At 39.2% G+C, this 57,671-nt stretch carries 55 protein-coding genes and 3 tRNA genes (2 of these 58 cut by a window edge); 38 read left to right on the top strand and 20 right to left on the bottom strand.

The features are described 5' to 3' along the window. Nucleotides 1–580, top strand: partial view of a hypothetical protein gene (locus CLV96_RS16620; RefSeq protein WP_004786066.1) — the end only. The gene continues 1,172 nt to the left of window position 1, outside the view; only the last 580 of its 1,752 coding nucleotides appear in the window; its start codon lies beyond the left edge, outside the window; the stop codon is at nt 578–580. On the opposite strand, the gene trxB is transcribed toward CLV96_RS16620, so the two are convergent. Beyond that, complete coding sequence (gene trxB / locus CLV96_RS16615; protein WP_004786749.1) at nt 577–1,518, bottom strand: thioredoxin-disulfide reductase; 942 nt, start codon at nt 1,516–1,518, stop codon at nt 577–579. The genes CLV96_RS16620 and trxB overlap by 4 nt on opposite strands. Nucleotides 1,519–1,578: 60 nt before the next feature. Then, the gene (locus CLV96_RS16610; protein ID WP_035982824.1) at nt 1,579–2,100 is read right to left on the bottom strand and encodes a tetratricopeptide repeat protein; all 522 of its coding nucleotides are present in this window, start codon (nt 2,098–2,100) and stop codon (nt 1,579–1,581) included. 97 nt (nt 2,101–2,197) lie between these two features. On the opposite strand from CLV96_RS16610, the gene xerD reads away from it, so the two are divergent. The 4 genes from xerD to hslU are packed head-to-tail and all read left to right on the top strand — an operon-like array spanning nt 2,198 to nt 5,537. Further along, the gene (gene xerD, locus CLV96_RS16605; RefSeq protein ID WP_004787041.1) at nt 2,198–3,106 is read left to right on the top strand and encodes a site-specific tyrosine recombinase XerD; all 909 of its coding nucleotides are present in this window, start codon (nt 2,198–2,200) and stop codon (nt 3,104–3,106) included. Beyond that, entirely contained in the window at nt 3,106–3,537 is a 432-nt protein-coding gene (locus tag CLV96_RS16600) for an ATP-binding protein (protein WP_004787643.1), read from the top strand. Before xerD ends, CLV96_RS16600 begins: the two co-directional genes overlap by 1 nt. Nucleotides 3,538–3,583: 46 nt before the next feature. Beyond that, complete coding sequence (gene hslV / locus CLV96_RS16595; protein WP_004784850.1) at nt 3,584–4,117, top strand: ATP-dependent protease subunit HslV; 534 nt, start codon at nt 3,584–3,586, stop codon at nt 4,115–4,117. Nucleotide 4,118: 1 nt separating this feature from the next. Next, a complete protein-coding gene (gene hslU, locus CLV96_RS16590) occupies nt 4,119–5,537 on the top strand; it encodes an ATP-dependent protease ATPase subunit HslU (RefSeq protein WP_004784624.1) in 1,419 nt (472 codons plus the stop codon). Between the two features lie 58 nt (nt 5,538–5,595). On the opposite strand, the gene CLV96_RS16585 is transcribed toward hslU, so the two are convergent. Together CLV96_RS16585 and CLV96_RS16580 are read right to left on the bottom strand one after the other, a co-directional pair. After that, nucleotides 5,596–7,452: a chorismate-binding protein gene (locus CLV96_RS16585; RefSeq protein WP_004785414.1), complete on the bottom strand. Its 1,857-nt coding sequence runs from the start codon at nt 7,450–7,452 to the stop codon at nt 5,596–5,598. After that, entirely contained in the window at nt 7,449–8,285 is an 837-nt protein-coding gene (locus CLV96_RS16580; RefSeq protein WP_004786376.1) for a hypothetical protein, read from the bottom strand. Before CLV96_RS16580 ends, CLV96_RS16585 begins: the two co-directional genes overlap by 4 nt. An 87-nt stretch (nt 8,286–8,372) precedes the next feature. Here CLV96_RS16580 and CLV96_RS16575 point away from each other — a divergent pair, with 87 nt between their 5' ends. From CLV96_RS16575 to CLV96_RS16545, 7 genes are all read left to right on the top strand, one after another. Beyond that, a complete protein-coding gene (locus CLV96_RS16575; protein ID WP_004787002.1) occupies nt 8,373–8,615 on the top strand; it encodes a lipoyl domain-containing protein in 243 nt (80 codons plus the stop codon). Continuing rightward, nucleotides 8,612–9,475 (top strand): metallophosphoesterase family protein, encoded by an 864-nt coding sequence (locus CLV96_RS16570; protein WP_004784259.1) that lies wholly within the window; start codon nt 8,612–8,614, stop codon nt 9,473–9,475. Before CLV96_RS16575 ends, CLV96_RS16570 begins: the two co-directional genes overlap by 4 nt. A 10-nt stretch (nt 9,476–9,485) precedes the next feature. Next, entirely contained in the window at nt 9,486–10,538 is a 1,053-nt protein-coding gene (locus tag CLV96_RS16565) for an Mrp/NBP35 family ATP-binding protein (RefSeq protein ID WP_004785435.1), read from the top strand. Nucleotides 10,539–10,585: 47 nt separating this feature from the next. Next, nucleotides 10,586–11,278 carry a hypothetical protein gene (locus CLV96_RS16560; RefSeq protein WP_004786894.1) on the top strand — a complete coding sequence of 231 codons (693 nt, stop codon included), beginning with the start codon at nt 10,586–10,588 and terminating at the stop codon, nt 11,276–11,278. Nucleotides 11,279–11,329: 51 nt separating this feature from the next. Continuing rightward, nucleotides 11,330–11,716: a peptide chain release factor family protein gene (locus tag CLV96_RS16555; protein WP_040917042.1), complete on the top strand. Its 387-nt coding sequence runs from the start codon at nt 11,330–11,332 to the stop codon at nt 11,714–11,716. Then, nucleotides 11,698–13,623, top strand: a complete 1,926-nt coding sequence (locus CLV96_RS16550) for a PP2C family protein-serine/threonine phosphatase (RefSeq protein WP_004784321.1) — start codon at nt 11,698–11,700, stop codon at nt 13,621–13,623. The genes CLV96_RS16555 and CLV96_RS16550 overlap by 19 nt, the downstream gene beginning before the upstream one ends. A gap of 237 nt (nt 13,624–13,860) precedes the next feature. Then, on the top strand, nt 13,861–14,862 hold the full coding sequence (locus tag CLV96_RS16545; RefSeq protein ID WP_004785338.1) for a GDSL-type esterase/lipase family protein: 1,002 nt from the start codon (nt 13,861–13,863) through the stop codon (nt 14,860–14,862). Between the two features lie 105 nt (nt 14,863–14,967). Here CLV96_RS16545 and groL read toward each other — a convergent pair whose 3' ends face one another. The 3 genes from groL to CLV96_RS16530 all read right to left on the bottom strand — a co-directional run bounded on the left by groL (nt 14,968) and on the right by CLV96_RS16530 (nt 18,648). Next, nucleotides 14,968–16,614 (bottom strand): chaperonin GroEL, encoded by a 1,647-nt coding sequence (gene groL, locus CLV96_RS16540; protein ID WP_004787679.1) that lies wholly within the window; start codon nt 16,612–16,614, stop codon nt 14,968–14,970. Between the two features lie 22 nt (nt 16,615–16,636). Beyond that, nucleotides 16,637–16,927 carry a co-chaperone GroES gene (gene groES / locus CLV96_RS16535; protein ID WP_004784852.1) on the bottom strand — a complete coding sequence of 97 codons (291 nt, stop codon included), beginning with the start codon at nt 16,925–16,927 and terminating at the stop codon, nt 16,637–16,639. A 137-nt stretch (nt 16,928–17,064) separates the two neighbouring features. Then, on the bottom strand, nt 17,065–18,648 hold the full coding sequence (locus CLV96_RS16530; RefSeq protein WP_040917041.1) for a helicase HerA-like domain-containing protein: 1,584 nt from the start codon (nt 18,646–18,648) through the stop codon (nt 17,065–17,067). A gap of 163 nt (nt 18,649–18,811) precedes the next feature. Here CLV96_RS16530 and CLV96_RS16525 point away from each other — a divergent pair, with 163 nt between their 5' ends. After that, entirely contained in the window at nt 18,812–21,229 is a 2,418-nt protein-coding gene (locus CLV96_RS16525) for a hybrid sensor histidine kinase/response regulator (protein ID WP_004786021.1), read from the top strand. Here CLV96_RS16525 and CLV96_RS16520 read toward each other — a convergent pair. Further along, on the bottom strand, nt 21,226–21,846 hold the full coding sequence (locus tag CLV96_RS16520) for a response regulator transcription factor (RefSeq protein WP_004785732.1): 621 nt from the start codon (nt 21,844–21,846) through the stop codon (nt 21,226–21,228). The genes CLV96_RS16525 and CLV96_RS16520 overlap by 4 nt on opposite strands. A gap of 187 nt (nt 21,847–22,033) precedes the next feature. Here CLV96_RS16520 and CLV96_RS16515 point away from each other — a divergent pair, with 187 nt between their 5' ends. The 5 genes from CLV96_RS16515 (at nt 22,034) to greA (ending at nt 27,599) form a co-directional block, all read left to right on the top strand. Further along, a complete protein-coding gene (locus CLV96_RS16515; RefSeq protein ID WP_004786276.1) occupies nt 22,034–22,504 on the top strand; it encodes a cyclic nucleotide-binding domain-containing protein in 471 nt (156 codons plus the stop codon). 153 nt (nt 22,505–22,657) lie between these two features. Next, nucleotides 22,658–22,894 carry a DNA-binding protein gene (locus CLV96_RS16510; protein WP_002975368.1) on the top strand — a complete coding sequence of 79 codons (237 nt, stop codon included), beginning with the start codon at nt 22,658–22,660 and terminating at the stop codon, nt 22,892–22,894. An 11-nt stretch (nt 22,895–22,905) separates the two neighbouring features. Next, nucleotides 22,906–23,622 (top strand): flagellar filament outer layer protein FlaA2, encoded by a 717-nt coding sequence (gene flaA2, locus CLV96_RS16505; RefSeq protein ID WP_004786860.1) that lies wholly within the window; start codon nt 22,906–22,908, stop codon nt 23,620–23,622. Between the two features lie 16 nt (nt 23,623–23,638). Further along, nucleotides 23,639–24,625, top strand: coding sequence for a flagellar filament outer layer protein FlaA1 (flaA1, locus tag CLV96_RS16500; RefSeq protein WP_004787637.1), 987 nt, complete (start codon nt 23,639–23,641; stop codon nt 24,623–24,625). 208 nt (nt 24,626–24,833) lie between these two features. Next, a complete protein-coding gene (gene greA / locus CLV96_RS16495; protein ID WP_004786579.1) occupies nt 24,834–27,599 on the top strand; it encodes a transcription elongation factor GreA in 2,766 nt (921 codons plus the stop codon). Here greA and CLV96_RS16490 read toward each other — a convergent pair. Then, nucleotides 27,572–29,383 carry a hypothetical protein gene (locus CLV96_RS16490; protein ID WP_004785684.1) on the bottom strand — a complete coding sequence of 604 codons (1,812 nt, stop codon included), beginning with the start codon at nt 29,381–29,383 and terminating at the stop codon, nt 27,572–27,574. The two genes, greA and CLV96_RS16490, sit on opposite strands and share 28 nt — an antisense overlap. A 123-nt stretch (nt 29,384–29,506) precedes the next feature. Here CLV96_RS16490 and CLV96_RS16485 point away from each other — a divergent pair, with 123 nt between their 5' ends. The 7 genes from CLV96_RS16485 to CLV96_RS16455 all read left to right on the top strand — a co-directional run bounded on the left by CLV96_RS16485 (nt 29,507) and on the right by CLV96_RS16455 (nt 36,565). Further along, entirely contained in the window at nt 29,507–30,061 is a 555-nt protein-coding gene (locus CLV96_RS16485) for an LPS assembly lipoprotein LptE (RefSeq protein ID WP_004784243.1), read from the top strand. A 65-nt stretch (nt 30,062–30,126) separates the two neighbouring features. Next, nucleotides 30,127–30,564: a Fur family transcriptional regulator gene (locus CLV96_RS16480; protein ID WP_051012788.1), complete on the top strand. Its 438-nt coding sequence runs from the start codon at nt 30,127–30,129 to the stop codon at nt 30,562–30,564. After that, nucleotides 30,564–31,679 carry a tRNA guanosine(34) transglycosylase Tgt gene (tgt, locus tag CLV96_RS16475; RefSeq protein ID WP_134152050.1) on the top strand — a complete coding sequence of 372 codons (1,116 nt, stop codon included), beginning with the start codon at nt 30,564–30,566 and terminating at the stop codon, nt 31,677–31,679. The genes CLV96_RS16480 and tgt overlap by 1 nt, the downstream gene beginning before the upstream one ends. 93 nt (nt 31,680–31,772) lie before the next feature. Continuing rightward, nucleotides 31,773–32,108: an STAS domain-containing protein gene (locus CLV96_RS16470; RefSeq protein ID WP_002975418.1), complete on the top strand. Its 336-nt coding sequence runs from the start codon at nt 31,773–31,775 to the stop codon at nt 32,106–32,108. A 64-nt stretch (nt 32,109–32,172) separates the two neighbouring features. Further along, nucleotides 32,173–33,576: a lipoprotein LipL71 gene (locus CLV96_RS16465; RefSeq protein ID WP_004786531.1), complete on the top strand. Its 1,404-nt coding sequence runs from the start codon at nt 32,173–32,175 to the stop codon at nt 33,574–33,576. A 71-nt stretch (nt 33,577–33,647) separates the two neighbouring features. Then, on the top strand, nt 33,648–34,511 hold the full coding sequence (nadC, locus tag CLV96_RS16460; protein ID WP_004787287.1) for a carboxylating nicotinate-nucleotide diphosphorylase: 864 nt from the start codon (nt 33,648–33,650) through the stop codon (nt 34,509–34,511). Then, nucleotides 34,511–36,565, top strand: a complete 2,055-nt coding sequence (locus CLV96_RS16455) for a RelA/SpoT family protein (RefSeq protein ID WP_004785207.1) — start codon at nt 34,511–34,513, stop codon at nt 36,563–36,565. The genes nadC and CLV96_RS16455 overlap by 1 nt, the downstream gene beginning before the upstream one ends. Here CLV96_RS16455 and CLV96_RS16450 read toward each other — a convergent pair. After that, nucleotides 36,555–37,883, bottom strand: coding sequence for an alpha-amylase family protein (locus CLV96_RS16450; protein ID WP_004787512.1), 1,329 nt, complete (start codon nt 37,881–37,883; stop codon nt 36,555–36,557). The genes CLV96_RS16455 and CLV96_RS16450 overlap by 11 nt on opposite strands. A 54-nt stretch (nt 37,884–37,937) precedes the next feature. Between CLV96_RS16450 and CLV96_RS16445 the strand changes: the two genes are divergently transcribed. From CLV96_RS16445 to CLV96_RS16430, 4 genes are read left to right on the top strand one after another with little or no spacing between them, the layout of a single operon-like run. Next, on the top strand, nt 37,938–39,785 hold the full coding sequence (locus tag CLV96_RS16445; protein WP_420813724.1) for an extracellular solute-binding protein: 1,848 nt from the start codon (nt 37,938–37,940) through the stop codon (nt 39,783–39,785). 30 nt (nt 39,786–39,815) lie between these two features. Then, complete coding sequence (locus CLV96_RS16440; RefSeq protein WP_051012787.1) at nt 39,816–40,877, top strand: hypothetical protein; 1,062 nt, start codon at nt 39,816–39,818, stop codon at nt 40,875–40,877. 3 nt (nt 40,878–40,880) lie between these two features. Further along, nucleotides 40,881–42,437: a hypothetical protein gene (locus tag CLV96_RS16435; protein ID WP_004784310.1), complete on the top strand. Its 1,557-nt coding sequence runs from the start codon at nt 40,881–40,883 to the stop codon at nt 42,435–42,437. 1 nt (nt 42,438) lies between these two features. After that, complete coding sequence (locus CLV96_RS16430) at nt 42,439–43,185, top strand: purine nucleoside phosphorylase YfiH/LACC1 family protein (RefSeq protein ID WP_004784701.1); 747 nt, start codon at nt 42,439–42,441, stop codon at nt 43,183–43,185. Here CLV96_RS16430 and CLV96_RS16425 read toward each other — a convergent pair. Genes CLV96_RS16425 through CLV96_RS16410 form a run of 4 tightly spaced genes read right to left on the bottom strand, consistent with a single transcriptional unit; the run spans nt 43,166 to nt 47,638 of the window. Next, nucleotides 43,166–43,576 carry a response regulator gene (locus CLV96_RS16425; RefSeq protein ID WP_004785265.1) on the bottom strand — a complete coding sequence of 137 codons (411 nt, stop codon included), beginning with the start codon at nt 43,574–43,576 and terminating at the stop codon, nt 43,166–43,168. The genes CLV96_RS16430 and CLV96_RS16425 overlap by 20 nt on opposite strands. 17 nt (nt 43,577–43,593) lie before the next feature. Further along, entirely contained in the window at nt 43,594–44,673 is a 1,080-nt protein-coding gene (gene leuB, locus CLV96_RS16420) for a 3-isopropylmalate dehydrogenase (protein WP_004785440.1), read from the bottom strand. Next, nucleotides 44,670–45,887, bottom strand: coding sequence for an aspartate aminotransferase family protein (locus CLV96_RS16415; RefSeq protein WP_004785429.1), 1,218 nt, complete (start codon nt 45,885–45,887; stop codon nt 44,670–44,672). The genes leuB and CLV96_RS16415 overlap by 4 nt, the downstream gene beginning before the upstream one ends. Next, nucleotides 45,884–47,638, bottom strand: coding sequence for a phospho-sugar mutase (locus CLV96_RS16410; RefSeq protein WP_004784253.1), 1,755 nt, complete (start codon nt 47,636–47,638; stop codon nt 45,884–45,886). Before CLV96_RS16410 ends, CLV96_RS16415 begins: the two co-directional genes overlap by 4 nt. Nucleotides 47,639–47,684: 46 nt before the next feature. Between CLV96_RS16410 and CLV96_RS16405 the strand changes: the two genes are divergently transcribed. Further along, entirely contained in the window at nt 47,685–48,773 is a 1,089-nt protein-coding gene (locus CLV96_RS16405; protein ID WP_004787730.1) for a pyridoxal phosphate-dependent aminotransferase, read from the top strand. Continuing rightward, on the top strand, nt 48,755–49,513 hold the full coding sequence (locus CLV96_RS16400; RefSeq protein ID WP_004785066.1) for a ribonuclease H-like domain-containing protein: 759 nt from the start codon (nt 48,755–48,757) through the stop codon (nt 49,511–49,513). Before CLV96_RS16405 ends, CLV96_RS16400 begins: the two co-directional genes overlap by 19 nt. Here CLV96_RS16400 and CLV96_RS16395 read toward each other — a convergent pair. The 4 genes from CLV96_RS16395 to hemW form a co-directional block, all read right to left on the bottom strand. Beyond that, complete coding sequence (locus tag CLV96_RS16395; protein WP_004786810.1) at nt 49,510–49,941, bottom strand: CBS domain-containing protein; 432 nt, start codon at nt 49,939–49,941, stop codon at nt 49,510–49,512. The genes CLV96_RS16400 and CLV96_RS16395 overlap by 4 nt on opposite strands. Nucleotides 49,942–50,015: 74 nt before the next feature. Beyond that, a tRNA-Ala gene (locus tag CLV96_RS16390) sits at nt 50,016–50,088 on the bottom strand. 9 nt (nt 50,089–50,097) lie between these two features. Further along, nucleotides 50,098–50,171 (bottom strand) — tRNA-Ile (locus CLV96_RS16385). A gap of 80 nt (nt 50,172–50,251) precedes the next feature. Further along, nucleotides 50,252–51,424: a radical SAM family heme chaperone HemW gene (gene hemW / locus CLV96_RS16380; protein WP_040917039.1), complete on the bottom strand. Its 1,173-nt coding sequence runs from the start codon at nt 51,422–51,424 to the stop codon at nt 50,252–50,254. Nucleotides 51,425–51,428: 4 nt separating this feature from the next. Here hemW and CLV96_RS16375 point away from each other — a divergent pair, with 4 nt between their 5' ends. The 5 genes from CLV96_RS16375 (at nt 51,429) to CLV96_RS16355 (ending at nt 54,512) form a co-directional block, all read left to right on the top strand. Beyond that, nucleotides 51,429–51,911: a hypothetical protein gene (locus tag CLV96_RS16375; RefSeq protein ID WP_243836522.1), complete on the top strand. Its 483-nt coding sequence runs from the start codon at nt 51,429–51,431 to the stop codon at nt 51,909–51,911. 61 nt (nt 51,912–51,972) lie between these two features. Next, nucleotides 51,973–52,046, top strand: a tRNA-Ile gene (locus CLV96_RS16370). Between the two features lie 26 nt (nt 52,047–52,072). Next, complete coding sequence (locus tag CLV96_RS16365) at nt 52,073–52,648, top strand: bifunctional nuclease family protein (protein ID WP_004786440.1); 576 nt, start codon at nt 52,073–52,075, stop codon at nt 52,646–52,648. Between the two features lie 130 nt (nt 52,649–52,778). Next, a complete protein-coding gene (locus tag CLV96_RS16360; protein WP_004785784.1) occupies nt 52,779–53,144 on the top strand; it encodes a phasin-related domain-containing protein in 366 nt (121 codons plus the stop codon). Nucleotides 53,145–53,231: 87 nt separating this feature from the next. Beyond that, nucleotides 53,232–54,512 (top strand): MFS transporter, encoded by a 1,281-nt coding sequence (locus CLV96_RS16355; RefSeq protein WP_004784940.1) that lies wholly within the window; start codon nt 53,232–53,234, stop codon nt 54,510–54,512. Here CLV96_RS16355 and CLV96_RS16350 read toward each other — a convergent pair. Next, nucleotides 54,509–55,132: a hypothetical protein gene (locus CLV96_RS16350; RefSeq protein WP_004785194.1), complete on the bottom strand. Its 624-nt coding sequence runs from the start codon at nt 55,130–55,132 to the stop codon at nt 54,509–54,511. The two genes, CLV96_RS16355 and CLV96_RS16350, sit on opposite strands and share 4 nt — an antisense overlap. Before the next feature lie 122 nt (nt 55,133–55,254). Then, nucleotides 55,255–56,412 carry an Lsa36 family surface (lipo)protein gene (locus CLV96_RS16345; RefSeq protein ID WP_004785919.1) on the bottom strand — a complete coding sequence of 386 codons (1,158 nt, stop codon included), beginning with the start codon at nt 56,410–56,412 and terminating at the stop codon, nt 55,255–55,257. 108 nt (nt 56,413–56,520) lie between these two features. Between CLV96_RS16345 and CLV96_RS16340 the strand changes: the two genes are divergently transcribed. Both CLV96_RS16340 and CLV96_RS16335 read left to right on the top strand, forming a co-directional pair. Continuing rightward, a complete protein-coding gene (locus tag CLV96_RS16340; RefSeq protein ID WP_004786616.1) occupies nt 56,521–56,892 on the top strand; it encodes a PilZ domain-containing protein in 372 nt (123 codons plus the stop codon). 171 nt (nt 56,893–57,063) lie between these two features. Beyond that, a protein-coding gene (locus tag CLV96_RS16335) for a hypothetical protein (protein WP_004784556.1) crosses the window boundary here: on the top strand, nt 57,064–57,671 show its start. Its footprint extends 910 nt past the window's final position; the window shows 608 of its 1,518 coding nt (coding positions 1–608); it begins with the start codon at nt 57,064–57,066; the stop codon falls past the right edge of the window.

The raw sequence follows: 57,671 nt of genomic DNA, 5'->3' as shown, positions 1-57,671 counted from the left end.
CCTCATTTCCTATCAAAAAGAAACATGTTTGGGAACTTCTCCGGCACTTGCTTTACAAAACGCAACCGGTGTATCGCCAGACCAAATTTTAAAAGATAGTTTGCTTCGTTTTGAAAAAGAGAAAGACCCAATTTTAAAAATGGGAAAAAAACTGCAACTTTCCGGTTATACCACCATGAATGCACAGTTTCCTACCGAGTTTAATCATTTTTTAGACAAAGGTTTTGAACTCCCGGAATCCGCATTGGAAATCAAATCTTATACAGAACTTCCTGACTTACATAAAATCTTTCCCGCAAACGTAGAATCTTTCTCGGGAAAATTGGAAGGTGATTTTTTAGGACCAAATTCTAGTTATTTTTATCTCTGGAAAAAAGGAAACTATCGTTGGTATGGAGATTCTTGGGAGGCAAATGTATTTCCCGGAAACCAAATTCTGTATCGAGGTTCTAACTTTACTTTGATTGGATGGGAAAACGGGAAAAAACAATACATATCACCGAAAGGAGATTCGGTGATATTTTTTAATTTGGAATCCAAAACCTATTTGGATGCAAATGGAAATCAAATCACTCCTTAGTGACCTTCTAACCAACGTTCTGCTTCGAGTGCCGCCATACAACCGCTTCCTGCTGCGGTAATGGCTTGGCGGAACACTTTGTCCTGTACATCACCGGCGGCAAAAACACCTTCCACATTGGTTTGTGTAGTTCCTGGTTTTGTGAGGATATAACCTGTTTCATCCAAATTCAATTGGCCTTTAAAAACTTCTGTATTGGGCACATGTCCAATCGCATAAAAAAGACCACCCACTTCTAAATCCTTTCTGGATTTGTCTTTTGTGCTTTCGAGAACGATAGAAGTAAGTCCACCAGTTCCGCCTTTGGCTTCAACTACGGTTTGGTTCCAAAGGATTTCAATTTTTGGGTGTTCCAAGGCACGTTTTTGCATGATTTGAGAAGCACGGAGTTGGTCCCGACGCACAACTAAATATACTTTGGATGCAAACTTAGTGAGGTGGTTTGCTTCTTCCACTGCGGAGTCACCGCCGCCCACCACTGCAAGAGCTTTGTTTCTGTAGATCGGCAAGGCACCATCACAAACGGCACAGGCAGAAATCCCACGTTGCCAAAAAGTTTCTTCTCCAGGAACATGCATTCTCTTGGCTGTTGCTCCTGTGGCGATGATCACAGACTCTGCTTTGATTTCTTCATCGTCTGACCAGATGGTAAAAGGGCGTTTAGAAAAATCCACTTTGGTGATGGTTTGGGTGTGGATGGTGGTTCCGTATTTTACGGACTGTTCGCGGAACAGTTGGGTGAGTTTGGTTCCATCAATTCCTTCTGGGAAACCAGGAAAGTTTTCTACCTCTGTCGTGGTAGTGAGCTGTCCACCGGCTGCGACTCCTCCGGCCATAAATCCTTCATACATCACCGGGTTTAGATTGGCTCTAGCCGCGTAAATGGCTGCTGTATGTCCTGCGGGACCGGATCCGATGATGACAACTTTATGGTTCATAATTTCTCCTATTCTGTATCTTGTTCTTTATTATTTAGACAGGATTTCCAGGATTCCTGTTTATTTTGTTTCACAAGCCCGGACCCACGGCGCATAGTAGGGGTCCCCTGCAAGAGGGCTTTTTTCTAAAGTCAGAAGATAGTCCTTTTGTTTGAATCCTCTGGTGAGGCAAAGGTAAGTGGTTTCGAAAAATTCCAAAGTTTCTTTTTTTCCTTGGAAACGAATTTCTTCCAAAATTTCCAATGCTTCTTTTTCATATCCTGTGGTAAGATAAAGCCGGAAGAGTTCACGTTGTACTTCCGTGTCGTCCTTTTTTTGTTTGTGATATTTTTCCAAATAAAAAATGGCTGTGGCAATGGACTGATTGCTTTCTGCAAGAAGGAGTCCCATTCGTTTCAGAACGGGGTCATATTCTGGATTTTCACGGAGAGACAGTTCGTAGTAGTAGAGGGCTTTGGTTTTCTCTCCTACCATTTCCCATTTTTTTCCCTCTTCGAAAAGGGACCGTTCCTTTCGGCCGCAATTAACGACTAACAATAGTCCAAACGTGAGTAAAAAAATAAGGGAGTTTCTATGAACCACATCTCCTTTTTTCCTGACATAGCCATTTGTGGCAAAAAAAATAATAAGTCTCTTTAAGCTTTTTGTCCGACTCTTTAAGTAACATAAGAGAGTAAAGATGGGTTCCAAATTGCCAGTTTCTCAAAATCAGCTTTTACAAACATTCCAAGAGTACCTGTCCGTAGAAAAAGGACTGAGCGATAATTCGATTTATTCCTACGGATACGATCTCAATAAGTTTGCGATCTTCTTGGAAAAAGAACATATCAACTTCTTAGAAGTAAAAGCAAACGACATTATGCGTTTTCTAGAAGAAGAAAGAGAACGAAAAATCTCCGCAAAAACACTGGCTCGCGAAGTGGTGGCAATCAGACAGTTTTACAAGTATCTCCGCGATGAAAAAAGATTGGATTCCAATCCAACTGAAAAAATTGAAACTCCTGAAGTTGCAAGAACAATCCCAGATTATTTAACTCAAACCGAAATTGATGAACTTTTTCGAAATATCAAAGAGGACAATTTGTACGAACTTCGTGACAAATGTATCTTTGAACTTTTATATTCTTCCGGGTTGCGGATTTCGGAAGCATGTAACTTAAAAATGACCGATATCGATATGGAAAACATGACGATCACTGTAGAAGGAAAAGGGGGACGCCAACGTCTCGTTCCTTTCGGTGAAAAGTCTTTGGAAATTTTGAAAAAGTATCTGACGGAAAGTCGTACAGAAATTTTGAAAAAAAGAACTTGTGAATTTGTGTTTGTTTCTAAAAAAGGTTCGTATATCAACCGTAAGTCGGTTTGGAGACTTTTGAATCATTATATCAAACGCACAAAAATAAAGAAAAAAGTAACACCACACACTCTTCGCCACTCTTTTGCTACCCACCTTCTTGAGAACCATGCAGATCTCAAATCGGTTCAGGAACTTTTGGGTCATATCGATATTTCTACGACTCAAATTTACACTCATATGGCAAATAAAACTCTGAAGGAAGTTCATAAGAAATTCCATCCGAGAGGATAATGTCGAACCAAAAGAAACCTACGGACTACGGAAAAGTAGTCCGTATCCAAATCCCCTCCAACCCCCGTTTTGTTTCTCATACACGTAATTATTTTTTTAACCTTTGTTTAGAACATGGATTTTCTCTTTTTGATTCCATGGATTTAAAACTGGTGATTGGGGAAGCCATTGTCAATATCATCCGCCATGCCTATTCTGGAAACACTGGAAAACCCATTTTTATAGAATTTCAATTTGATAAAGACCGCGTAGAAATTCGGTTGAGAGATTATGGAAAAAAAGTAGAGCCAGGCGAACTTCGTAGTTTTGATCTGAGTGATTACCGTGAACATGGGATTGGACTTTTTATGATCAAAGAACTCACCGACTATTATTTTCTCGACCAATCTTTTGAAGTAGGGAACCAAATGGTTCTAATCAAAAGAAAGTAACCTCCATTTTTCTCGACAACTATCCTTGATTTGTAAGTTTATCCGTATGGAAACAATTCATGCGACGACCATCCTTTCTGTTCGAAAAAACGGTAAAATTGCCGTAGGGGGAGACGGTCAGGTATCCATGGGAAATACCGTGATGAAACATACTGCCAAAAAAGTCCGAAGACTTTACAACGGTAAGGTGATTGCGGGATTTGCAGGAAGTGCTGCCGATGCTTTTACTCTTTTTGAACTTTTTGAAAAAAAATTAATCGAACATGGTGGATCTGTCTCTCGTGCCGCTGTGGAGCTTGCTCGTGAGTGGAGGATGGACCGGATGCTTCGAAGGTTGGAAGCACTACTCATTGTTTGTGATGCCAATGAATCTTTTTTAATTTCAGGAACAGGAGATGTCATTTCACCCGATGATGGAGTGCTTGCCATTGGCTCTGGCGGAAATTTTGCTCTCTCGGCAGCTCGTGCTCTTGTTCAAAACACGGATATGGATCCAAAAGACATCATTACAAAAGCAATGCAGATCACTGCTGATATTTGTATATACACAAACCATAATTTGGTGATTGAGGAATTATAAAATGACATACCCAACCATTCTTGCAGAAGTTGCGGGTTCTCCAAACCCTGCTGAGGAATTAACTCCTCGTCAAATTGTAGAAAAGTTAGATGAACATATCATTGGGCAAACCAAAGCAAAACGAGCTGTTGCGGTTGCCCTTAGAAATCGTTCTAGACGCCGTAAACTTGACGAATCTCTTAAAGAAGAAATTTATCCAAAAAACATCATCATGATCGGACCTACAGGTGTGGGGAAAACGGAAATAGCTCGTCGTCTGTCTAAGTTATGTGGTGCACCCTTTCTGAAAGTAGAAGCCACAAAGTATACGGAAGTGGGTTATGTTGGTCGTGACGTAGAATCAATGATCCGTGATCTCGCAATGGGTGCGTTAAATTTGGTGAAAGCCGAATTTCGTGACCGTGTGAAAGACAAAGCCGTTGAAAAAGCAGAAGAAATAATTCTCGATGCCATTTTACCTCCCATCTTCCATAAAAAAGAAGAAGATCTAAATCCAGAAGAAAAAGAAAGGCAGACTAGTTATAAAGAATCCAGAGAAAAGTTTAGGGAGAAACTTCGCAAAGGAATCTTAAACGAACAAGAAATCGAAATCGATATTCCAAAACCCAGTCAAACAACCGGTATGCCCATGTTGCAAGTGTTTGGTGCCGGTAATATGGAAGACATGGACAACCAGTTGCAAAGTTTACTCGGTGATTTGATGCCGAAAAAAACCGGCAAACGAAAAGTAAAAATAATTGATGCTGGGAAACTCCTTACCGAATCGGAAGCAGAAAAACTAATCGATGCAGACAAAATCCAATCAGAAGCCGTACGTCGTGTGGAAGAGATGGGGATTATCTTTTTAGATGAGATCGATAAAATTGCCGGTCGCGAAGGAAGGCAAGGTGCCGACGTGTCCCGGGAAGGAGTACAAAGAGACTTACTTCCGATAGTCGAAGGATCCACTGTGAATACAAAGATTGGACCGATCAAAACAGATCACATTCTTTTTATTGCGGCTGGTGCCTTTCATATGACGAAACCCTCAGACCTTATTCCTGAACTTCAGGGAAGATTTCCGATTCGTGTGGAACTGGAAACTCTCACCGAATCTGATTTTATTAAAATCCTTACCACACCTAAGTCATCTCTCACCAAACAATATGAAGCTCTTCTTGCCACAGAAGGCGTGAAGATTGAATACACAACCGATGGGATTGCAGAAATTGCCAAATTGGCCTTTCAAATGAATGAAAAAAATGAGAACATTGGTGCAAGAAGACTCAATACCATTATGGAAAAACTTCTGGAAGATACTAGTTTTGATGCACCGGATTTACCAGAAAATCAAAAACAAGTAGTCATTAATGAAAGTTATGTGTCTTCAAAATTAAAAGGAATCATTGAAGATAAGGACTTAAGCCGGTTTATTCTGTAAGTCAAATGAAGGGCAAGTTCACAATTTGCCTCTTTAAATTGTCTTTAACTTTTACTTGTTAAAGAACCAGATCTACTCTTTCAAAACCGCGTAGGGAATTTCCAACGAGGATTTCATCCGCTTTTTCTAAGTCTGATTTGTAAAGAACGGTTTCTTTTACCCATCCCTTTCTGATGATTGCTTCTCGAAACACACCAGGAAGACCTCCTGTTTCGAGTGAGGGGGTAAACCAATCCTTGCCCTTTCTCAAGAAAAGATTGCGAAGATTGGTTTCTAGAATTCGGTTTTCCTGATCAAACAGAATACAATCATCAATGGATTTGGTTTTGCAGTCTTCTAACATCTCATGATAAAACGAACGGTTCGTTGTTTTGTGGTACAAAAATAGATTTTTTGAATCGATTGGGCGACTAGCAAGACCTAGTCGAATGGTGGGTCTTTTTTTTTGTTTAAAAAATGAGAATGTTTCTCCATGAAATTCACCACGTTCTCCGAGTAATAAACGAATGCGCAAGGTATCATTGGAACCATCGGTGAGAGTTTTTAAAGTGGCTTTTGCTTTTTGTTTTGAAAAGGGATAACCAAATCGATTTGCAGTTCGTTTCATTCTTTCTAGGTGCAAATTTAATAAAAAATAATGTCCCTTTCTAAATCGTAAAGTTTCCAATATTTCAAAACTGGAAGTGTTTGGGTTTGTGATAAATTTTAATTTTGCTAGGCATTCGTTGTATTCAGCCTCGGCATCGGAAAGAACTGTAATTCCGCTTCCCACTCCATAGTTTCCTTTCCATAGATTCTCGTCTTTTTTGAGATGTAAGGTTCTAATGGAAACATTGGATCGAATCCAAGGAAATCCATCTAACATTTCTGAAACGAATAATGATCCCGTGTACAATCCTCTATTTGTATTTTCCAATTCTCTTACAAGTTCAAAGGATCTTTTTTTGGGAGCTCCAATCACAGATCCAGAAGGAAAAAGAGCCTTTAGGACGGGAAACCAGGCAAAGGGATTTTTTAATTTGGCTTCTACTTTGGAAACCATTTGCCAAACTGTTTCCAGACCTTTCACTAAAAAAAGATCTGTTACTTGGACTGTTCCTTGTTTTGCGATTCTTCCTAAATCATTTCGATACAAATCGGTAATCATTACATTTTCCGCTCTTTCTTTAGCAGAGGATTGTAGGATGGTTTTGTTTTCTTCGTCTTGTTTTGATGTGAAACCTCGAAGGTTGGTTCCTTTCATTGGTTCTGTTTGGATTTGGTTACCTTTGATTTCAAAAAACAATTCCGGCGATAAGGATAAAGTCCTTGTATGAAAAAAAGGATAATAAACAGAGTAACTGGTTTTTTGTTTTGCCTTTAAAGATTGGTAGTATAAAAACAAATCTCCTTCGATTGAAAGGGAAACTGAAAAACATAAATTTAATTCGTAACTTTCACCAAGTAAAAGCGCTTCTCTTGTTTTTTCGAAGCGTAACTTATAAGTTTCTTTATCCCATAAGACATTACTATTTTTTAATTCCGTTTTCCCAAAGTGGGGAGGTGAGGGATTTGGATACTTGATTCTTTTTTTTTGTTTGTAAATGGAATACTGGAGGAGAGGTGTCCCTTCTGGAAGAGGAGAATGGTTTAGATCCAAACCTTCGATAAAAAAGTATCCAAGTTCGAAAAAAAAGGCACCACATGGATAAAAACCTTTTTCTCTAAGATCGTCTAACTTGGATAAGTTGTTTTCTATTGTTTCTGCGACTGGTTCTGTCTTTGCGTAGAGGATTTCTACTTCCTCTTGTAAATCAAAATACCAATCGCAAAGGGTATAACCCGGTTCGGAACTGGAATCTTCAAAAAGAAAACCTCCAATTTTTCGGTATTCTTTTTCAAAAGATTCCCAAGTGATTTCTGAAACCTGTATCAAAACTCCATCTTTTGGAGAGCCTCTAACGGATAGTTGAGGTAAACCGTAGTTGTTTTTTTACTGGTTTGGATATCAAAACAATCCAATGGATCAAGACCTAAGTTATAAAAACCTTCATCTATCATTGCTATCCCAAACCCGGCACTTTCTTTTTCATCCAAAAAGTCTGGCCTGAAAAATTCTGCAGAGTTGCCTTGTTTTGCAAGTTCCGCATGTCTTTCTCTACTTTTACGAATTCGATTTAGATCCATACCCATAATGGGGGAATCATTTCTGATTCGAATGTAAACAGAAGTAGGCCTGATTTCAATTTTCATTGAAATTTTAAGATCATATTTTTTTACTTTTTCTCTAACTATGTTTAAGAATTCTTTTTCGTCGATGGAGAGGTTGTGTTTTTTTGATCTTTTTTTGTCCGATAAAGTTAGAATCTTTTGAACCACTTTTTTGATTTTATCGGGAACAATATAACGTTGCATTGCATCCCGAAGTGGTTCTGTTTCTAAAATGATGTCGAGTAATTCTTCCGCTTCTTCTTCTGGAGTTTGTCCCTGTGCTGTAAGTTTATTCAAAAGTTCATCTTGAAATATCACAAAACGTGTGTTTGCTTTTACAGCATTCAATAGGGCTTCCATTAGACCGCTAAACAAATGAAATGAAGTGAGTGGATTTGCACCAACTCGGTTTAAGATTCCTTGAACTACTTCATTGACGATATCTCTTGTTGACTTGGTGAGTCCTTTTAGTTCAAAATGGAAATAGTCCTTTTGAATCAATTGGTCCAAGTTTTCGATGATTTCAGTGCCTTTATATTTGATTTTCTCGTTTCCCATTGAGGTTCGCTAAACTTTTATGTTAAAAAAACGGGAAAACATGGTTTTGTAAACCAGTTTTCAATTCCGTGACAAAGGTTTGTGTCCATGAAAGAATTCCTTTTAAAAACTCCAGATTTGGGTGATACAGAAAAGATCGAATTGGTTCGTTGGCTCCGGAGTGTTGGTGATTCCGTGTCAAAAGGGGACGAAATGATCGAACTCGTCACCGACAAAGCGGCCTTTCCTGTAGAATCACCCTATTCTGGGACCTTAAAAAAAATCATAAAGGAAGAAGGATCGGTAGTGAAAAAAGGAGATATCCTCGGAATCATGGATATTAACGAATGAAAATCCTACATATTTCCGACTTACATTTCCCGAAGAAACTTCCTTTGTTTTCTCTTCGTGGAAAGGCAATCGTCGGTTATCTCAGCTATCGGTTGAGACGAAAATCAAAACATCCACTTGTCTTGGTTTCGGCAATGATTGAGGCCATTAGTAAATTAGAATATGATGCACTCGTCATTTCTGGCGATTTGACAAATGTTTCTCATCCAGGTGAGTTCGAAAACGCTAAAGAAATTTTACGTCCTCTTCTTACGGACAAAACGTTTTTAATTCCAGGAAACCATGATCGTTACCAAAAACGAGCCATTGGTCCAAATCCATTATTTGAAAAAACATTTAGCGAGTGGATGGGAACCCCTCTCGATCCAAAATTGTACATTCGATCCAAAAAAATTGGGGGAAAACTTTTTATTGGTTGGGACTCCAATTATGCCATCCCTAGAATCACGGCCAATGGTTATGTTGCCCCAGAAGTGATTGAAAAAACATCGTTTTTGGTTAGAGAACCTTATGTTCTTGTTTGTCACCATCCACTTTGGAATCCTAAAACGGAAATCGAATCCAAAGCACACCAAATGACAAACCGAACAGAAGTGGTTGCTAAACTAAAAGTGAGTCCACCTGAGTTATATTTGCATGGACATACACATACCAATTGGGTCAAACTTCCTGGACCTGGTGCCTCTTTTCCCATCGTCAATTCAGCATCCAGCACGAGACTTTCCGATAGGAATCACGAATGTGGATTTCATTTGATTGATATGGGAAAGTCTATTTCATACCGTCGTTTCATTTATTCAGAAGACAAATTCATTGAGACCAATCCAATTTTTTATGAAGAATCGGAAGGAGTCATTTAAAGGACAAACCATGGCAAATTCAAAAGTTGATTTAACATCCATCCAGAGACAACTCATGCAGGTAAAACACCCTGAGTTAAAAAAAGACATCGTAAGTTTGGGGATGGTTGCATCAGTAACACCGACAGATGATGGAATTGAAATTTTAATCAAAACGCCAAATGCGGATAGACGATTACAAATCGGACTCGAGGCACAAACAAGACAGCTCATCTCCAAAATCGAAGGAGCGGGTAAGGTCAAAATCAAATTTGAAGTAGACCAAAACCTAAAGATGGAAGATGGAAATCGGATCATCGGTGTTAAAAAAGTCATCGCTGTCGGATCAGGAAAAGGTGGTGTCGGAAAATCAACTGTCACTGCAAACCTTGCTTCCACATTAGCGCGAAACGGAAAGAAGGTGGGAATTCTTGATGCTGATATTTATGGACCTTCTCTTGGAAAAATGTTTGGAATCAATGGTCGTGTTGCTTTAAAATCTGAAGAAGATAAAATTTATCCGATTGAAAAACATGGAATCAAACTCATATCTTTTTCTTTCCTTGTGACAGAAGACCAACCAGTGGTTTGGCGCGGACCAATGCTTGGAAAAGCCATTGAACAGTTCTTATACGATGTTGTTTGGGGAGAGTTAGATTATCTTTTCATCGACTTACCTCCAGGAACAGGAGATGTTCAACTTTCACTTGCCCAACTCATTGATTTGGACGGGGCAGTGATTGTGACAACTCCGCAAGAAGTGGCAGTTCTTGATGCAGGGCGTGCTGCAGCCATGTTTAAACAAGTAAAAGTACCAATTCTCGGAATTGTGGAAAATATGTCTGGGTTTGCTTGCCCAAAATGTGGCCATGTAACGGATGTTTTTTCGAAAGGTGGAGGGGAAAAACTCTCCAAACAAGTGGGTGTACCGGAACTCGGCTCAGTTCCTTTGACGTTGGACGTCATGAGTTCTGGTGAGTCAGGAAAACCTGCTCTCCTAGAGGCAGGGGATTCTCCTTTAAAAGAGGCTTATTTCCGCATTGCAAAAAACTTGGAAAATCAAATCGCCCAGTGGGAAGATTAAAAATCACTTGTTTCTTCAGAGCTTTTTCTTAGTCTAAAAGATACACTATGAATTTTGAACGCGGTTCCAAACCAAACCCTACCGGTAACTTGATCGCATACTGCCATGTATTCGGTGAAAATCCGATTGCACCTGGTGGTAAAATCATAGCATCGAATGTGGTTGTCAGTTTTCTAAAGATTGGTGATAACTACCCGGTGGTCACCTTTCCTCCCGTGGGTTTACCCTCCAAAGAGGAACTAATGAAAATCCTTGCAGACAATATCCATCTTTATGATGTCGTACAACTCCCAGACTTTCAGATGCCTGAAAACAAAGAGTTGGCCAATCAATACATCCAAGAGCGGATGGAGCAGTTCAACTCGATGGTCATGCGTTATGTGGAATTTTGTAAGGCCAAAGAAAAGAAAACGCAAACCGCAAGTCTCACTGAACATTTAGACCAAGTCAGTGAACCATTAGAAACTCTAGCAAGTCTCTCTTTGGAATTTCGAAACACTTCTGGAATTGCTAGGGAAGCTACTAGGCTTAAGATGGAACGTATCGTTGATTACTTCCATAACAACCATCCCACCCTTGACATAGATAACTTTAAAAAAGCATTATCTGTTCCTGGAAAGATGGGAGATGAACTAGTGGGATTATACATACAAAAGTTTAACGCCATTCAAATTGAAAATTATGAAACTGCTTCTGATTTGCGAAAACGCATTTTAGAAATAGAATCTACTACTCCTTAACTCCTTAGGAAAAAAATTTCTTGACCAATTCTATCTAAAGTCTATCGTCAAATGCCCTTAACCTTTCCCGTTTCTGTTGAAAAAAATTTATCACTACAGAGACGGATGGAAGTACTAGGAATTTCTGAAAAAGATCTAAGCGAACGATTCATTCAGTCTGGTGGTAAGGGTGGGCAAAACGTAAATAAAGTTTCCACGGCAGTGCATTTGGTTCATAAACCTACAGGTAAACAAATCAAATGTTCCGTCTATAGAACCCAAGGTCTCAATCGTTATAAAGCGAGAGATTTGTTATGTTTAGAATTAGAGAGAGAATTGGAACCTTCAAAGTCCGAATCCTCTATTCAAAAACTTCGTAAGAAAAAACAAAACAAATACCGCAAGGCCCTAAAAAAGAAATTGGAGAAAGAAAAATCAGAATGGAACGATCCTATGTAAAACGAATCTTCATTTTTCTATTTCCTGTTTTTTGCACTGTATCTTGTTTTGATTCATTTCTTCCTTATCAATCTCTAAAATGGTCCCATGAATGGGAATTTCGATTTCTCACAAAAGAGGAGTTAGTTGTCTTTCGCCCAGCCATTGAAGACCTTTCAATCAAATACCAGCCATATTCTATTCCTTACATTAGTCTGGAAAAACCAATGCCAAAATATCTTTCAGCTCGGATACGTTACCGCGATCGTTTTGGGTATGAAGAACCGGCGCTGTTATTGCGTGGTCTTGTTACTTTTTTTGATGCGTATTGTGGAGAGACCAAGTTAGAAACCGAGTTTTTTCGTGTTCCATCTTCAGATTCGTCGACTACCCAGGATATGATTGTTTACAATCGAAGTTTTATCCCTATTTTATCTTTGCCAAACGAATGTTTGGGAAATTACATTTACATTGTATTTTTTTCAGATGGAATTTTGCCGATTGGTTTTTCCGAACCTCCTTTGTTTGGTGATCCCACTGACCACTACAAAGCAATTGCTAATAGGACGCAGTCATTTGCCTCTCTTGGTTTTTTCTTTTTGATTTTGGGTCTTTTTTCTTTTTACCTTTTTGAAAGGAGAAGGAAAAAACAATTATTGGCTTTCACTTGGTTTTCGTCCATATCGGGAATTCATTTTTTATCTCAGTCTGGATTTTTTGGCCTTTTTTATTACGATTCGATTCATCCTAGTTTTATCATTTTTATCCTTACCTTGTTTTTAATTCCCATCAGTTGTTTGTATTTTTTTGAGAAGTTGGTTGGGTCTGGTCGTTGGAACGTCATTAGAATGATGTGGCAGTTTCATGTTTTGTTTTCAATTGTGATCCTAACTTTAGCATTTACGGATACTATTTCGATGTCCGTAGGAATTTTAACATTTGTATGGTTGTGTTTGCCAACCCTTGTCATCCAAATCATTGTGGCTTGGGGGCAAGTTGTTGCAAGAAAACCAAAAGCCATTTTACTTGTGATTGGTGCATCGGCTCTGTTTGTCCTAAATGCACACGATATTTTATCTTCCCTTGGAATTTTGGATACTGTCCCGAGAGCTTCCCATTGGGGATTTTTTATTTTTGTGATTTCTCTTACTCTTTATGGTGAAAATTTATTTCGCAATTCGGAAGTAAAGTACGGAACTCTACAAAGAGAAATTGTCACCGCAGCAAGAATTCAAAGTGCCATCCTTCCTCCTTCAGCTCCCCATTGGGATCAAATGGAAATTTCTGTCCACTACCAACCATCCCATGAGGTAGGTGGAGACTTTTACGACTTTCAGGCATTAGGTGGTAGAAAATTTGGAATCCTAATTGCTGATGTAGTGGGGCATGGTCTCGGTGCTTCTATCATTGCTTCTCTTTCCAAGTTTGCTTTTTTTCAACATTACAAACATTGGTCGAACCCTTCCTTTTTGCTTTCGGCAATGAACGAGGATTTGGTGAAAAAATCTTTTGGCCGATTCACAACCGCCACTTATTTTCATATTGATTTGGAATCGAGGAAGTTTATGGTTTCGAGTGCCGGCCATCCATCTTTTTTTCACTGGAAGGCTGAATCAAAAGAACTTGTCGAAATCAAACCAAAGGGAAAACCTCTTGGTATTTTACCCGGTCTGACTTATGTGGAAGAGGAATATTCATTTAAAATTGGAGATCAGTTTTTATTTTATACAGATGGTCTAACGGAAGAAGAAAATGCAGATAGGTTGGAATACGGCGAAAAACGTCTTGCCAATTCTTTTTTAGAAACAATCGCCAAACAATCAATAGATCCCATGGGGAGTTTACTCGAAAATTTTCATTATTTCACGGGTTTGTCAGGTGCTCCACATGATGACATTACCATCATTCATCTGCATGTAAAAACATAATGATTTAAAATCTTATGCTAAATTTTAAAAAATTCCAAATTTAGAAAGTCTTAACCCTCAATATTATCCAATTATAGTTTGTTAAATGGTGAGAAGGAAATACGATTTGAATCATTATTTTCTGTTTTTATTGAAAAATAATACTTGCTGACTTGGAAATTATCATCTAACAATACCAAAAACTAATTCGGTGTATGCGATTATTTTGATGGTTTGCTATCACCTGATGGAGAAACAATGAAAAACCGCTTTTTTCGTTCCTTCCCAATAATTTTGTTATTCGGGTTTATTCTATTTGGTTTGTCTAGGCAAACCCACATTTCAGCAGAACCAACACCCTCTAAACTATCTTCTGCCAATTATCCCATCATTCGTCAGTTTGGTGATTCGATTACATTTGGGTACGGATTTGTTCAGTGTTATGGAATACCTGGTTTTTGTATGACAACAATTAATAATGGTGGTCACATTCAGACGTGTTCGCCCTGCGCAGTGCAAGAATGGGGAGGGGGATACCGAGCATGGATGACCGCTTTGGCCCTACAGCCTGCCAATCAGTTTGTTTTTGGAACGATTGGCTATCAGTGTGGAGGATCAAACGCAATTCAATGGAGCACGAATTCCATGTCGCATGATGGTTATCCAGGATTTCGAACCGATCAACTTGCACCTATTGCAGCTTTACCGAGTATAGCTGACATCACTTTAGTACATGCGGGAACAAACGATTTGATCCAAGGGCAGCCCGTAAGCTCGGCAACAGTTAACTTAACAAACATTGTAATGAACTTAATCAATCAAAATCCCGCTACAACCATTTACGTGGCGCAAATTGTAAGATTCATGAAACCGGCTTCCACCTGCACAACTTGTAAAGATTATTCCGTTTTGAATCCAATGGTTGAAAAGTATAACCAATGGATTTCGAACCAATTGACAAAAACAGTAATTGGTTTTCCAAATCAAATTGTGATTGTAGATATGTATGATGCACTTACATCTTCATCAGATTATTCATTTGATGGAGTCCATCCAAGTTCCGCTGGTTATCAAAAAATGGCTTGTTCTTGGGTTCGAGCCATTAAGAAAATGCCTTCTATGCCAAGTAGCCCTTGTTCTGATTTTTCTCTAGGAGAAACGAAAAGTTTATCTACTCCTTTAAGTTCAGAAGCAGAAAAGTCCTTAGCACTCCCAGAACAAATCCAACAAATCATGCAAGGTAAATACAAAGGATTGTAATATAATCGATTTCAATCTTTTGGATTTTATACAAAAAAAGCCTAAGCGGAATTCCACTTAGGCTTTTTTAATGAACAGATTGTTCAGAAGAGAATAGGGGATGATTTACATCATGCCGCCCATTCCTCCCATACCACCCATTCCTCCCATTCCGGCCATACCAGCACCTGCATCTTTCGGTTCTGGTTTGTCAGTAATGGTTACTTCAGTTGTGAGGATCATTGCGCCAATGGAAGCTGCGTTTTGAAGTGCAGAACGAACCACTTTCGCTGGATCAACCACGCCGGCTTTGATTAAGTCTTCCCAAACCATAGTCAGTGCGTTGAATCCTTCGTTTCCTTTTTTTCCACGAGCTTGTTCTACAATGACAGATCCTTCAAGACCAGCATTGGAAGTGATCATACGGATAGGTTCTTCTAATGCACGTAAGATGATGTTCGCACCAGTTTGTTCGTCACCACTTAGTTTAAGAGCTTTTACAGCATCTTGTGCACGAAGCAGTGTAAGTCCACCACCAGGAACGATTCCTTCTTCCACAGCAGCACGAGTTGCAGAAAGAGCATCTTCTACACGAGCTTTTTTCTCTTTCATTTCTACTTCAGTTGCAGCACCAACGTGGATCACAGCCACACCACCAGCAAGTTTTGCAAGGCGTTCTTGGAGTTTTTCACGATCGTAATCAGAAGTTGTGTCTTCGATTTGTTTTTTGATTTGGTTCACGCGGCCTTGGATATCTTTAGAAGCACCAGCACCTTCGATGATGGTTGTGTTTTCTTTGTCCACTACCACTTTTTTAGCGCGACCAAGCATCTTCACATCAGCGTTTTCCAATTTCATTCCGAGGTCTTCAGAAATTACTTGTCCACCAGTGAGGATTGCGATGTCTTCGAGCATTGCTTTTCTTCTATCACCAAAACCAGGAGCTTTTACAGCCACACATTGGATGGTTTTACGAAGTGTGTTCACAACGATTGTAGCAAGAGCTTCCCCTTCCACTTCTTCTGCGATGATGACAAGAGGTCTTCCCGCTTGCGCAATTTTTTCGAGCACAGGAAGAAGGTCTTTCATCGAAGCAATTTTTTTGTCGTAAATTAAGATGAATGGATCGTTAAAAGTTGCGATCATTGCTTCTGGATCAGTTACCATATAAGGTGATACGTATCCACGATCAAATTGCATACCTTCTACGATATCAAGAGTGGTTTCAATTGATTTTGCTTCATCAACAGTGATCACACCTTCTTTACCTACTTTGTCAAAAGCTTGAGCAATTAGGTTACCAATTTCTGGATCATTGTTTGCAGAGATAGTTGCAACATTTGCATATTCTGCTTTGCTATTGATTTTAATAGCATGTTTTTTGATTTCTTCTACAGCGGAAAGTACTGCTTTGTCAATTCCGTGTTTGAGTGCCATTGGGTTTGCACCCGCAGTTACGTTTTTCAAACCTTCGTTGATGATGGCTTGTGCAAGGATGGTTGCAGTTGTTGTTCCGTCACCTGCGATGTCGTTAGTTTTTGTAGAAACTTCCTTCACCATTTGAGCGCCCATGTTTTCGATTGCGTCTTCTAGTTCGATTTCTTTTGCAACAGTAACACCGTCTTTCGTGATGGTAGGAGATCCAAATTTTTTATCGATGACTACGTTACGACCTTTTGGTCCAAGAGTCACCTTTACTGCGTTAGCGAGTTTGTTGACTCCGCTAAGAAGTTTTCTGCGCGCTGTTTCATCAAATTCAATTGTTTTAGCCATGATTGATTATTTCCTTCTATAATTAGTTTGTCACAACACCGAGGATGTCGCTTTCACGGATGATGAGTAGATCACGTCCGCCTTGTTTGATCTCTGTTCCAGAATATTTTCCGTAGAGAACTGTATCTCCTACCTTTACTTCTAAAGGAACGAGTTTTCCGTCTTCATAACGACCTTGTCCAACAGCGATGACTTTCCCTTCTTGTGGTTTTTCTTTCGCTGTGTCCGGTACGATGATGGATCCGATTTTTTCTTCCGACTCATTCTTTGGCTCTACGACCACTCGGTCGCCTAAAGGTTTGATTGATGCCATGAGTAACTCCTTGTATGCAATCTACTAATGATTCCGAGTTTAGCAACAATTCGAAAAGAGTGCTAAACTCAAGAACCATAAAATGATTGGTCGAAAGAACCGTCAAGCACTTTCAATCAAAGAGTGCTAATTTGAATCTAGAAGCCGAAAAGTCCTGTTTTTTTGCGTTTAGAGCCTCGTTTGGGTGTGACCCCAAGCATTCCCAGAAGCCCCCTTGTGACCTCTTTGGCAACGGTTCGGCCCACTTCCCGGGCAAGTGGGTTTTTGGAAAGGGTTTCCACAAAACTAGGGTCTTCTTTTTCTTTGGCTCGTTTGGATTTGGTTCTTTTCTCGCCTGATTCTTCTTCGGCAGCTTCGGTTTCTTCGGCGATGGTTTCCATTTTTTTGGAAAGCATTTCGTGAGCACTTTCCCGATCCAGAGTGGTTTCGTATTTTTTAACAAGATCTGATTTTTTAATTTTTGATTCCAGTTCGTCCGAATTCAAAGTTCCCATTCGTGATGCAGGTGGAGCAAGTAGGGTATGGACTAGGGGGGTTGGACTTCCTTTTGGGCTAAGGGCCGTAATAAAAGCCTCACCTATTCCCAGTGTGGTGATGACTTCCTTGGTATCATAAAATTCTGTTTCGGGATAATTTTCAGATGCGGTTTTGATCGCCTTGCGGTCGTTTGCTGTGAATGCCCTGAGTGCATGTTGGATTTTGAGACCAAGCTGTCCTAAAATTTCTTTAGGAAGGTCTGTGGGAGACTGGGTACAAAAGATTATACCCACACCTTTGGAACGTATGAGTCGTACCATTGTTTCCAATTGTTTGAGTAAGTCATTCGATGCTTCATCAAACACTAAATGCGCTTCATCAATAAACAAAACAAGTTTCGGTTTTTCTAAATCTCCTTCTTCTGGAAAGGTCGCATATATTTCTGTGAGAAGAGATAACATAAAAGTAGAGAAGAGACGAGGTTTAGTTTGGATATCTGTTAGGCGAATGATAGACACATTTCCTTTTTTTGATTCTGTGTGCAAAAGATCATTTACATCAAAGGATGGTTCCCCAAAAAAATCTTCTCCTCCTTGGCCTTCTAGTTCGATTAGCTTTCGTAAAATAATGGAAATACTTTGTGAAGAAACAGTTCCATATTCTTTTTCTAATTCTTCTTTTCCTTCATCATTGATGTATTGGAGGGCTTTTTTAAAATCTTTTGTATCGAGAATCGGAAGCCCTAAATCATCACAGTATTTGAAAACAAGGGAAACCACACTGCTTTGAGTATCATTTAATTCTAAAATGCGAGAGATGAGGACGGGACCAAATTCGGCAATGGTAGCCCGAAGGCGAACCCCAGGTTCTTTGGATAGGGACAAAAATTCTACTGGAAAGGAGGAAGGTTTCCAATCGATTCCAAGAGCCTTCGTTCTTTCTTTGATTTTATCATTTTCTTCACCGGACTCGGCAAGGCCTGAAAGGTCTCCTTTGATGTCCATAAGGACTACGGGAACACCTGATGCAGATAATCCTTCTGTTAAAAGTTGTAAAGTTTTGGTTTTACCGGTTCCTGTGGCACCGGCGATGAGTCCGTGCCGATTGAGAGTGGAGAGGGGGATGGAAACACTTGCTTCCTTAAATGTCTCTCCATCAAACATCCCAGAACCGAGATAAAGTGCACCTTGTGATGGATACCCTTCCTTTATTTTTGAAACAAATGCATCTGATTTTTTAGTCATTACTTCCCCCGAATCCTCTATTCCTTGGGGTTTTGAATCCTTCGTCAATATATTCTAGGGCAGAGGAAAAGAGAGGAATCGACCTACGAAATCGTGACAGAAAGAATAAATTTCTCGTACTCGTACTAATATGGTTTGAGTTTTTCGAAATTCTTTTTAAGGTTTGGATGTGGTACGTTTCCCTATCCTTTCTCTTTCGAAATACATTCTGATTCCTCTTCTTTTTTCTGTTTTTTTCCAATGCAACCGCTCCATACCATCCTTGGCTCAAGCGAAGAACATTACTGGGGGTGTTCTTGATCTTTCCCAGGAAGACCCAAAAACTTTGGATCCTTTTCCCCTCGCCGGTGAGTGGGATGCCTTTCCTGGAGAACTCCCTGAAACGGAGGAGGAATTCAAAGCTCTTGAGAAAAAGGAACCTACAAAATTAGCAGTTCCCGCTTACTGGGTGAACCAAAACCTCCCCGCCCATGGATATGTTACCTATCGTTTGAAACTAAAGGTAAACGAACCGATCAACCTAATGTTTTATCTGAGGGAAACTTCCTCTGCTTACCGGGCTTATTACCATAACGTAGAAAGAGGGCTTGTTTTACTTGGTTCTGCGGGGAAGGTTTCCAAAACCAAAGAAGGGTCTATTGGTTATTATTTAGAAACGGCACGTTCTTTTCGTGCCACTCCGTCCACAGTCATCTACTTACAAATTTCCAATTACCTGTACTCTCGGGGTGGTCCATATTATTCCCCCGTACTTGGTGAAGTGGGAAAAACCCTTTTGTATCTAAGATTCAAGGAACGAAAAAAAGCATTTTTCTTTGCTACGTTTTTTGTCCTGGCACTTTCTCATTTGTTTCTTTTTATCCATCGGAAAAAAGACAAATCTCCTCTTTGGTTTTCCTTACTTTGTATTTCTTGGTTAATTCGCATTTTGCTCTTTGATCGAGTGTCAAGGGATTGGTTTGTGGCTTCCGATTGGCTTGAGATGTTCCAGATCCGATTAGAATACATTGCCTTTTGCGGAATCCAAGTTTTTAGTCTTTTGTTTTTCTTTCAAAACCAAACAAACTTTTTTCCACAAAAATACAAAAAGTATCTTTTGTTGCCCATTCTTTTAGAATTTTTAGTGATCCTAACCACACCGTATGCGGTATACACAAAACTTCTAATCTTCAGTCAAGCTTACATGGCTTTCATTCTAACCCTTGCTATGGTTGCATCCTTTCGTTCTTGTTTAGAAAAGGAAACTAGATACATTGGAAGTATCATTCTGTTTGGGACGATCGTCATCCTATCTGCAACAATTTATGATTCCATTGTCTTTTTTAAACGATGGGATTTGCCTATGCTCACGGAACTCGGTTTTGCAATTTTTTGTATGTGCCTCGCCATTGTGATCTCCAAACAAAATGCACATACCTGGGAAACAGCCGAATACCTAACACTCAATTTACGAAAAGAAGTGGAATGGAAAACTTTAGAATTAAAAAAAGAAAAAGAAAAAGCTGAAAAAACAGGGGAATTAAAGGATAAATTTATCTCCATTGTTTCTCATGACATTCGATCTCCACTCTTTGGAATTTCATCTGTTTTCAATTTGCTTACAGAATCTCCTCCTTCTCTTTCTCCTGAAAGAGCCAAACAGGTGTTGGGTGAGGCATCTACCGGACTAAAAAATATCCTCAGTATGGTAGAGGAACTCATTAAATACTCTCGGTTTCAAAACGCATCGGTCTTTCCTGATTACCAACTTTTTGATTTTCGCCAAATTACGGACCAACTTATCGAAAGGGTCCAAGAAATGGCTGGTCCCAAAAATATCACAATCATCACGCATATGGAAGAATCCTCCATTGGAATCGGGGATCCTAATTTAATTGAACATTTAATCTGGAATTTACTGACCAATGCAGTAAAATTTACAAAAGAATCGGGAACAGTAGAAATTTCTTTAACAGAATCCAATAAACATTGGAGTTTGAAGGTGATTGATACGGGAATTGGAATGCCTCCGTATTGGGCTGAACACATTCTCGAGGAAGGATTTCTTTTCGTACGCAAAGGAACTGCTGATGAGATGGGAGCAGGTGTTGGGATTGCTTTTTGTAAAGAAGTGGCAGAACGTCACGGTGCGGAACTCATCGTACGCTCGGAAGAAAACCATGGAACGTCAGTTGAGTTACTCCTTCCAAACTTTGAGAAAATTGTTTTGGTTCTGGATGACAATCCGGGTTATCGAAAACAAATCCGAAAAGTTTTAAAAGATCTACCTTGTATCCTTTGGGAAGAGGAATACCCAGACCATGCACTCTTGTCTGTGGGCCGATTGAAACCTGATCTCATCATCGTGGATTATTCCATGCCAGAAAAAACTGGACTCGATTTTTTACGTGATTTGTATTCCAACTCGGAAATGGAAGAAATTCGTTCTCTCCTGGTTTCTAGTTCACATACTGATCCTAACACTGGTTATAAACTAGAAACAACGGTCATCGAAATCGGAGGGGATGCTTTTTTAACAAAAACATCCCCTGATGAAAAAATGGTGGAGGCTGTAAAACGACTGTTAAACCTAGAAGTTTAGATTAACATTTGTTCTTTGGCACGTCCGATGAGTTCTGCTACCGTTTTGGCATTGAACCTGTCTTTTAGACGACCGACATGGTATTCCACTGTTCGTTTTGAAAGTCCAATTTCTGTTCCAATTTCTTGGTAAGTTTTTCCGTGTCCAAGAAGGGTCAAAATTTGTTTTTCTTTTTTGTTTGCTACTTTTCCATCTTGGGGTTTGCGGTTGAAACTGAGTTTTAGATTTTTGGAATAAACCGTTTTTCCAGATGCAATTTCGTTTAGGTTCTTTGTTAAACTACTTAGGTCGTCGCTCTTTAAAAGATACCCATCCACACCAGCTTCAATTGCGGAATGAACAATGGGTTGTTCATCGAGCATTGTGAGGGTGACCACTTTTAAATTGGGATGTTCTTTTTTCCAATCCTTGACCATATTGAGCACGTTTTCACCCGGGATTCGCAGATCGAGGAGGACAAAGTCAGGCCTAGTATCATTTAAGAGAGGGGCAATTTGAGACGAATGTTCCGCCTCCCCTACGACTTCAAAATCAGTCGAAGAGTTCACAACATGTTTTACGCCAACGCGTGTAACGGCGTGGTCTTCAACCAGTAATACCTTCTTTTTAGGTGTCATAAATTTCCCTTTGTTTGGAACCAGGAACCTTTTGTCCCTAGCGTTTCCCCCTAGTAGACGAGGAGAATTGAAAATATTAGTACTATCCCGTCCCATTTGTCCATAAAAAATCATGGGTCGTTCTACTTAATTTTCTCTTGCAAATTCGCTAAATTCCCCCATTTTCAGAGAAATCCTAGGAGTATGAATGAATACTAAAGTAGAGAGTCTCAAAAAAATATATCTCTTCCAAAAGTTAAACCAAGACGAACTGTTACACATTGCTGAAAAAATTCGGGAAGTCCACCTGCCTCCTAGAAATGTTTTGTATGATATGGGCGAAGATGCCGAGTCCATGTACATCGTGAAGTATGGTACTTTACAAATTTCCACAGCGACAAGCCACGGGGATGACGTGAACCTCATCACTCTCGGAGAAGGGGACCATTTTGGGGAATTGCCTTTTTTTGATGATGAAAAACGTTCCGCCAAAGTGGAAGCCAAAGAAAATTCTGAACTATATGAACTCCGTTACGCTGATTTGCACGATATGTTTTCTAAAAACAAAGAAATGGAGCTCAAATTCTATAAAGAAGTGACCCATTATTACATCCGTAGACTCCGAAAGTTAACCCACGACTTGGCCTATGCTCGGGAGTTAAGGAAACGATTCGCATAATCGATCCAAAGAGACAAAATTCAGACAAATTGGGATTTTTTATCGACTGCTAACGAAAAAACCTTTTCCATTCCTCAGTTTCTTCCTATTACAGCTAAGGAATGGGTTTCGGAATCCGATACTATTTACGTAGGCAGGGAGAAGGAATGCATGGTGGACCCCGAAATCCTAACCGAGAAGATCGTAACACAAAATAAGACCTTCTTGGTGGATTTGAAGAAAAACCAGGCTGGATTCTACCTGAAAGTATCGGAATGGTCGAATAGCAAAAAATCCTCGATCTTTCTTCCGGCAGAAGGAATCGATCGAATGATCGAAATCTTGAATCAATTTAAAAGCCGGATATCCGATAATGAGAATACGAAAGACCCGGAGTTAGGAGCCTTTTAGGAGTGAGTTTCATGGGGAAATTAGGAATGACCAAACTGTTGTTAGGCCTCTTCCTTTCAATAGGAATGTTGTACGCACAGGCAGATACTGGCGGACAAAATACAGCTAACACTGCAAATGATGAGGATAGCCCTCTTAGAAAAATCGTTTTAGATGATTTTGAAGAGGCTGAGGATTGGAGAGTCAAAGCTACCACTCCACTCGGAGAAACAAGAACTTTGAAACTCGTTCAACGCGGGCTCATCAAAGATGTATTCGATGAAAAAACTGTTCCAGAAGATGGCGGTGATAAAGTCGAAAAGAACCATATTTTAGGAGTCAAAACACATTTTGCTGCTAAGGGATTGGATCGTGTTGAATTATCCCCTCCGCATGAGTACATCATCAAAGGGAAAGTAAGACAAATCTCTGTTTGGGTTCTTGGAAGAAAGTACAGACATACTTTATTTGCAAAATTTAGAGATTATAAAGACGTAACACATAATATCCGTTTGGGTCGTTTGGATTTCTTCGGATGGAGAAAACTGACTGCGACCATTCCAGGTTTTATTCCACAAAGTACAAGATTTGCGCTTTTAGATAAAAACCTTCATTTCGTTTCTCTTTTTGTGACATCTGATGTTCATGAAGTAGCAGGGGACTTTTACTTTTATGTAGATGACCTCCAAGTGAGAACGGACAGATCTGAGGCAAAATATCCTGGATCTGAAATTAAGGACAATTGGTAAGCGGGAGAAAGGAACAATGGAAAACAAAAAAACAAAAATCCTAACATTACTTGCTCTATCGTCCATCGCTCTGATTGGTTTTGCACAAGCGCAATACAAAGTTTCCAATGGAGTGGCAACACCAATTGGAAACGATATTGGAGCTCTGGAACTCAAGGCCATTACCATCGAATCTTGGGACTCACCCGTTTCTTCTGCGCCATTTGGCTGGGAAGTTTTCACTGATAAAGATGGTGTGAACAAAGATGGTACAGGAGACATGAAATATGATGAGAACAATAAATATTCACCTGTTCTCAATGATCCTGTGAAATCACCTCTTGTGATGAGAGAAGTGAAACTGATTCCTGGTAAACCAGGAGATGTCAAAAACGTAGATGCGGGAAACGCAAAAGTTTTGGCTGTGAAGTTTCAGTTTACTTTCCCTGGAAATAACGTAGTGACCGTTCGCCCTCCGCGTGCTCCGGAATATGAAGTCACTCGTGCAAGACCTTATATCGATGCGGACAACAAAAAGAAAATCGAAAAAGTTTACGGAATTGAAGCTCCAGGAAATGTAAAAGCCATTTCTGTTTGGGTTCTTGGACGTGGTAACGAATACGATTTAGAAGGTTGGATCGAAGACTATAATGGGAATAGCCATATTTTCCCTTTCGGATCTTTGGACTTTGTGGGTTGGAGACCTCTCCACATCATCATCCCTCCAGGAATCCCGCAAGAGGCAAATGCTTTCCCTGCGACAAGAAACCTAATCTTCAAACAGTTTAAAATTCGCTCCAGACACAACACTGGGCCTGAAGCAGTTTACCTCTTTTTTGATGAACTTCGTGTCCTTGCGGATACATTTGAAGTCCATTTCGATGGGGCAAACCTTGACTTTGACGAAGAAGATTGTAAAAACAAAGTTAAGATGGAGCAAATGCTTCAAAAATCCGGTGCCATCTCCACAGGTGCAAAAATTCGTGATTGTGGTGGAAGCAACGGTTCGTCCCAAAACAAGTAGAATCCTCACTTACTCTAAAGAAAGGTTCCTAGGAACCAAAAAAAACCCAGCCAATCGGCTGGGTTTTTTGACTTTACAGAATCGAACTGACCTGGAAAATGAACTCTAGGACTGTTCTTTTTGCGGATTCATCGCTAAATTTACCGTAACAACTTTATAGGAACAATGAACACCCTTTATTGGAAATACGAAGAGGGAGATTCTTTTCATGCCTGATACTATTACCGAAGACAAATCAAACAAAATCGCCGAAAACGACAAACTAACTCCTCTTTTTAACGAGGAAATTTATGTACGTGCTGATGTTGGAACGGTCCCCGTTTCTAAATTCAAAATCTTTGACGATGTCATTGATGCATATAAGGCAGAAAATCGTTTAGCAGAAGCTAAACAAAAAATTGAAGACCATTTCAAAGAACATCCTGAGTCTATATCCGCCAAATATATGTTAATGATTATCTCTTTCATGGAAGATTCCATGGGAGATGCTAATTTGGTGAAGAACATTTTGGATGCTTTTAAAGCTCACGCCAAATGGACCATCATCGAATACATTACCGATTCTATTTTACGGTTCGGCGATCATAGACTCGCACTCCGTGTGAAAGCAGAGGCTCTTGACAAACTCAAGAAAAATAAAGAACTCAAAGTGGTTCTTGAAAAACTTGCCAAACAAGATCGTAAGAACCCAGAGATTGCTAAAAAATATGGTTTTTCCATCATGGAAGAGGACAAACCAAAAGCCATCTCTTATCTCAAACTTGCAGTTGAGATGTATGCCAAAAATAAAGAATACGTTCAGATGGAGGAGATTTGGCCTACCATCGTTCAAAACAATTATGAAGATGTTTCTTTCTTTGATAAAATTGAGCGTATCCTTCTTGGCCAAAGAGAAAAAACACGACTCGTCGGTCTTCTTTATCCAATCGTTGAACCTTTTAAGGCAATGGAAGATTGGGATCATGTGATCTACTTCTTAAAAAAGATTTTAGAACACGAACCTGCTTCTCAAAAAGCAAGAAATGAACTCATTCGTGCTTATAAACAAAAATACGTTGCACACTCACTTCTTGAAGATTTCCTCAAGATGAGCGAACTAGGTAACAATCGTAAGCCAGTAAAACTTTGTATCACTAACTTCGAAAGAAATATCGTATTTGATACTGGTAACTATGTAATGCATAGAAATTGGGGTGTTGGTAAAATCACTTCCATTTCCCAAACTGGTGACTCTATCTTTGTTGATTTTGAAGAAAAGAAAGACCATAAACTTTCCATCCAAATGGCGATCACTTCCCTTAAACCTTTGAAGAAAGACCATATTTGGGTGCAACACTACGAAGACAAACAAGCCATTAATACAATGTTTAATGAGAACTTAGCAGAGTTCCTAAAACAACTTCTTACTTCTTACGACAATCGGATGATCATTGCTGATATGAAGAACGAACTCATCGGAACGTTCTTAAAAGCTGAAGAATGGTCTAAATGGTGGGCAAAGGTGAAATCGGTTCTGAAAAAAGAAGCGAACATCGGAATGAATCCTAAGAAAAAGGATGAAGTTGTTTATCACGAAAAACCAATCACTCATTCTGAAACACTCACGCAAAAGTTCCAAGCAACGACAGATGCTAACAAAAAACTAGAAATTGCTATGGAAGCGGTTCGTGATGCAGATGAAGCTGCGGAAGCAGGTGAGTTTTTTATTGCTCATTATAACGAAGAAGAGTCAGCAAAAGATCCTATTCGTCGCCTTTCTGCATATCTGTATCTAGAAGAAGCAGGGAAAGCATGGCCGACGGAAGAGTTCTCTCATAAAATCCGTGATCCTGAGCTAAAGGCACTCATCCAATCTTTTTCCAAAGAGGATGCTTTAAAAATATCCAAAGCTTTGGAAAACACGGATATCAAAAAAGGATTCAAAGATCTGATCCGTGCCCACCATCCGGAGGCAATCAATATCCTGATTGGGCTTTTATTTGAAGTTCCAGTAAAGGTAAATCGCTCGGTTTTCCAAAACCTTGTATCGGATGAAAAGTTTGCCGAACTCAATTTGTTTGTTGAAACAGTTTGTAACAAATCAAAAGAAAACCCTGAAGTTTTCCTTTGGGTTGCCAAATCGATCTTATCTCATACTTGGAAGTTTGATTGGTTAAAGGTAAGTGAAGAAGATTTAGTTCTTCGTGTATTCCGTATCCTCAAACCCCTTGCAAAGATTGAAGACAAAGGAACGAAACTGAAAAACCAAGCGATGGACATTTTGTTCGGAAAAGACAATAGCCTTCTTCGAGACATTCTTTCCAATGCAGATGATGAATATGTTCGTAAACTTTTTGCATTATTCAAAGAAGTTCCTTATGTGACTGATTTGGAAAAAGACCAACTGTATGCTCTCATCAACGAACTCAAACCAAACATTGTTTGGGATGAATATGATTCCGAAGAAGATGCAGATGATGATCCGCTAGCAAACCTTCCAAGTGATGTCGTGCTTGTCACTCGTCGTGCTTTCAATGCGAAGAAACTTGAATTTGAACACCTTGTGAATGTAGAAATGGCGGAAAACTCTCGCGATATCGGAGAGGCCCAAGAAAAAGGGGACTTAAGAGAAAACGCAGAATACAAAGCAGCCATGGAAAAACAAGCGCAGTTGCAAGCGGCCATCAAACGTTTGGAAGCAGAACTGAAAAGTGCAAGGATCCTCGACTTAAGTGATGTCAAAACTGAGAAAGTAGGAATTGGAACCACTGTGCGTTTGAAAAACAAACAAACAGGGGAAGTGGTGACTTATTCCATCCTTGGTGCATGGGATGCAGATACAGAAAAAAATATCATTTCTTACCAATCTCCGCTCGCAAAATCACTTCTTGGAAAACATTCTGGAAACGAAGCAACATTGGTATTCGGTGCGACAGAGACAGTTTACGAAGTATTGGATATAGCTCGTTATTCCATGACAGGACAAGAGGCCTGAAGTTCTTCTTTCCAACCGCGAGTAGAAATTAAATCCACAAACGGTTCGGAAACATTTCCGGCGAAGTCGAAGGCCTTAGCTTCCAAAAGAAGATAAGGCCTTTCTTTTTGTAGACTTTTGGGAATGGTCACTCGAATGGCACGCCTATCGGGATCATATTCATATGGATAGGACTGCCCATCTATCGTAAGTTCTACGTTAGTTCGAAACCCGCTTCCCGTATCACCCAAAACATAATATCTTTCCTCAAAACATTGGTTTCTGATTTCAGGAAGTTCGATGTAACGCGCAAGGGAAGTCATTGGAAAAATGGTAGGGGGTGTTTCGTCAGATAAAACTAAAATAAATCCAAGTTTGGTGAGTTTAAAACTAAATCCGTTTGGTTTTCTTTTTTGTGTGATTGATTGGAATTTCCCAATGGAAGAATCGTAGAAATAAAGAGACTCTTTTGTTGGGATCGGGTAACCAAGGTTCCATTCCCCTGATCCTTCTCCTTTCCAACTCATCTTCTTGGTATCCAATTTGTAGATTTTACCTTTGAGAGGAAGCCCGCTAGGAATTTTAAAGGGGATGTCTTGCGCATTGATTTCAGTAATTTGTAATGATCCTTCTCCAGAAACTTCGGTCTTAGATAAATCAACTGTTAGTTTGCCATCTAAAGAATTGTAAATATTTCCTGTTTTTTTGTTTTTAGATAACCTTTCGTTAGTTTTTTCTTCTTTTTCATGAATTACGGTGAAATATACAGAAGATTTGTTTCCTGTGGCATCACGAAGGGAAACTTCTAAAGATAATTTTTCTTTTGGTTTGTATCCATCCAAATCTAAGGAAAAACCTTCTTCTTTAAAATTTTTCGACTGTTCATACATATGATAAAAATAAACAGGCGGGGCAAGTGATGATCGATTGATATCGTAGAACTGGTGTTTTTTGGAACCATCCTCATATGCCAAAAAATCAAAATTACGACTAAAAGTTGTTTTTCCATTCACAAACAAATCCATTCCGTATACATTGTTTTTGTTGCGTGATCGAATGAGGTCATACCCACTCATCCGAATACGAACTTTTCCTGTTAAAGAGATAGATTCAAAAAGATCTCCCGCATCAGTCAAAAGTTCATAACGGCCCTTTGATTTTTCTTTGGCAGTGAGGAGAATGGGGTTTTCTAAATGATCACCTTCTAAATACAGCGAAAGGATGGTGGGTGGAGTTTTATCCTTTTGGTGGATTTCTGGAAAATAGAGGGGGTTGATGATTCCTTTTTCAGCACGAAATTCGAGGTGGAGGTGGGAAATACCCGATCCCGATTCTCCTGTTTTGCCAAGGGAAGTTCCTTTTTTGGCTGCAAACATTCCTGGTGGAAGTTTGAGTTGAAACCCAGTGGGGTCTCCCATCAGTAAGATGGCCCGGCGAAGAAGTTCTAAATCATTTAAACTTCCACCAAATGAATGTAAGTGGGCGTATTTAGATTTGAGTTTGTATTTTGGACTGTAAAGATTCAAGGAAAGTCCATAGCCAGTTTTCGAATAACTAATTTCTTCTATATAACCATCAAACGTGGCTAAGATGCTATGACCATTGAGGCCATAGGATTTAAAATCAGAACCCAAATGTAAGTTGTGGTTTCGGATTTCAGCAAAGGTTCCAGAAACAGGAGAATAGTAGGGAAGTGGAAATCCCACTTCGTCCATAGGAATGTCGGGAATTTTTGACTCAGCCCATAGAAGACCGAATGAAAAAAAGAGTAGAACTGCCAAATTACGCAAGTGAGAGAACCTCATGGGAGAATCAGAATCCTCCCTCTTCCTTTGTCATGTCTTTCCCGAAACTCAGAGAATTTCCCTTCGTTTCGATTCCCTTGACAAACTAGACTTATGACTTAGGATGACAGGGAACAATTCAGTATGAAACGAGGCATTGTTTTCTTCTTCTTCATTTTCGTCTTTTCTGGTTGTGCCTTTTTATTTAAGGAGCCGGGCCGCCCCCCTAAAATTGATGGAGTTCCTATCCCTGATTCCAAACGTTTGATTTACATCCAAAATGTCAGAAACAATACCTATTCCCCAGGAATGCACACTCGTCTGACTCAGATGATCATAGAAGAAATAGACAGACGAGGAAGGTTTATCACCACCCGTGAAAAAACTCTCGCGAAATACCGGTTGTATGCGGAGATTGTCCACTACCAACAAGTCGGTGATCTTATGGATCTTGCTGACAGACAAATTACCTCGGAACTATTCGTAGTCACTCGAGTGGAAATCATTGAGGCGGAGACGGGAAATAAAATCCCTATGGAACGCAGCGAAATTCCCGGACGGGTCCATTTTTCGACCCAAGTTGGATTTCGGGAATCAGAATTGGAAGCTCAAAATCGCCTGCTTCGGGTGATGGCGCTTCGCATTGCAGAAGAATCAGAAAGAGCATGGTATTATTCTCTTTCTGGAATTTTGAATTAAGTTGAATCATTAGGAGATAAACCTTGCAAAACGATCCTATTTCCAGCGACGACACAAAAAAAGAGATGCTCGCCTTTGAAGAGTATTTGAAAGAAAAAGGACTGAAAATCACCAACCAACGTTTGTTAGTTGCACAAAAGATTTTTTCTTCACATAATCATTTTACCGCCGAAGGTCTTTTGGATGAATTAAAAGACAATAAGGATCGAATTTCCAAAGCAACCATCTACCGAATTCTTGCCATTATGGTAGAAGCAGGATTACTCGAAGAACATGACTTTGGTAAAGATTACAAATATTATGAACATATTATCGGCCATGAACATCATGATCATATAATCTGTATGCAATGTGGACGTATTGTTGAATTCATTGATGAACGAATTGAAGAACTACAAAACAAGGCAGCTTCTGAAAATGGATTTACGATCACTGGACATAGTTTGAATATTTTTGGTAATTGTTTGAATTTTGCCACTTGCGAACATAAAATCAAAAAATAGTGTCTTCTATTTTTAAAGAAAAATCTAAAGACCCTGGTTCTTATGCAAGAACTGGCACTCTTGATTTAAACGGAATCCAAATTGAAACTCCCATTTTTATGCCTGTGGGAACTAGAGGGAGTATCAAATCTCTTTCTTCTTCGGATATCGATGAGTTGGGATATAACTTAATCCTTGCCAATACCTATCATTTGTATTTAAAACCTGGGAAAGAAGTTTTAGACCACTTTCACGGCCTAAAAAACTTCATGTCTTACAAAAGGGCGTTACTTACCGATTCGGGCAGGTTCCAAGTGTTTAGTCTTGCGAGCCTTTTTAAATTTGAGGAAGATGGAGTTCGGTTCCAATCTCATATTGACGGTAGTCATCATAAATTCACTCCTTCCTCAGTCATTGATATGCAACGATCCATTGGCTCCGATATTATGATGGTTTTGGATGATTGTGCTCCCTATGGCAGTGATCTGAGACGATTGGAATTGGCCTTGGACAGAACACACCGCTGGGCGAAGGAATCATACAATTATTGGATGGAGAACCCCAATGGACAAAATGTATTCCCGATTGTCCAGGGAGGTGTGAACGAATCCCTTAGAAAACGAAGTTTAGATACATTACAAAATATAAATTTTCCAGGGATTGCCATTGGAGGCCTGAGTGTCGGGGAACCAAGACCAGAATACATTCGTATTTTAGAATGTTTGGCACCATTTTTTGACGAGGCGCGCCCTCGTTACCTAATGGGTGTGGGGACTGTTGTTGACATCTTAGAAGGTGTAAAAAATGGAATCGATATGTTTGATTGTGTTTTGCCAACAAGGAATGCGAGGAATGGCCAAGTGTTCACCTCTCAAGGCAAAATCAATTTAAGGAATGAAGCACATCGATTGTCAGATGGCCCCATTGACCCAGACTGTGGATGTAAAGTATGTGTAACATATAGCCTTGGCTACATTCGGCATTTACATAAAGTGAAAGAATTGACTGCTTTTTCGCTCTCAACGTACCATAACTTATTTTTTATGCAAAGCTTCATGGAAAAGATGCGAAAGTCCATAGAAATAGGCAATTTTCAGGGTTTTTATGACCATTGGAAAAATTTGTTTGGTAGCTAAAATTATTAGGTTGACGTATCTCTTTTTTTTGAATGCAATTGTACCGTCATTTCTACATTGATTGTAGCTTCACTGAGGAGTCTCTAGACACACATGGAAATCACCAGAAGGGAAAAAGATAAAATCGTAGTCCTTGATATAAACGGGGAAATCGACCTTTATAACGCGCCTGAGATCAAGGATGTAATTGCCAAATTGATCGAAGAACAAAAATATTGCATCGTCATCAATCTCGAGAAGGTTTCCTACATCGACTCTTCCGGAATTGGAGCTTTAATTTCAAGTTTATCTAACTTGAAGAAATACCAAGGTGGGCTTAAAATCATCAACGTAGCTGGTTCAGTTCGTAAGGTATTTGAACTCACAAAGTTGACTTCATTTTTTGAAATTTTCGACAGCGAAGACGAAGCCGTCACTGCTTTCAAGTAAAAGGGGAAGCGTATTTGCGCTTCTCTCTTACAAAATCCCCCGAAGAAAAATTAAGGAGTTTGTTATGTTAAGAAAGGAAAAGACAACAGTCTTTCTCTCTGGTTTGGTATTGTTTTCCATTGGATTTGTTAATTGTGCCCAAGAACTACCATTAAAAGAACTAGAGCTTGCCAAATCGCAAGTAGAAAGAGCAGAGAGACTTTCTGCTGAAGAATATGCTCCTGAGGAATATTCGGAAGCGAAAAAAAGTTTAGTTTCTGCTAATGAATTTGCTTCTGAAGAAAAGGCTTCTGATTCTAAAAAAAGTGCGGACTATGCCATTTCGAAAGCTTATGATGCTTTAGAAAAAACCTTACCAAAACTTGCCGCAAAATCTCGTGAAGAAGCTGTGACAGCCATTGATGCTGCTGATGAAGCCTATGCCGCTGAATACACTCCTGAAGAATTTAAAAAAGCTGTGACAGCAAGAGATGCAGGGGAGTCCAAGTTGGCACAAGCAGATGCAAGTCTTGCCTCGTATCTACGTGAAGATAAAGACGAAACAGCAAAAGAACTAAAACGAACTGTTGCCTTACAAGAATATGAAGATGCACATAATAGTTTCGTGGAAGCAGCGAAGATCAGCCAAAATGCCAAAAAAGTAGCTCTGGACAGATCGGGTTCTGTTCGTCAATCCGCAGATGAAGTTGATGCTGTATTAGAAAAAGCTTATACATATTCTAAAGGTGGAAATCCTGCCATCGATGAAGAAAAAGCCAGAGTTGCCTCAGCTCGTGAAGACATTGAAGCTGGACGTTTGAAAACGGCTGATGAAAAGATTAAAACTGCTCGATTGGCTTCTGCATCTTTACTTGCCACTGCAGTCAAAGATCATGCAAAAAACCGCAACTTACAAGCACGTGAAGTCGTAGAAGATGCCAATGCACGTTTTGGTGAATTGAACGCCGAAACATATTTGAAATCCAATGCAAAAGAATCTTACGCAAGCACACAAGAGAACTTAGGTGCTTCGAATGAATCTCTCCAAGCTTCTGGAAATCTTTTGGAGCAAGAAAAGTTCGATGATTCCATTTCTCAATCTGAAGAGGCCATTCGATTGGCAGAGATTTCGATTGATCAAATCGAAACTTTAAAAGGAAAATCCACTGTAGCGAAAAAAGATCGTAAAACGGCAGAAACGGATACAACCACCACTACTACTACCGAAGAGACAACAGAGAAAGCATCTTCTTCACAAGTGGAAGAACTTTCTGGTGGTTGGAAACGGTATACAGTTGAAAAATCAAACCCGGCTGACTGCCTTTGGAGAATTGCCGATAGAGAAGATATCTATAGTGATGCCAAACTCTGGCCAAGAATTTTTGAAGCCAATCGCAAATCGATTCGTAACAAAAATTTGATTTATCCAAAACAAAAATTGAATATCCCTCCTAAAACAGGGAAAATAGGAAAAGCCCCTAAACAATAAACATGGTTTAGGTGAATGGAAAAAAAGCTGTCGTAAGGGCAGCTTTTTTTTTGTCTAAACAATAGGATGATATGACTCGAGGATATACAACACCAGTCACAGAAATTTCAGAAAAAGACTTTGAGGCATTGGTAACTCTTGCCCTAGAAGAAGATTTGCCAGCGGGAGATATCACAACAGATTCCTTATTCAACTCGAATGAAAATTGTAAAGCCGAGTTACTTGCAAAAGAAGAGGGGGTTTTGTGTGGACTTGCGGTATTGCCTTGTCTCATTCGAAAAACCGGGGCAAACGTGAAATGGAAACATATATTAACTGACGGAGCAGAACTTTCCAAAGGAACTGTCATCGGAACTTTAGAAGGTTCTCTTGTGGATGTTCTGAAAATGGAACGGATTTTATTAAATTTCATCCAATACCTTTCTGGAATTGCAACAAACGCAAGCAAGGTGGCAAGGGAATTTCCGAATCTTCTTATTTTAGATACAAGAAAAACCTTACCTGGTTATAGAAAACTTGCTAAGTATGCAGTTTATACTGGTGGGGGAGCCAATCACCGTTTAAATTTGTCTGAGATGGCCATGTTAAAAGACAATCATGTAGCAAAAGCCGGATCCATCCAATCCGCTGTACAAATTGTTCGAAATGCTAATCCGGGGAAAAAAATAGAACTAGAAATCGATGGCCTCTCGCAACTAAATGAAGCTATCGCCTCAAATCCTGATATTATTTTGTTAGATAATTTTTCTGATTCAGAAACCGAAAAAGCTATTGAACTCATCAAAGAGAAATCACCTAAAATTCGTATTGAATGTTCTGGTGGAATCACTCCTGATAAATTAAAATTTCTATCTAAATTTCAAGATATAGGTGTGAGTATGGGTTATTTAACTCATACTGTAAAATTTTTAGATATAAGTTTGGACATTAAATAATGGGTTTATACCAAGATATCAAAGACAAGCAGGAGTTATTCGAAGCAGTTCAGAAAAGACTTGGCCCAGAAAAGGCCACGTTAATTGAAAAGGCATACCATATTGCTGACAAAATGCACGAAGGCCAAAAACGTTTGTCGGGGGAACCCTATATCATTCATCCCATGAATGTAGCTTCGGTTCTGGATGAACTGGGGTTGGACGAAAGGGCCATTGCAGCAGGACTTTTGCACGATGTTGTCGAAGATACAAGTTATAGTAAAGAAGATATGGCCCGTGAATTTGGGGAAGATATTGCAGCCCTTGTAGAAGGTGTGACCAAAATTTCTGAAATCAAATCACAATCAAAAGAAACAGAAGCGGCTGAAAATATCCGAAAGATGTTACTGGCAACCATCAAAGATGTGCGTGTCATGCTCATCAAACTCGCCGACAAAACTCATAATGTACGCACCCTAAAGTTCCAACCGGAAGAAAAACAGAAAAGAATTGCAAAAGAAGTTTTATCTCTTTATGCACCGATCGCCGGCCGTTTGGGAGTTTATAAAGTAAAGTTTGAGTTAGAAGATTTGGCTTTTCAGTCGTTACATCCAGAAGAATACCAGGAAATTAAAAAAAGAGTCTCTGCAAAAAAATCAGAACGTGATGAATATATTGAAAAAATAAAAATTATCCTGAAACAAAGGTTAGCTGAGATAAGTATTGATGCTCGTATTGATGGTAGGGCAAAACATTTTTATTCAATCTACAGAAAAATGGTCACAAAGGAAAAATCTTTTTCTGAAATTTTTGACCTTCGAGCCGTTCGGATCATCACAAATGAAATCAAAGATTGTTATGGGGTTCTTGGGATTGTGCATACTCTTTGGACACCCATTCCAGGAAGATTCAAAGACTATATTGCCACTCCGAAAACTAATCTTTACCAGTCTTTACATACAACTGTTTTTGGACCTGATGGTCGGCCCATGGAAGTGCAGATCCGTACCAAAGATATGAATGCCATTGCTGAGAATGGAGTGGCTGCACACTGGGCTTATAAAGAATCCACAAACCTTTCTAAAACTTCCGTTATTTTACAGAATGGTGTAGAAAATGCCTTTCGTATGAAGTGGTTAGAAATTTTGAAATCATGGCAAGACCCAAGCCTTGACTCTAAAGAATTTATGGAAGAATTACAATATGACCTTCATGAAGATGAGGTCTTTGTTTTTACTCCTAAAGGTGAGATCATTGAAATGCCAAAGGGGGCAACCGTTCTTGATTATGCGTTCCGAATCCATACAGATGTTGGATTGCACGCTCGTGGTGGTAAGGTTAATGGTCGGATGGTTACACTTCGTACGGAATTAAAGTCTGGAGACCAGGTTGAGATCATTACGGAAAAAAGTTCAAAACCCTCTCCGATTTGGCTACGAATTGTTAAAACTTCAGGTGCAAGGCAAAAATTACGTGCTTATTTTCGAAAATTGCAAGAAGACTCTCAACGAGAAACCATTGGTTCTGTTTTAGAAACGCAAACATCTGCTATTGATGAAAACACAATCAAAGAAATCAAAAAAGTTAAGATTAAGAAACCACATAAAACAAATCCACACCAAGAAGAATCGAAGGAATTTGGGATTTCTGTTGCAGGTTGGAACGATGTGCCTGTTCGTGTGGCCTCTTGTTGTACTCCTATACCTGGAGATGAAATCATTGGATTTATCACCAGGGGAAGGGGAGTGAGTGTTCATAAAAAAGATTGTTCGACGGCAAGTAAACAACTTGAGTGGATGAAAACCATTCCAGTCCGTTGGGAAGGGCCAGGGGAACCCATCCCGATCCAAATTGAAGTGCGTGCGAAAGACGTACAGGGTATCTACTTATCGATGGTAGAATCAATTTCCAGTACGGAAACAAATATTTTAGAAGCGGGGGCCTCTTCGCATCCTAATGGAACACTAACCGCCAAATTTATGTTAGAAGTGGATCATTTGGACCAACTCAAAGAAATTTTAGAAAACTTACGAATGATCCAAGGTGTGGTTTTTGCCGAGAGGGTTAAAAAATAAACCACTGCACTTGGTTTGGTCCAAGTTTGAAATAAACTCCTTCTTCGGATTTTGTTTGTGGGTATTTGTTTCCGGTCACTAAATCGGTTAATGTTTCCCTCGCTTGGATTCCTTCTTGAAAAGGAATCCAACCTGAGACTTCTCTATTGGTTTCATTCCATAAGATCAATTCTGTTTGGTTATCTGTTTGGATGGATTTGATAAAAATTGGAGTGCCATTCAATTCTTTGTAATTTGGTTGGAAAGAGATACTGTTTGTATTTCTTTTGGCAGTGGTTTTTAGTGCTCGTTTGTAAAATTCTTCTGTGGAAGGATTTGGTTTTTCTAAATCCGTCTGAATCATTTGGATAGGAATTTTTTTGGACAAACCGAGGTCCTGCCCTTCGTGGAATAATAAAATACATTCGGTAGCAGAAAGTAAGCTAAAGTAAGAATCTGCATTATCACCAAACTGATGTTTGGCTCTTTCTTCGTCATGGTTTTCTAAAAACCGAATTTTTGTCCTTTTTCCATTTTCATTCAAACCTTTCGAAACAAAAGGGAAATGATTCTCTTTTAGAGCATCATAAATAGATTTGTCATAAGTGGCATCAAACCCTAATTCGATTAGCCTATTTTCCATTCCCCAATATGCTTCTGCATAAAATTTAAACTTAGGGAACTTCTCTCTCACGGAATGAATGACTCGATTCCAATCATAGGCAGATATTTTTCCATGAGTTCTTTCAAATACATCAGGAAGGAGTAACATGGCCATATCGCACCGAACTCCATCAGAAACTTTCGCAATTTCATTTAAAATCTGAATGTGTTTTTTTTCGACATCGGGATTTGAAAAGTCCCATTGAATGGTATCGGTCCATCCATCAAAATAAGGATCTCGTCCATGAACATAGCGGCTCCCATTTGGATGTAAAAATGAATTTTTTGCAGAGACTGATTCACTTGCGATTAGAAATAAATTGGGATCTGAATCAATAAGAGGGGAATCAATCGCCATATGGTTTGGAACAAAGTCTAAGATTAGTTTTTTATTCCACTCTTGGATTTGCTTGTATACGTTTGTTAGGTTGTCGTTAGTGGAAACTAAAGGATCTGGTGTGTAAGAAAAAATAGAATAAGGGGATCCATAAATATCTTCTGGAAGGAGTGGGTGTTTGACTGCTTGGAACCCTGGTTGAAGTTCCGGCATAGAACGAGCGATGGACTGAGACATGGGGCTATTTTTCCAGACACCCATAAGCCAAATTTCATCAGCCCAAAGGAAAGGTAGGGAATTCTTTAGGGAAGGGAGAGCCGATTCGAGAGGTTCCTCCATTTTTGTACAAAAAATCCTTGAGCCTATCTCGTACAAATGGATTTGATGGAAGGGATGTTTCATAACAAAGTTCAAATATTCAAGTATAGTTCTTCCCTACGCAAGATAGTTTTGGTCGGTTTGGCAGGACTTTTGTCAATGCTCTTCTTCCTCCATTGTTCAGAAGAAGATTCAAAAGAATCCTTGTCCAAGGTAAATGATCTTCCTTGGGAAGGGGATCTGTCCTCCATTCCCAATGCACTTCGATTGAAAAATCCAGTGGCAGATCCTAAGGCTAAAAAAGGTGGAAGGATTCGGATTTATTCTCATCAATTTCCAAAATCTTTGAACTATTATTTGGACCAGTTTACAACTACTGCCAGGATCTTTACAAGTTTGTATGAACCACTTACTGGCTACCACCCGCTGACATTAGAAACCATTCCTCATTTAGCAAGGGATTGGAAAATTTCTCCAGACAAAAAGAAATTTACATTCTATTTAGATCCGAATGCGAGGTGGTCCGATGGGAGAGCCGTAACTGCTGATGATGTGATTTTTACCTATGATACGATCATGAATCCCAAAAATGGAACAGCAGTGTTCCGTGTATCATTGTCTAGATTTTTAAAACCAGTGAGGGTAGATGATCTAACAGTTGTTTTTGAAGCCAAGGAAGTTCATTGGAATAATTTCAACGATATTGCTTCGTCAATCTTCATCTTACCGAAACATCATTTCGAAGGAAAAGATTTTAACAAGGAAAATATGGAATTCCCTATTGTTTCAGGTCCTTACAAAATCACTGAAGTCAAAAAGAACCGCTATATTAAACTAGAAAGAAGAGGTGACTGGTGGCAAAGGGCTTATCCTTTTAACGAAGGCCGTAACAACTTTGACCAAATCGTTTATAAGGTTTATAACGAAGAAGCAGTGGCACTCCAAGCCTTTAAAAAAGGCGATATCGATATTTACCCTGTTTACTCTGCTTTTGTTTGGGTAGAAGAAGCAAAAGGTGATGCCTTTGATAAAAATTGGATCGCCAAACAAAGGATATTCAATTTAAAACCGATTGGGTTTCAAGGTTGGGCGATGAATTCCAGACGTTCAATTTTCTCTGACAAACGTGTGAGAGAGGCAATGAACCTACTTGTCGATCGTAAACTGATGATCGATAAACTTGCATATGGTGAATATGATCCAACAAATAGTTATTACCCTGATTTCTATTTGGGTGGCGAAAAAAATCCAAACCAACCTACAGAATTTAATATTGAAAAAGCAAGGAAACTTTTGGCAGAGGCTGGTTGGAAACCGAATGCAGAAGGAATTTTGGAAAAAGATGGAAAACCTTTCCAGTTTTCAATCTTAGATCGAGATAAAAAAACAGAAAAGTATTTCACCGTATTCTTAGAAAAGGCAAAGGAAGTAGGAATTCGAGCTTCAATCGATACTTTGGATTTGGCGGCTTGGAGTGAACGAGTAGATAAATACGATTTTGATATGACTTGGGCCGCCTGGGGTTCTGGAGTGTTTAAAGATCCCGAATCACAGTGGCTTTCTAAATATGCAGATGAAGAGGGACAGCCAAACCTACCAGGATTAAAAATTGCAGAAGTCGATAAACTGATTGAAAGACAAAAAACGGAATTTTCTGTTTCCAAACGAAACGAAATTCTAAAACAAATCGATCGAATTATTTATAAAGAATATCCTTATGTTTTGTTATGGCACTTACCAAGTACGAGATTGTTATATTGGCAAAAATATGGAGTTCCCAATTTACCTTTGGGTAAATATGGAGATGAAAGTTTTTCTTCAGACTACTGGTGGTATGATGAAGAGAAGGATAAAAAATTGTCAGATGCAGTTTCGCGTAAGGAAAAATTTTCAGATTACGAAGCCATTGTTCGCTGGAAGTAGAATTTAGACGTGTCTGAAAAAAAGGGCCCGATCAAAGGGATCCGCGATCGGATCACACAATTATGGAACCAATATCCAAACTGGGGAAAAATTCCCCAGTTTTTGGAACTATTGGAGAAAGGTCTCGACAAAGAGTTTTTTGTCGATCCAAATAAAAAAGAAATCCCCATCCCAATTGAGGATCTTCCTGTTGATGAAGTATTACGAAAGTCAGGTTTCATTCGTAACCTATATGAAAAACTTTTCCCTGTTTCTCATGTTTTTCGAATCACCTATCGTTATGATCGTGAATTTTTAGATAACTTTATGCCTTTGTCTCAAGGTGGATACATTGGCCGAGGTTCTTATAAATTTGTTTACCAACTCCCATGGAACCAAGTTGTCAAAATTGGAAAGTCTAAGTTACCTTCTGATGCGATTTTTGGATCTTTGTTCAAAGAGGTTGGCAAAGACCTTTCTCGGTTTTTAAAACCGGAAGAGATGGAGTTAAGAAATTTTTTAAAAAACCAAACTTTACGTGATTCCAAAAAAGATGAAATCGATTTTAAATTCAAACGGTTGGGTTTAGAAAGATTGCACTATTGGAAACTAAAATCCCTTATCCCTGACTTAGTTGTACCCACTCGTTTTTTTATGGGGATGAGGGTAAGAAACAATCCATTTGGCATTCCCAATGTCACTCTTACTCCTTGCGACCAACAACCATTACTTGCAGGTAAACATCTAAAAGAATTTACCATTCGAAATGAAAAGTTAGACCAAAATCCAATTATGGATAAACTTTTTCCCAAATGGAAATTAAACTTTGATTCTCACAGGTTCGGTGTAATTTCAAAATCAAAACTAAAAAAAATTGCCGTTGATTTCAATCGAGTGATTGAGGTGACAAAGTATTTGGCTGAAGAAGAGAAGTTAATCTTTGACATTCACGCAGAAAATATTATTATCACGTTGCCCGATTTTGAATTAAAAATTTTTGACTTTCACGTTTTTGATGATTATCTGTATGAGCCTTCCGAAGAAAATCCAACACCAGAGATGGATCACATTCAAATCATTGAAGAATTTATCAAATCATTCGAACTGGACTAATCCATGTTGTTTTTTAAACGAAATCTAATTTCTTTTTATATTCTTTCTTTTGTTTTTTTTCTTTTTGCGATTTCCCAAACTTACAAGTGGAAGTGGATTTGTGATGATGCTTATATCAGTTTTGTTTACGCAAGAAATTTGTATGAGGGATCAGGACTTGTTTTTAATTTAGGGGAAAGGGTAGAAGGTTATACTAATTTCCTTTGGACACTATTGCTTTCCTTAGGTTATTTTTTAAAGTTGGAACCTCAATTTCTTTCTTTATTCCTTGGGATTTTCTTTTACCTGATGACTCTTTTGGTTTTCTTCTATGAAGAAAATCGGATCTCTTTTGGTAAGATTTATCCCGTTCTTTTGGTGCATTTGGCTTTATTCTTTCACCTCCACATCTTTGCCACTTCTGGATTAGAAACTTCCCTATTTACTTTTTTAGTCTGTTTCGGGTTTCTGTTATGGGAAAAGGAAAGTGACTTTCTTTTTATATTTTTTCTCCTTTCCGCTCTTGTTCGTCCTGAAGGAGCACTTTTTTTATCCATAGCTTCCTTTGATTGGCTTTTTCGAAAGAGGAGTTGGAAACCAGTTTTAATTGGAGTTTTGTTTTTCGGATTTTTGTGTTTCCGCTATTTTTATTATGATGATTTCCTTCCGAATACTTTTTATGCAAAAGGAAATAAAGGTGCTTATTTTTCCCAAGGCTTTTATTATCTTCTTTATTTCTTAAAGTCGTATCCACTTTATCTTTTGGTATTGTTATTAGCAGGAATTCAAATTTATAATTCCTTCTTGAATCGAAAAGAATACCGATACCTTCTTTCTTCACTAGTATTATATATACTTTATGTTTTGTATGTGGGTGGTGATTTTATGGGGATTCGGTTCTGGATTCCCATTCTACCGTATCTCTCTTATTTGGCATTTAGGCAGATTCATGAATGGGATATGAATTCTCAAATTGAATCCAAAAAATCTTCATTTTTTTTGTCTTTGTATACAAAGAACCAAATCCTTGTGGCTTTTTTGTTTATTTTATCTACGGCAGTGTATACGGACCCTTTAAAAATAAAGGGAACGAGAATTCCTGATTGGCATGGAATCGTCGAGGAACGAATGTTCTATGAGGATCATTTGATTCAAACTTCTGGTTATGACACAGGCGCACTTTCTGATTTCCGTGTAGCTTTTTTCGGTGCTCAGGCCCATTTTATTTATTATCTAAGACCTTTGTTTGCCTTCGAAGCAGAATCAGGATTAACAGATCGTGAATTTGCAAAGAAGAAAGTTGAAACTCGGGGAAGGATTGGTCACGAAAGCGAATTAGAGTTACAAGATTTACTCGATCGAAGAATAGAGATCTTACTCGACAATCGACTCCATGGATTCAATTTTCCTCATATCGAATATACTTGGAGAAATATTCCAATCAAATTCTATCTTTTATCCTATGATCCAGAAAAAATAATTTCTCTTTGTGAACGTAAAGATTGGAACTGTTCCGAATTATTCCAAGTTTTTCAGAAGAATCAGTGGGACAAAAATAAACCAAAATCTTTCGTGGAGTAAAATGGAATACATTAGGGAAATCTCGGTTTCTTATGGGAAAGTCAAATATGGAACTGCCGGCAAACAAAGCATCAATGGTATGGCGGAATTCTATCCTTCCTATCCCAAAAATGCCCAAACATGGATGGAATATATAAAAGTTTGGGCAGGGAAAGAATTAGAATACGAATCACCGAAGGTTGTTACACTCAACCAAATCCACGGTGATTTTATCCATCAAGTCGGCATTGAAACATCTATAGGTGGTTGGGATTCGAGTGTGATTTGGGAAGGGGACGGTTTGTATTCAGAACTTCAAAAAACGTTACTTGTCGTTCGTACAGCGGATTGTGTTCCTGTTTTTTTATATTCCAGCAAACGCCCGTTTGTTGCTATCATTCACTCTGGTTGGAAGGGGACTAGTCTTGGCATTACGGAACGAATGATTGAACGGGCAATCGAATTGGGTTATTCACAGGAAGAACTTCAAATTGAAATTGGCCCTTATATCCAAGGTTCTGATTATGAAGTTGGATCCGATGTAGCCAATTTTTTTTCTCATTTAGGGGAAGAGGTATGTTTTCCTAAAGGAAAGGATAAGTTTTTATTAGATGTGGGACTTGCGATTGAGAAAAGAGTAAAAGAAAAATTCCAAAGGTTAGGCGGAGTGGAAAATTCCCATACGAATGTTTACAAAAGCCCTCTTTACTTTAGCCATAGAGCCAAAGAAGAAGGCCGGAATTTGAATTTTATACTTTGGGTATCTTAAGTAAGGTTTCTTTGATTTTTTCTAAGATCTTTTCTCGTTTAATGGGTTTGACGATATAATCCATCGCCCCATTTTCAAGAAGTGCCTTAATTACTGAAGGAGTGTTTTCTTCGGAGATAAAAAGAATTCTTGGAAGAACTCCCATTTCTTTCATATCCCAAAAAGCAGCGTAACCGTCGACCTCGGGAAGAAAAATCTCAATGGTGACAAGATCAATCTGTTGGCGATTGTCCTTGTACATTTGCAAAAGTTCTTTACCCGTTTCGGCAACTCCAATGATTTTGAAACCTTCCGATTCCAAAATTTGTTGGAGCTGTTTGGATTGAAATTTGGAATTCTCAGCAATGAGAATTTGGTAAGGTCTGCCTGTCGGTCCGATGCCAGTTTGCATAATAGTTCTTCCGTAGTTTAGCCAAGTGCCTTTTCGATTTCAACACCAATTTCTTTTGTACCGAGGACGGATGCCCCTTCTTCGGCAATATCTCTCGTTCGAAAACCCTTCTTTAGAACCGTTCGAATGGCGTTTTCGATGGCCACTGCTTCGGTTTCCAATCCAAAAGAGTATCGTAACATGAGGGCCCCAGAAAGGATTTGTGCAATGGGGTTTGCGATTCCTTTGCCTGCAATGTCAGGAGCGGAGCCACCGGATGGTTCATAAAGTCCAAAACCAGATTCAGAAAGGGAAGCAGAAGGTAACATCCCAATGGATCCTGTGATGATGGATGCTTCATCAGAGAGAATGTCTCCGAACATATTTTCGCAGAGCATCACATCAAATTGTTTTGGTTTTACGATGAGTTGCATCGCGGCATTGTCTACATAAAGGTGTTCCAAAACACAATCGGAGTATTCGGCCTTATGAAGGGCAACTACAACTTCTCTCCATAAAACTGATGTCGTTAAAACGTTTGCTTTATCAATGCTCGTTACTTTTTTATTTCGTTTTCTTGCTGCATCAAAGGCAGTTCGTGCGATGCGTTCGATCTCGCGACGAGAATACCTCATGGTATCATAGGCAAATTCTTCTGGCCCATTGCCTTCTCGTCCTTTTGGTTTTCCAAAGTAGATCCCAGAAGTTAATTCTCTGAGGATTAAGATGTCTAATCCATCGCCGATGATGTCGCCACGGATGGGACTTGCTTTTTTTAGTTCGGGATAGATGATTGCAGGTCTCAGGTTGGCAAATAAATCAAAATGTTTTCGGAGTGGGAGGAGTGCTCCGCGTTCTGGTTGTCTGTCTGGAGGAAGTGTTTCCCATTTTGGTCCACCCACAGATCCAAAAAAGATAGCACTGGATGATTCACAAAGTTTTAGGGTTTCATCGGGAAGAGGAAATCCAGTGGCATCAATGGCTGCACCACCAACTAATGCGTGTTCAAAGGTAAATTCGGAAGATTTGTTTCCTAATGCTTTTTTGACCACTGATAGGGCCACATCCATTACTTCTGGTCCAATTCCGTCGCCGGCAAGTACTGCTACTTTTTTCATTTCATATCCTTTAATACTGATTCTAAAATATCCAATCCTTCTGTTGCCTTTTCAATACTTAAGATGAGTGGAGGTATAATTCTAATGACATTCCCTGCTGTACTATTCACAACAAGTCCACGTTTCAAACATTCTTCCACAACTGGTCTTGATTCGGAATACAATTCCACACCAATATGTAAACCACGTCCTCGTATTTGTTTGATTTTTCCGGTTGATTCCATTATGGTTTTTAACCTTGCGAACATTTGTTCCGAGATGGTAGAAACATGGTCGAGTAGGTTACGCGATAAAATGATTTTGAATGTTTCGTATGCCGCCACACAGGCCAAATGGTTTCCACCAAAAGTCGATCCATGCATCCCACGTTCTAAAATGCCTTCGTATTCTTTGGCAACGACAAGGGCACCAATCGGAAATCCTGATCCAAGTGCTTTGGCAAGAGTAAAAGCATCCGGATACATTCCGTAATGTTCAAAACAAAACATCTTTCCTGTTCTACCCATTCCCGTTTGTATTTCATCGAAGACGAGAAGGGAATCCGTTTCTTCTGTGAGTTTGCGAGCTAAGTTTACAAACGATTGGCTAAGGGGAATGACTCCACCTTCCCCAATGATGAGTTCCATAATGATTCCGGCAATGGAATCTCCGTATTGTTCGAAGGCCTGGATAAGAGAGTCTTCGTTATTGGCTTCTACAAAGTAAACATCAGAGGCAAGTTCGCCAAATCCAGAACGAACGGATTCGTTTCCTGTCATGGTCATAGCCGAAAGAGTTCTACCGTGAAAACTGGAGTGAAGTGCAAGGATCACGGGTTTATCTATATTTTTTTTCACACCATGTCGACGCATGAGTTTGAAGGCAGCTTCGTTTGCTTCTGTTCCTGAGTTACATAAAAAAACTTTTCCAGGGATACTATTTTCAATAATGACTTCAGCAAGTTTTGCCTGTTCTTCCGAATAATAGAGGTTCGACGAATGGAGGATTTTATCCATTTGGTTTCGCATGGCTTCAATTAAATCCGCCTCTCCGTGACCTAAGTTTGATACAGCAATCCCTGCAAAAAAGTCAATATAACCTTTGTTGTCTTGGTCGAAAATCATCTCGCCCACACCATATTCGAAAGCAACCGGATAACGGTTGTATGTGTTTAAGAGATACTTGTCAGAAAGTTTTTTGATTTCTTCAAATTTTGTTTTGGTATCGTTACTCATTTAAGACCTGCTAGTTGTAAAAATTCTGTTTCTGCCCTAGAGATTTCTTTTCCGAGAGAATCCCAAAGTCCGGAAATTTCTGATTGTTTTTTCGGTTTTTTTAAAGAAGCAAAGGAAGAATACACTTTTACCTTTGGTTCTGTTCCTGAAGGGCGAATGGTTAGTTTGGCATTTCCTTCTAACTCCACTTGGATGACATTGGATTTTGGCATTCCTTTGAAGACAGAGGATTTCGCTTTCCCATCGGCTTTTTGTGTTTCGTAATCGAGAACTCCCACAACTTTTCGTCCTCCAATGGTTTTTCCAATTAAGTTTTCCGATCGCAATGTCTCGATGGATTTTTTAATTTTGTCTTGGCCAGAACTTCCTTCTAGGGTTAGTGAATACAAACTTTCACGATACAATCCGTATTTTAAATAAATAGTATCCAAGTAGGAAAGGAGGTCACCTTTTTCTGCAAGGATTTCTACAAAAAGTAAAGCACTAGATAGAGAATCTTTGTCCCGAACAAATGGTACGGGTAAATATCCATAAGATTCTTCACCACCAAACAAGAAAATATTGTTCTTCTTGTTTTCGATTTGTTTCATCTCTTCTGCAATGTATTTAAAACCAGTGAGTACGTTTTTGATTTTGATTCCGTTTTTTTTTGCAATCGCTTCTTGCAAGTCCGTAGTCACAATGGTTTTTACCAAATGGTATGTTTTGGTTTTAGATTTTTTCCTTTCTGAAAGATAAGCTGCCATAATGGAACCAATTTGGTTTCCATTTAGGTATTCATATTCTCCGTCCGGACGACGAACTCCCACACCGAGCCGATCAGCATCGGGATCAGTGGCAATAAAGGTGGCAGCTTTTTTCTTTTTGGCATGAAACTCACATAAGGCGAGAGCTTCTTTTTCCTCTGGATTTGGATATTTTACCGTTGGAAATTCACCATCTGGTTTTTTTTGTTCAGGAACTAAAAATACGGATTTGTATCCAAAGAAATTTAACATCTCTTTCATATAATCTCCACCAGTTCCATGTAACGGTGAGTAGACGACCTCAAGATCATTTCTTGTTTTGGGTTTGACCGAAGAAAGAATGCCTGCTTGTTTTAATTCCTTTAAATATGTTTTGAAAACAATTGGTCCTACAGGTTTGACGAACTTTTTATATTCTTTATCTGTTTTTTTGACAAGAGGGATTGTTGACCAATCATGAATTCCACTGATCCTTCCTATGATGAGAGAATCATCGGGGGGAACAAGTTGTCCTCCATCCGCAAGATAGGCTTTGAATCCATTGTATTCAGGTGGGTTATGGGAAGCGGTGATAACAATCCCACCACTTGCTTTGTAATAACGGATGGCATAAGAGAGAAGAGGTGTAGGAGTCACTTTAGGAAAAATATAAACTTTTACTCCCAGTTTAGCACCAATGCCTGCAGATAGTTCTGCAAATTCTTTGGAAAGCCTTCTTGAATCATAAGCAATGACTATGGATGGATCTTTTTGTGTATCTCTTAAATAACTGATAAAACCAAGGGCAGCTCGACCCACAGTATAGAGGTTCATCTTGCCGATTCCATTTCCAATTTTCCCGCGAATTCCCCCAGTTCCAAATGTAAGTGGGACAGCATAGGAATCAACGAGTTCGGAGGTCAGCCCAAGCTTCCAATCTTCGTAAGCCTTTTTGGCTTCATTCTGGATTTCCGATGAAAAAGGTGATTTCGTCCAAGATAGGATATTGTCTTCTGGTTTCAACATAGCTTACATACTAGTCTTTTGAAGCTAAGTAGTCTGGAAATCAATTTTGGAACCTAGAGAATTTTTCATAGAAGACAGGTTGGAACGTTTTCGCCTAAAAGCATTTTGCAATTTAGGAGAGAGTGGGCTTGGGTTTTTTCGTTTAGAAGAAGTGCTAAGGATGGCAGGTATTTCCTTTTCCGACCTTCAAGACCTTCCCATGAATGATGCACCGAACCAAGGTTCCCTGGAGCTACGCTCTGCCATTGCCAATCTTTATCCCGGAGTAACGCCTGACCAGGTCCTCGTCACGACAGGTACTGGTGAGGCCTTGTACTTAGCATTTCATATGATGATACAACCCAAAACCAAGGTGGCTCTGATTTGGCCCGCCTTCCAAGCTCTCTATGAAATTCCAAAAATGCTAGGAGCCGAAATCATCCAAGTTCCTCATGAATCTGGATTCCACGCATCCACTTGGAAAGATATTGATGCAGATTTATATATTCTCAATCATCCCCACAACCCCACGGGAAAAACATTTTCTGAAAGGGAATGGAATACACTCCTCACTTGGTTTCGGGAAAAAAAGAAAAAAGTCCTTTTTGATGAACACTACCGGTTTTTACCGGGTGAGGGATTGCTTGGAAGGACGGGTGTGGATCCAAATCATTTTTTTTACGGGACGGGTTCCTTTACCAAATGTTTTGGAGTCACAGGGCTTAGGGTAGGATGGCTTGTGGCAGAAGAATCTTTTTTACAAAGGGCACGTTCTTTTAAAGACTACTTAACTCATACGGTTTCCCCCTTATCCGAACGAATTGCACTAGGGCTTTTGAAAAATAAAGAATCATTTTTACCCGGCATCCAATCTCGAGTGAGAAACAATATCGTAAGGTTTACCTCTCTTTGGAGGGAACTTCCTAAGACCAAATCATTTACCGCACCGGAGGGGGGACTTGTGGGTTGGCTTGGATTAGAATCTGGGATTTCTTCAGAAAAATATGCGGATCGGCTTTTTGAAAAAACAGGTGTTTTTGTTTTGCCTGGATCTAATTTTGAAGAAGAAGGTTTCCTTCGGATTGGTTTTGGGGAAACAGAAGAGCGGATGGCAGAAGGCCTAAAGCGATGGAGAGAATGTTCGGATCTCATTTAAAGTCTAGCCTCCAATTGTTTCCAGGCATTGGAGAAAAAAAAGAGAAACAACTGTTTGGTGTAGGGGTATATGATTGGGAATCTCTTATCCAATACCAAAAACAAAAAAATGATCCTCTTCTTCCTTCTGTTTCCATTTTATGGGAACGTTTCAGTGAATTGGAACATCAATTGTCTGAAGCCAATTTTTCATTTTTTACAAATGAACTTCCGAGTCTTGAATATTGGAGGCTTTGGCAAAACTTCCCTGAAAGATTTTGTTTTTTAGACATTGAAACGACAGGGATCTCTGTTTCTTCAGTGACCACTGTTGTGAGTCTTTACCAAGACAAAAAAATGTCCACCTTTGAAAGAGGAAAAGATTTAGAATTCCTTTTTGATTCCATCTCACCCGAAGACATCCTTGTGACCTACAATGGAAAAAGATTTGATATTCCTTTTTTAGAAAAAGAATTCCATTTTCGAGTAAAAAATCCCCAACTTGATTTGATGAATCTTTTGCATTCCATTGGAATCAAAGGAGGATTAAAAAAATCTGAAGTTTTACTGGGTCTTGTTCGACCGGAAGAAATCGCTGGGATGGATGGACGAGAGGCTCCTCTATTATGGTTTGAGTACCAAAGAACGAATAACAAAGAAGCTTTGGAGAAACTAATCGCTTATAATAGAGAAGATACTAAAAACTTAGAAATTGTCTTAGAAAAAACAATTACTCGCCTAACAGAAAATCGATTGTTTTAGTGTGGCCCGTACATATACTCTCTAAGTATACTCATCTCTGCTTGGGTTCTTGTTAGTTTTGTTTTGACAGCATCTCCAATGGAGATGAGTCCAATGATTTTATCACCATCAAGCACAGGCATATGACGAAACCGTTTGGTGATCATATTATTTAAAATATCATCCACATCTTCATCAGGTCCTGCCACTGTAAGTTGTGTGGTCATTACATCTTTTAATTTGATTTTGTCCAGGTTGGCATGGTCTTTGGCAACCACTCGCATCAAATCTCGTTCCGTAAAGATTCCTACCAGTTTTCCTTGGAAGGTAACAATCAGAGATCCTACTTTCGCACCCACCATCATTTGAGTGGCTTCCAATACATTTCTATCTTCTTCGATGGAAAGAACAGAGGACGCTTTGTCTTTTAGAATATCTTTTACGGACATGTCTCAAGGTTTATAGGAATTCTAACTAGATAGCAAGAAATTTTTAAAATGGTAGGGGAAGTGAAACGGGTTTTTGGAGCGTATCGGGATCGAACCGATGACCTTCTGAATGCAAATCAGATGCTCTCCCAGCTGAGCTAACGCCCCGTTTCTTTATGGGCCTGACAAGACTTGAACTTGTGACCCCTCGCTTATCAAGCGAGTGCTCTAACCAACTGAGCTACAGGCCCGGGATACGAACAGTATTTTTCGAGAGGGGTCTATGGGCAATCTTTTTTTGAGATTATTTTAAGAAAGAAATCTAGAAAAATTAGAGTGAAATTTCTAAAATAAGATCATCTAACAAGAGTAATGCCTGTGGATTCCATTGAAAGATTTCGTTCTCAAGTGTACATAGACCTTTTTTTTCCCAACCTTCAATGGTTTTTAAATACTTAGATTTTGATTTTGTATCCAAATAGGTTTCAATAAAATCCAAATACCGAAAAGGAGAAAAGAGCCGAAATAGTGTTAGGCTAAGCTCTGTAGAAGGATCGATCTTTTCATATTTAGTCGATGTTTCTTTTTTTTGGTAGAGTCCCGCATTTCTCGGATTGCCATACCTATGTCCGTCAATCATTCCATGAGCACCGGGTCCAATACCCAAATAAGGTTCATAAGTCCAATACTTCAAATTGTGTAAGGACTCAAATCCTGGTTTGGCATAATTGGAGACTTCGTACCAAAGGTATCCATTTTCTTTTAGTAAATTTGGTAACTGGGTGAGGATTTCGGATTGGAGGTTTTCTTCTGGTTCCTGCTTTTTTTGATTCGAAACATCACGAGAATACTGGGTTCCTTTTTCTAAAGTTAAGGAATACAAACTCAAATGGGGGAGTCCTACCTTTAAAAAGTGAGAGAGGTCTGAAAAAAAAGATTCTTTCGAAACACCAGGAATTCCATACATCAAATCGATTCCCACTCTTTGGATGGGAGAATGGGAGAGGATCTCTACAAGAGAATGGTAACGATCTTCGTCATAATGGCGACCTAAGAATTCGAGTCCTTTTTTTTCTAAGGTTTGGACTCCCACATTCACTCGGTTGATACCGATGGAATGGTATTCGGAAAGAAGTTCTGAACTTAAGTCCTCAGGATTTACTTCAATGGATATCTCAGGTTTGTCTGAGAAGGAAAACTCAGAACGTAAAAAATCTAAAAGTTTTTTCCAATGTTCGGGAGATGCTTTGGAAGGAGTTCCTCCTCCAAAAAAAACGGTATCGATGGTGCGTTTTTGAATTTCAGGGAAATGAGAGATTCTATCTTTGATTTCTTTTTGGTAGGACTTAAAAAGCGACTTTTCATCGTTAGCTGGTGCAGCCCCAATCCCTTCTGAATAAAAATCACAATAATCGCATTTTTTAAAACAATAGGGGAAGTGGACATAGACTCCCAAATAAGAATTTCGGACTTGCCAGATGGTTTGTTTCTCTAATATTTCCATGAGTATGAAAAGAATGGTATCCGCTCTAATAATTTGGGGAATCGTTACCATTCCGATCCTTTCACAGACACTCGTAGAACCAAATCAAAAGTTTGTTTGGGAGACATTTTCTTTTGTCTTTCCTGAACCTGTGGTGGTAAAATTTGAATCTACAGCCAATAAAAAACTTACCGTTTATCCTGCCAAACGAGATGGTTTTTTTATGGTAGTGCGAACTCTTCCTTGGAATGAACCAATGATGGAAAAGGTTCTTTGGAAAGAATCTGTATTTACTAGGGGAATCGAACCAAAAGAGACTCAAAAGACAGTCGGGAATCTAAACTTCCAAGTTTTCTTGGCCGACCAAATTCGTAACCAAAACGCCCTTCACAACCAAGTTTGGATCAGTCTGGAAACAAAACCTGCATTGTGGATCTGGATCCAATGGAAAAGGGATCGCAAAGACCTCACTGATTTCTTTGAATCCAACCTGTTTCTTTCGCTTTAGAGTCTAATCTTTTGTTTTATGCTTGTCTCTACTTATTTCCTCGAAAGATTGGAAGTCAGTGGGGCCTATAGCTCAGTTGGTTAGAGCAGCAGACTCATAATCTGCGGGTCGAAGGTTCGAGCCCTTCTGGGCCCACAAAACAGGAAAGGTAGCGATATTCTATGGAGTTTTATGAAGTAAAAATCTCTGATATCAGCCTGACCAATGTGGGTTTTGCTGTGTTTCTACGACCGAAAGATTCGGAAGACAAACGTGTTGTTCCCATCTTCATCGGGCCACTGGAAACTCATTCCATCACCACCGTCATTGATGGAACCAAACCCCCTAGACCCATGACACATGATCTCATGTTGTATATGTTGACTTCTCTTGGAGCAACTGTTCTTAAGATCACCATCGAAGAAATCATCGATAGTACTTTTTATGCCAAAATCCAACTTCGTAAGGATGAAGAAATCATCACTTTGGATGCAAGGCCTTCTGACTCGATTGCTCTTGCCTTAAGAGCTAATGCGCCAATCTATATCGCTAAATCTGTGTTAGATGAAACTGGAATTATCATGAAAGAAGATGAGATCCAAGGAGAGAGTATTTCTTCTGAGAAAAAAATCCAAGCTCTGCCAAAATCAAATCTTCAAATTCTAGAAGAAACTTTGGAAAATGCTTTAAAAACCGAAGATTACGAAACAGCCGCAAAAATCAGAGACCAAATCAAAAAGCTCATCGAAAATAGTTAAGCTAAGATCACTTCTTTACTATGTCACATAGAAATTCCGTACATTCGAATTTTTTAATTGTAATCCCATTATAATATTCCTAAACTTAGAATCCAAAAATAGGGGTCTTTCCCCTTTATAGGAAAGTTGTATGGAAAAATTGGTTATGGATGTTGTAAATGCTGGAATTGCTCTCTTTCGTTCCGGAGAAGAAAAGTTAAAAACTGCAGTTGTTGATTTAGAAAAAGTTTATAATGATCTAAAGTCAAAAGGGGAATTGGATAAATCCGCTGAGTCCCAAAAGATTCGTGACCTTTTAAGCAAAACGATAGCAGATGCCCAAGGTGCCATCGGAAAAACAAACGCAAGTTATGATGAAGTACTCGCAAAACTTCAGGCAAATTACCAATCAATTTATCAACAAATTGATACGGCAATCCCTCCTCAAGTGAAAGAAAAGTTAAAACAGACGTTAGATGAATTAAAAGTCCTGATTGAAAAAGCAAAATCGAAATAATATATTTCGATTTTGTCCTGGAAATTTAAGAAAAAAGCCATAGAGATTTCTGTGGCTTTTTTTATTTGTTTTTGGAGAGTAGCCTAGATGAGTACGTCCCCAAAACGAATCAAATTCATTCTTTTCCTGATTGTTTTTACGGATATGATGGGTTTTTCCCTCCTGTTTCCTTTGTTCCCTAAGACCTTAGAATTCTTCTTATTAAAAGGTGATGATGCTTTGTTCAGAATGTTCTATTCCGCCGCAAATCTATTATCTTTTGGAGGAGATACAAAATACACCTTCGTCTTGTTTGGTGGAATTTTGGGAAGTATTTACAGCTTTTTACAGTTTATCGCAGCCCCGGTTTGGGGAAGACTTTCTGACCATTCAGGAAGACGAGCCATTTTACTTTTTACTACCCTAGGAAACACAATCGGTTATTTCCTTTGGTTGTTTTCTTCCCAGTTTTGGATGTTTGTCCTGAGTCGTGTGATGACTGGAATGATGGGGGGAAATTTGTCTGTTGCCTCTGCCGCAATGGCGGACCAAACAGATGAAAAATCAAGAGCAGCTGGAATGGGGTTTCTTGGAGCTGGGATTGGTCTTGGGTTTGTGATGGGTCCCCTCCTTGGTGGGATTAGTTCGCAGTGGACCCTTTTGGATTCCTTTTACAAAGAAGGATCCATGGTTGTGTTTCCCGCTTCTGCATTTTTTGCAATTCTTGTCTCTCTTCTTACTGTCATTTTAGTTTTTGTATTTTTACCGCACAACAAACCGGAAGTGGTTCTAGAAAAGGAAATCCACCCATTCCTCTCTTTGAAAAAAATCGAGTCACGAAATTTAGTCCGTATCTCTTTATTAAACTTACTATTCGTCCTTAGTTTTTCTGGATTTGAATTTGTTGTTAATTTTTTTCTTTCTGATACCTTTCAGTTTTCTCCCAAAGAGATTGGATTTACTTTTTTATACATCGGAATCATCATCATACTTGTGCAAGGTGGGGTGGTGCGTAGGTTGTCTGGAAAAATTTCAGAAAAACGGATTTCTCTTTATGGGGCGGTTTTTGTTGTGATCGGAATGGGCCTTCTTGTTTCCTTTGGAACAAATTTTCTTGGATTATTTGTTTCCTTATTCTTTTTGGCTTTTGGAAGTGCACTTGTGAATCCAGGACTATCTTCATTTGCATCACTCGAAAGTGGAAAAGGAGATTTGGGAAGATCTCTAGGGCTCTTTCGAAGTTTTGGTTCCCTCGGAAGAGCCGTATCTCCAGTCGTATTTTCTTTGTTATACTTTCAAAAAGGACCAAATCTGGCCTTCTTCGTATCCTTTGTCCTTCTTGTTGGATTTGGATTTTTACTGTTTACGCAAAAAGAAAAAACAACCTAAAGAAAAGATTCTAATTTGGCACGAAGCATGGGAAACATCAGTTTCTCATCCAACTTCTCTCCGGTAAGGGAAGTGCGGAGTAGAAAACTATCTCGGATTTTACCATCAAAACTATTGGCAGTAAAACTAATGATGTCGATTCCTAAATGAAAGAGAGATTCCGTTATTTGAAATAAAATTCCTGGAGTGTCTTTCATTCGCAAATCCATAACGGTAAAGTCAGAAGAAATGGGATTGTATAGTTTGAGTGTTGCTTCAGAATCTCCAATTTTACGAACCAGAACTTCTTCTTTTGCATTTTCTCTTAAATACATCGCAACCGTTTTCCCCTCATAAAAGAGTGAGTAAAGGTCTGTTCTGATTTGAGAGAGAAGTTCTTCTGTCATTTCTCCCCCGTCCCAACTGCGGATCACAAATAGGTCTTGGACATGCCCATCACTGGCGGTTTCTGCCACCGCTTCTAAAATATCCCAACGATGGTTGTATAGGACGGAAGTGACCCTGTAGAGGATTCCTAAATCATCTTGGGAAAGAGAAATTTTCAGTAGGGTTGTATCCTTTCTTGGAACACAAGACACATGTAGGATGGGTTTTTTGATTTCTTGTACAGTCTGTGCCATAAAGCTCTCCCTTAAAACCGGCATTTTGCTTAGAACGTAAACAATCGGTGGCCGGAATCTCCCGGGCCGGTTCTAAAACATCCGTTCTCTAAAGAAATTGCAAAAAAGATGCCAAGTATCTCTTAGAAAGAAAATTTTGCACCTACCATCACAGATTGGACATTTTGTGCGACAATGGCCTCAACCGTGAGTTTGGTGATGAGGGCGTTGATTTCAATTCCAGCGATTAGGAAGTTCGTTGTGTTGGGAGCTTGTGCTTTGCCACTCAAGTCCATGGTAAGAGTTCCAGTTTTGGTTTGTCCAAGAGCAGAGGCTGGGATGAGAGCGGCAATCTCTGGAGAAAGCGATGCAGAAATCGCAGCGGAGTCTAAGGCCAAGGTCAACGGACCAGAACGAGATAAATTGAGACTGGAACTTCCAAAGTTCATGGAAGCTCCAGCTCCTGCAAAGATCGTAAAGAAATAAAACATCCGAAATCCTGTACGAATGTCAAGAGGAACACTTGTTACCGTACTGGAGTAGTTGAAAGTTGTAGATCCTCCCCAAGTTCCAATTGCTGGGCCGAGTGTTAGGGATTGCGTTTTTTTATCATTATAAGTGACATCGATTTCTTGTCTTTGGTAGTGGAGTCCAAGCCCCATGGAGATCCCGGAAAATTCAAAAAGTCCAATTCCATCTGAATAGTTTTCTATGATATGAAATCGTAGGGTGAATCCACCGGTGGTAATGTCTCCACCAAGTTCCACGTTTTTATTTTGCGCTTCAACCGCCTTTTGGACATCCCCTTGTGCAAAATTGAATTTAAAACCATGTAAATACAAATTGAAGCGATGCAGGAAGGTTTTGAGTTCTGGCTCAGTGTCTGATGGGCCTCCTCCCATTAACCATCCCAAGTTTACCGCCACCACAAAGTTAGGTGCAAGGGATGCTCCCACGTTGGGAAGTTTTTGAAAACTTAGATTTTGATAAACCACATTGATGTCTTCTTTTTGTTGGCCGGCGACAGTCATTCCCGCTCCCACTTGGAACCTGTTCACGATGCCTGGGCCCATCAGTGAGGAGTTGATATTGGAAATCACAGCTGCTTCAGACATTGTCGCAAGGACTTTGTCTGTGTATTGGAGTTGGAGGGCTGTGTCTAAACTATTGATTTGTGATTGGATGGATGCGGGCAAAATGGTACAAGCATCCCCTGTACAGGTTACTTTTGCCTGGACAGAACCGTTTGGAATCAGGCCAAAACAAATGGTGCAAAAAAAGATACCAATACGGAATTTCATTTCGTCCCTAGTATACCAAATATCGGAGATTGGTCTATGCTTTCTTAACAAATGGAGCCCATTCTATTTCCTAGTTTACAGAGAAGAATTTGTAGAGAATATAGAAGCATGGCACCCATCCAAGAAAAACGGAAATATGTCCGAGTACAACCACTAGAAAAAGAACCAGTTGAAATCCATTTGATGGGGACAGCCCTCCTGGATGTCCTAAAAGCGAGTGACATAAGTATGGGAGGGGTCGGGGTCATTGCACCCAATCATTTTGACGAATGGGATATGAACGAAACGGTAGAAATCCTTGTCGCATTACCTGGCGATTTAGAAGACTTTTTAGCCCGCGGCGTGATCAAACAAATTGGTAAAAAATCAAAAGAAACCGGTCTTTATGGGGTTCAATTCACTGAAATTGGACCAAAAGGAAAACAAGACTTACAGGTTTATGTGAATCGTATGATCCGACAAGGCCGAGAGGTCAAATAGTCCAGACAAGGTCCCTAGGGGCCTGACGCTCAGTTGAATAAACCATTCGTAAAACTCGAATGTTTCGTCTCACTTATTGATTCCCTAAATTATTGTTAGAATCGTTCTAATAATAATGATTTACAGTTAGATCTGAATGTTAGTATATATGAATGTTCGGGGGGTTGTTGTATGGCAATATTTCGACTATCAGGTGTTTCTCGGTTAGACCAACTCAAAATATACACACCGATTTTTCTGCAGTCTCTAGAAGATTCTCATAAACGAGAATTGATGATTACAGACCAAGCATCCAAAATACTTTCCACACTTAGAAAACTTTGTGTACCCGATTTGAACCAAAGTTATTTTGCCTTCCAATTAAACGTAGATTCTATAAAAGAAAATGAATTGAAAGTGTATGGAAAGGCCATGATTACGCTGATACAGAATTTATTAGACAATCATTTAGCGATGCCAATTTTTTATTTAACAAGAGTTGAAGACGTTGAAACTGCAAATTTAGTTCCATCCTTTTCCTCAATGATTGGACCGATCCAAGTGGAACTAGCCATTGTGTCTTATTCTGGTGATAGGTTCGAAGAAAAGTATGCATTAGCCTTTAATGCAATTGCAGCAAGATCCTTTGTAAATCTTCAAAACTTTTTAGTAGATAATTATAAGTGGGAAACTTCTGATTTTTATCAAATTCAGGAAGAAGTCTTAAATTCCAAACCATATTCTATCATTCGTCAATTATTAGAGGAATTTGAAACTCCATTTGGTATTGATTTGAAATT

The sequence above is a fragment of the Leptospira meyeri genome, from assembly GCF_004368965.1.
Lineage (GTDB): Bacteria > Spirochaetota > Leptospiria > Leptospirales > Leptospiraceae > Leptospira_A > Leptospira_A meyeri.
Note: the sequence above shows the minus strand (reverse complement) of the source record. Positions and strands in the feature narration are given on the sequence as shown.

Excerpts from the sequence above, each read along its gene's own strand:
- trxB (WP_004786749.1), bottom strand. The coding sequence starts at position 1,518 with ATGAACCATAAAGTTGTCATCATCGGATCCGGTCCCGCAGGACATACA.
- xerD (WP_004787041.1), top strand. The coding sequence starts at position 2,198 with ATGGGTTCCAAATTGCCAGTTTCTCAAAATCAGCTTTTACAAACATTC.
- CLV96_RS16600 (WP_004787643.1), top strand. The coding sequence starts at position 3,106 with ATGTCGAACCAAAAGAAACCTACGGACTACGGAAAAGTAGTCCGTATC.
- hslV (WP_004784850.1), top strand. The coding sequence starts at position 3,584 with ATGGAAACAATTCATGCGACGACCATCCTTTCTGTTCGAAAAAACGGT.
- hslU (WP_004784624.1), top strand. The coding sequence starts at position 4,119 with ATGACATACCCAACCATTCTTGCAGAAGTTGCGGGTTCTCCAAACCCT.
- CLV96_RS16580 (WP_004786376.1), bottom strand. The coding sequence starts at position 8,285 with ATGGGAAACGAGAAAATCAAATATAAAGGCACTGAAATCATCGAAAAC.
- CLV96_RS16575 (WP_004787002.1), top strand. The coding sequence starts at position 8,373 with ATGAAAGAATTCCTTTTAAAAACTCCAGATTTGGGTGATACAGAAAAG.
- CLV96_RS16570 (WP_004784259.1), top strand. The coding sequence starts at position 8,612 with ATGAAAATCCTACATATTTCCGACTTACATTTCCCGAAGAAACTTCCT.
- CLV96_RS16565 (WP_004785435.1), top strand. The coding sequence starts at position 9,486 with ATGGCAAATTCAAAAGTTGATTTAACATCCATCCAGAGACAACTCATG.
- CLV96_RS16560 (WP_004786894.1), top strand. The coding sequence starts at position 10,586 with ATGAATTTTGAACGCGGTTCCAAACCAAACCCTACCGGTAACTTGATC.
- CLV96_RS16555 (WP_040917042.1), top strand. The coding sequence starts at position 11,330 with ATGCCCTTAACCTTTCCCGTTTCTGTTGAAAAAAATTTATCACTACAG.
- CLV96_RS16550 (WP_004784321.1), top strand. The coding sequence starts at position 11,698 with ATGGAACGATCCTATGTAAAACGAATCTTCATTTTTCTATTTCCTGTT.
- CLV96_RS16545 (WP_004785338.1), top strand. The coding sequence starts at position 13,861 with ATGAAAAACCGCTTTTTTCGTTCCTTCCCAATAATTTTGTTATTCGGG.
- groL (WP_004787679.1), bottom strand. The coding sequence starts at position 16,614 with ATGGCTAAAACAATTGAATTTGATGAAACAGCGCGCAGAAAACTTCTT.
- groES (WP_004784852.1), bottom strand. The coding sequence starts at position 16,927 with ATGGCATCAATCAAACCTTTAGGCGACCGAGTGGTCGTAGAGCCAAAG.
- CLV96_RS16530 (WP_040917041.1), bottom strand. The coding sequence starts at position 18,648 with ATGACTAAAAAATCAGATGCATTTGTTTCAAAAATAAAGGAAGGGTAT.
- CLV96_RS16520 (WP_004785732.1), bottom strand. The coding sequence starts at position 21,846 with ATGACACCTAAAAAGAAGGTATTACTGGTTGAAGACCACGCCGTTACA.
- CLV96_RS16515 (WP_004786276.1), top strand. The coding sequence starts at position 22,034 with ATGAATACTAAAGTAGAGAGTCTCAAAAAAATATATCTCTTCCAAAAG.
- flaA2 (WP_004786860.1), top strand. The coding sequence starts at position 22,906 with ATGGGGAAATTAGGAATGACCAAACTGTTGTTAGGCCTCTTCCTTTCA.
- flaA1 (WP_004787637.1), top strand. The coding sequence starts at position 23,639 with ATGGAAAACAAAAAAACAAAAATCCTAACATTACTTGCTCTATCGTCC.
- greA (WP_004786579.1), top strand. The coding sequence starts at position 24,834 with ATGCCTGATACTATTACCGAAGACAAATCAAACAAAATCGCCGAAAAC.
- CLV96_RS16490 (WP_004785684.1), bottom strand. The coding sequence starts at position 29,383 with ATGAGGTTCTCTCACTTGCGTAATTTGGCAGTTCTACTCTTTTTTTCA.
- CLV96_RS16485 (WP_004784243.1), top strand. The coding sequence starts at position 29,507 with ATGAAACGAGGCATTGTTTTCTTCTTCTTCATTTTCGTCTTTTCTGGT.
- CLV96_RS16480 (WP_051012788.1), top strand. The coding sequence starts at position 30,127 with ATGCTCGCCTTTGAAGAGTATTTGAAAGAAAAAGGACTGAAAATCACC.
- CLV96_RS16470 (WP_002975418.1), top strand. The coding sequence starts at position 31,773 with ATGGAAATCACCAGAAGGGAAAAAGATAAAATCGTAGTCCTTGATATA.
- CLV96_RS16465 (WP_004786531.1), top strand. The coding sequence starts at position 32,173 with ATGTTAAGAAAGGAAAAGACAACAGTCTTTCTCTCTGGTTTGGTATTG.
- nadC (WP_004787287.1), top strand. The coding sequence starts at position 33,648 with ATGACTCGAGGATATACAACACCAGTCACAGAAATTTCAGAAAAAGAC.
- CLV96_RS16455 (WP_004785207.1), top strand. The coding sequence starts at position 34,511 with ATGGGTTTATACCAAGATATCAAAGACAAGCAGGAGTTATTCGAAGCA.
- CLV96_RS16450 (WP_004787512.1), bottom strand. The coding sequence starts at position 37,883 with ATGGAGGAACCTCTCGAATCGGCTCTCCCTTCCCTAAAGAATTCCCTA.
- CLV96_RS16445 (WP_420813724.1), top strand. The coding sequence starts at position 37,938 with ATGTTTCATAACAAAGTTCAAATATTCAAGTATAGTTCTTCCCTACGC.
- CLV96_RS16435 (WP_004784310.1), top strand. The coding sequence starts at position 40,881 with ATGTTGTTTTTTAAACGAAATCTAATTTCTTTTTATATTCTTTCTTTT.
- CLV96_RS16430 (WP_004784701.1), top strand. The coding sequence starts at position 42,439 with ATGGAATACATTAGGGAAATCTCGGTTTCTTATGGGAAAGTCAAATAT.
- CLV96_RS16425 (WP_004785265.1), bottom strand. The coding sequence starts at position 43,576 with ATGCAAACTGGCATCGGACCGACAGGCAGACCTTACCAAATTCTCATT.
- leuB (WP_004785440.1), bottom strand. The coding sequence starts at position 44,673 with ATGAAAAAAGTAGCAGTACTTGCCGGCGACGGAATTGGACCAGAAGTA.
- CLV96_RS16415 (WP_004785429.1), bottom strand. The coding sequence starts at position 45,887 with ATGAGTAACGATACCAAAACAAAATTTGAAGAAATCAAAAAACTTTCT.
- CLV96_RS16410 (WP_004784253.1), bottom strand. The coding sequence starts at position 47,638 with ATGTTGAAACCAGAAGACAATATCCTATCTTGGACGAAATCACCTTTT.
- CLV96_RS16400 (WP_004785066.1), top strand. The coding sequence starts at position 48,755 with ATGTTCGGATCTCATTTAAAGTCTAGCCTCCAATTGTTTCCAGGCATT.
- CLV96_RS16395 (WP_004786810.1), bottom strand. The coding sequence starts at position 49,941 with ATGTCCGTAAAAGATATTCTAAAAGACAAAGCGTCCTCTGTTCTTTCC.
- hemW (WP_040917039.1), bottom strand. The coding sequence starts at position 51,424 with ATGGAAATATTAGAGAAACAAACCATCTGGCAAGTCCGAAATTCTTAT.
- CLV96_RS16375 (WP_243836522.1), top strand. The coding sequence starts at position 51,429 with ATGAAAAGAATGGTATCCGCTCTAATAATTTGGGGAATCGTTACCATT.
- CLV96_RS16365 (WP_004786440.1), top strand. The coding sequence starts at position 52,073 with ATGGAGTTTTATGAAGTAAAAATCTCTGATATCAGCCTGACCAATGTG.
- CLV96_RS16360 (WP_004785784.1), top strand. The coding sequence starts at position 52,779 with ATGGAAAAATTGGTTATGGATGTTGTAAATGCTGGAATTGCTCTCTTT.
- CLV96_RS16355 (WP_004784940.1), top strand. The coding sequence starts at position 53,232 with ATGAGTACGTCCCCAAAACGAATCAAATTCATTCTTTTCCTGATTGTT.
- CLV96_RS16350 (WP_004785194.1), bottom strand. The coding sequence starts at position 55,132 with ATGGCACAGACTGTACAAGAAATCAAAAAACCCATCCTACATGTGTCT.
- CLV96_RS16345 (WP_004785919.1), bottom strand. The coding sequence starts at position 56,412 with ATGAAATTCCGTATTGGTATCTTTTTTTGCACCATTTGTTTTGGCCTG.
- CLV96_RS16340 (WP_004786616.1), top strand. The coding sequence starts at position 56,521 with ATGGCACCCATCCAAGAAAAACGGAAATATGTCCGAGTACAACCACTA.